This window comes from Streptomyces sp. NPDC005266 (assembly GCF_040607655.1).
Taxonomy (GTDB): Bacteria; Actinomycetota; Actinomycetes; order Streptomycetales; family Streptomycetaceae; genus Streptomyces.
In genome coordinates this window covers 112,153-169,232 of sequence record NZ_JBEXHC010000009.1, presented here as the reverse complement: position 1 = coordinate 169,232, position 57,080 = coordinate 112,153, and the positions used below count along the sequence as shown (strand labels likewise).

The 57,080-nt window shown below is 72.6% G+C and carries 49 protein-coding genes and 3 pseudogenes (2 of these 52 only partly in view); 26 read left to right on the top strand and 26 right to left on the bottom strand.

Features of this window, described 5'->3' with window-relative positions; translation table 11 throughout:
- Together ABZU99_RS19305 and ABZU99_RS19300 are read right to left on the bottom strand one after the other, a co-directional pair.
- Positions 1-434, bottom strand: partial view of a hypothetical protein gene (locus tag ABZU99_RS19305; protein WP_355952481.1) — the 5' portion only. 67 nt of this gene lie to the left of the window's left edge; only the first 434 of its 501 coding nucleotides appear in the window; it begins with the start codon at positions 432-434; the stop codon falls past the left edge of the window.
- A gap of 96 nt (positions 435-530) precedes the next feature.
- The gene (locus tag ABZU99_RS19300) at positions 531-3,500 is read right to left on the bottom strand and encodes an AAA family ATPase (protein WP_356227900.1); all 2,970 of its coding nucleotides are present in this window, start codon (positions 3,498-3,500) and stop codon (positions 531-533) included.
- A 245-nt stretch (positions 3,501-3,745) separates the two neighbouring features.
- Here ABZU99_RS19300 and ABZU99_RS19295 point away from each other — a divergent pair, with 245 nt between their 5' ends.
- Positions 3,746-4,849, top strand: coding sequence for a terpene synthase family protein (locus ABZU99_RS19295; RefSeq protein ID WP_356049155.1), 1,104 nt, complete (start codon positions 3,746-3,748; stop codon positions 4,847-4,849).
- Between the two features lie 14 nt (positions 4,850-4,863).
- Here the strand turns inward: ABZU99_RS19295 and ABZU99_RS19290 are convergent.
- Positions 4,864-5,061: pseudogene (locus ABZU99_RS19290) on the bottom strand (CGNR zinc finger domain-containing protein); the annotation flags it as partial.
- Between the two features lie 131 nt (positions 5,062-5,192).
- Here ABZU99_RS19290 and ABZU99_RS19285 point away from each other — a divergent pair.
- Complete coding sequence (locus tag ABZU99_RS19285; RefSeq protein WP_356049156.1) at positions 5,193-5,924, top strand: leucine-rich repeat domain-containing protein; 732 nt, start codon at positions 5,193-5,195, stop codon at positions 5,922-5,924.
- A gap of 72 nt (positions 5,925-5,996) precedes the next feature.
- On the opposite strand, the gene ABZU99_RS19280 is transcribed toward ABZU99_RS19285, so the two are convergent.
- The 11 genes and pseudogenes from ABZU99_RS19280 to ABZU99_RS19230 all read right to left on the bottom strand — a co-directional run bounded on the left by ABZU99_RS19280 (position 5,997) and on the right by ABZU99_RS19230 (position 18,756).
- Positions 5,997-6,242, bottom strand: a complete 246-nt coding sequence (locus ABZU99_RS19280) for a DUF397 domain-containing protein (RefSeq protein ID WP_355952475.1) — start codon at positions 6,240-6,242, stop codon at positions 5,997-5,999.
- Positions 6,243-6,628: 386 nt separating this feature from the next.
- Positions 6,629-7,228: a chorismate mutase gene (locus ABZU99_RS19275; protein ID WP_355952472.1), complete on the bottom strand. Its 600-nt coding sequence runs from the start codon at positions 7,226-7,228 to the stop codon at positions 6,629-6,631.
- A 167-nt stretch (positions 7,229-7,395) separates the two neighbouring features.
- On the bottom strand, positions 7,396-7,803 hold the full coding sequence (locus tag ABZU99_RS19270; protein ID WP_355952469.1) for a DUF2267 domain-containing protein: 408 nt from the start codon (positions 7,801-7,803) through the stop codon (positions 7,396-7,398).
- A gap of 82 nt (positions 7,804-7,885) precedes the next feature.
- Entirely contained in the window at positions 7,886-8,311 is a 426-nt protein-coding gene (locus tag ABZU99_RS19265) for an Hsp20/alpha crystallin family protein (protein WP_355952466.1), read from the bottom strand.
- 129 nt (positions 8,312-8,440) lie between these two features.
- Entirely contained in the window at positions 8,441-9,136 is a 696-nt protein-coding gene (locus ABZU99_RS19260; protein WP_355952463.1) for an alpha/beta hydrolase, read from the bottom strand.
- A gap of 31 nt (positions 9,137-9,167) precedes the next feature.
- The gene (locus ABZU99_RS19255; RefSeq protein ID WP_356049158.1) at positions 9,168-10,736 is read right to left on the bottom strand and encodes an acyl-CoA synthetase; all 1,569 of its coding nucleotides are present in this window, start codon (positions 10,734-10,736) and stop codon (positions 9,168-9,170) included.
- Between the two features lie 121 nt (positions 10,737-10,857).
- Positions 10,858-11,373: pseudogene (locus ABZU99_RS19250) on the bottom strand (nitronate monooxygenase); the annotation flags it as partial.
- Between the two features lie 152 nt (positions 11,374-11,525).
- The gene (locus ABZU99_RS19245) at positions 11,526-13,082 is read right to left on the bottom strand and encodes an NAD(P)/FAD-dependent oxidoreductase (protein ID WP_356049159.1); all 1,557 of its coding nucleotides are present in this window, start codon (positions 13,080-13,082) and stop codon (positions 11,526-11,528) included.
- A 46-nt stretch (positions 13,083-13,128) separates the two neighbouring features.
- The gene (locus ABZU99_RS19240; protein WP_356049160.1) at positions 13,129-15,348 is read right to left on the bottom strand and encodes a serine/threonine-protein kinase; all 2,220 of its coding nucleotides are present in this window, start codon (positions 15,346-15,348) and stop codon (positions 13,129-13,131) included.
- Positions 15,330-16,325 carry an oxygenase MpaB family protein gene (locus ABZU99_RS19235; RefSeq protein ID WP_355952452.1) on the bottom strand — a complete coding sequence of 332 codons (996 nt, stop codon included), beginning with the start codon at positions 16,323-16,325 and terminating at the stop codon, positions 15,330-15,332. The genes ABZU99_RS19240 and ABZU99_RS19235 overlap by 19 nt, the downstream gene beginning before the upstream one ends.
- A 304-nt stretch (positions 16,326-16,629) precedes the next feature.
- Complete coding sequence (locus tag ABZU99_RS19230) at positions 16,630-18,756, bottom strand: pyridoxamine 5'-phosphate oxidase family protein (protein ID WP_356049161.1); 2,127 nt, start codon at positions 18,754-18,756, stop codon at positions 16,630-16,632.
- A gap of 138 nt (positions 18,757-18,894) precedes the next feature.
- On the opposite strand from ABZU99_RS19230, the gene dhaK reads away from it, so the two are divergent.
- The 4 genes from dhaK (at position 18,895) to ABZU99_RS19210 (ending at position 22,672) form a co-directional block, all read left to right on the top strand.
- A complete protein-coding gene (gene dhaK, locus ABZU99_RS19225) occupies positions 18,895-19,887 on the top strand; it encodes a dihydroxyacetone kinase subunit DhaK (protein ID WP_355952447.1) in 993 nt (330 codons plus the stop codon).
- Between the two features lie 90 nt (positions 19,888-19,977).
- Positions 19,978-20,583 (top strand): dihydroxyacetone kinase subunit DhaL, encoded by a 606-nt coding sequence (dhaL, locus tag ABZU99_RS19220; RefSeq protein ID WP_355952570.1) that lies wholly within the window; start codon positions 19,978-19,980, stop codon positions 20,581-20,583.
- Positions 20,580-20,996: a PTS fructose transporter subunit IIA gene (locus ABZU99_RS19215; RefSeq protein WP_355952444.1), complete on the top strand. Its 417-nt coding sequence runs from the start codon at positions 20,580-20,582 to the stop codon at positions 20,994-20,996. The genes dhaL and ABZU99_RS19215 overlap by 4 nt, the downstream gene beginning before the upstream one ends.
- A gap of 596 nt (positions 20,997-21,592) precedes the next feature.
- Positions 21,593-22,672 (top strand): polyprenyl synthetase family protein, encoded by a 1,080-nt coding sequence (locus ABZU99_RS19210; protein WP_356049162.1) that lies wholly within the window; start codon positions 21,593-21,595, stop codon positions 22,670-22,672.
- Positions 22,673-22,685: 13 nt separating this feature from the next.
- Here ABZU99_RS19210 and ABZU99_RS19205 read toward each other — a convergent pair whose 3' ends face one another.
- Positions 22,686-23,900 carry an RNA-guided endonuclease TnpB family protein gene (locus ABZU99_RS19205; RefSeq protein ID WP_356227893.1) on the bottom strand — a complete coding sequence of 405 codons (1,215 nt, stop codon included), beginning with the start codon at positions 23,898-23,900 and terminating at the stop codon, positions 22,686-22,688.
- A gap of 161 nt (positions 23,901-24,061) precedes the next feature.
- Here ABZU99_RS19205 and ABZU99_RS19200 point away from each other — a divergent pair, with 161 nt between their 5' ends.
- From ABZU99_RS19200 to ABZU99_RS19165, 8 genes are all read left to right on the top strand, one after another.
- Complete coding sequence (locus tag ABZU99_RS19200; protein ID WP_355946028.1) at positions 24,062-24,988, top strand: terpene synthase family protein; 927 nt, start codon at positions 24,062-24,064, stop codon at positions 24,986-24,988.
- A gap of 12 nt (positions 24,989-25,000) precedes the next feature.
- On the top strand, positions 25,001-26,362 hold the full coding sequence (locus ABZU99_RS19195; RefSeq protein ID WP_355946025.1) for a cytochrome P450: 1,362 nt from the start codon (positions 25,001-25,003) through the stop codon (positions 26,360-26,362).
- A gap of 89 nt (positions 26,363-26,451) precedes the next feature.
- Positions 26,452-27,810: a cytochrome P450 gene (locus ABZU99_RS19190; protein WP_356049380.1), complete on the top strand. Its 1,359-nt coding sequence runs from the start codon at positions 26,452-26,454 to the stop codon at positions 27,808-27,810.
- Positions 27,811-27,858: 48 nt separating this feature from the next.
- Positions 27,859-28,014 (top strand): hypothetical protein, encoded by a 156-nt coding sequence (locus tag ABZU99_RS19185; RefSeq protein ID WP_356049382.1) that lies wholly within the window; start codon positions 27,859-27,861, stop codon positions 28,012-28,014.
- A gap of 12 nt (positions 28,015-28,026) precedes the next feature.
- Positions 28,027-29,262 carry an epoxide hydrolase gene (locus ABZU99_RS19180; protein WP_356049384.1) on the top strand — a complete coding sequence of 412 codons (1,236 nt, stop codon included), beginning with the start codon at positions 28,027-28,029 and terminating at the stop codon, positions 29,260-29,262.
- 406 nt (positions 29,263-29,668) lie between these two features.
- Positions 29,669-30,898: a glycosyltransferase gene (locus ABZU99_RS19175; protein WP_356049449.1), complete on the top strand. Its 1,230-nt coding sequence runs from the start codon at positions 29,669-29,671 to the stop codon at positions 30,896-30,898.
- 237 nt (positions 30,899-31,135) lie between these two features.
- On the top strand, positions 31,136-31,816 hold the full coding sequence (locus ABZU99_RS19170; RefSeq protein WP_356049386.1) for a TetR family transcriptional regulator: 681 nt from the start codon (positions 31,136-31,138) through the stop codon (positions 31,814-31,816).
- A gap of 141 nt (positions 31,817-31,957) precedes the next feature.
- A complete protein-coding gene (locus ABZU99_RS19165; protein ID WP_356049388.1) occupies positions 31,958-33,406 on the top strand; it encodes an MFS transporter in 1,449 nt (482 codons plus the stop codon).
- Between the two features lie 58 nt (positions 33,407-33,464).
- Here ABZU99_RS19165 and ABZU99_RS19160 read toward each other — a convergent pair whose 3' ends face one another.
- From ABZU99_RS19160 to ABZU99_RS19150, 3 genes are all read right to left on the bottom strand, one after another.
- The gene (locus ABZU99_RS19160; protein WP_356049390.1) at positions 33,465-35,411 is read right to left on the bottom strand and encodes a GAF domain-containing protein; all 1,947 of its coding nucleotides are present in this window, start codon (positions 35,409-35,411) and stop codon (positions 33,465-33,467) included.
- 163 nt (positions 35,412-35,574) lie between these two features.
- The gene (locus ABZU99_RS19155) at positions 35,575-36,393 is read right to left on the bottom strand and encodes a 3-hydroxybutyrate dehydrogenase (RefSeq protein WP_355946008.1); all 819 of its coding nucleotides are present in this window, start codon (positions 36,391-36,393) and stop codon (positions 35,575-35,577) included.
- Between the two features lie 55 nt (positions 36,394-36,448).
- Positions 36,449-36,928 carry an NUDIX domain-containing protein gene (locus ABZU99_RS19150; protein ID WP_356049392.1) on the bottom strand — a complete coding sequence of 160 codons (480 nt, stop codon included), beginning with the start codon at positions 36,926-36,928 and terminating at the stop codon, positions 36,449-36,451.
- A 198-nt stretch (positions 36,929-37,126) separates the two neighbouring features.
- On the opposite strand from ABZU99_RS19150, the gene ABZU99_RS19145 reads away from it, so the two are divergent.
- On the top strand, positions 37,127-38,161 hold the full coding sequence (locus ABZU99_RS19145) for an O-antigen ligase family protein (protein ID WP_356049394.1): 1,035 nt from the start codon (positions 37,127-37,129) through the stop codon (positions 38,159-38,161).
- Positions 38,162-38,223: 62 nt separating this feature from the next.
- On the opposite strand, the gene ABZU99_RS19140 is transcribed toward ABZU99_RS19145, so the two are convergent.
- On the bottom strand, positions 38,224-38,781 hold the full coding sequence (locus tag ABZU99_RS19140) for a hypothetical protein (RefSeq protein ID WP_355946000.1): 558 nt from the start codon (positions 38,779-38,781) through the stop codon (positions 38,224-38,226).
- Between the two features lie 72 nt (positions 38,782-38,853).
- A complete protein-coding gene (locus ABZU99_RS19135; protein WP_355945998.1) occupies positions 38,854-39,648 on the bottom strand; it encodes an aspartate/glutamate racemase family protein in 795 nt (264 codons plus the stop codon).
- A 68-nt stretch (positions 39,649-39,716) separates the two neighbouring features.
- Between ABZU99_RS19135 and ABZU99_RS19130 the strand changes: the two genes are divergently transcribed.
- Positions 39,717-40,922 carry a glycosyltransferase gene (locus tag ABZU99_RS19130; protein WP_356049397.1) on the top strand — a complete coding sequence of 402 codons (1,206 nt, stop codon included), beginning with the start codon at positions 39,717-39,719 and terminating at the stop codon, positions 40,920-40,922.
- A 160-nt stretch (positions 40,923-41,082) separates the two neighbouring features.
- Here the strand turns inward: ABZU99_RS19130 and ABZU99_RS19125 are convergent, their stop codons facing one another.
- On the bottom strand, positions 41,083-42,477 hold the full coding sequence (locus tag ABZU99_RS19125; protein ID WP_355946048.1) for a TerD family protein: 1,395 nt from the start codon (positions 42,475-42,477) through the stop codon (positions 41,083-41,085).
- A 252-nt stretch (positions 42,478-42,729) separates the two neighbouring features.
- Here ABZU99_RS19125 and ABZU99_RS19120 point away from each other — a divergent pair, with 252 nt between their 5' ends.
- Positions 42,730-43,227, top strand: coding sequence for a DUF6643 family protein (locus ABZU99_RS19120; protein WP_355945994.1), 498 nt, complete (start codon positions 42,730-42,732; stop codon positions 43,225-43,227).
- 98 nt (positions 43,228-43,325) lie between these two features.
- On the opposite strand, the gene ABZU99_RS19115 is transcribed toward ABZU99_RS19120, so the two are convergent.
- Positions 43,326-43,775 (bottom strand): cyclic nucleotide-binding domain-containing protein, encoded by a 450-nt coding sequence (locus ABZU99_RS19115; RefSeq protein WP_355945991.1) that lies wholly within the window; start codon positions 43,773-43,775, stop codon positions 43,326-43,328.
- Positions 43,776-44,021: 246 nt separating this feature from the next.
- On the opposite strand from ABZU99_RS19115, the gene ABZU99_RS19110 reads away from it, so the two are divergent.
- From ABZU99_RS19110 to ABZU99_RS19100, 3 genes are all read left to right on the top strand, one after another.
- On the top strand, positions 44,022-44,447 hold the full coding sequence (locus tag ABZU99_RS19110; RefSeq protein WP_355945988.1) for an ATP-binding protein: 426 nt from the start codon (positions 44,022-44,024) through the stop codon (positions 44,445-44,447).
- 167 nt (positions 44,448-44,614) lie between these two features.
- A complete protein-coding gene (locus ABZU99_RS19105; RefSeq protein WP_355945986.1) occupies positions 44,615-45,217 on the top strand; it encodes a hypothetical protein in 603 nt (200 codons plus the stop codon).
- Between the two features lie 201 nt (positions 45,218-45,418).
- Entirely contained in the window at positions 45,419-47,854 is a 2,436-nt protein-coding gene (locus tag ABZU99_RS19100; RefSeq protein ID WP_355945983.1) for a right-handed parallel beta-helix repeat-containing protein, read from the top strand.
- On the opposite strand, the gene ABZU99_RS19095 is transcribed toward ABZU99_RS19100, so the two are convergent.
- Positions 47,824-50,067, bottom strand: a complete 2,244-nt coding sequence (locus tag ABZU99_RS19095; RefSeq protein WP_356227897.1) for a hypothetical protein — start codon at positions 50,065-50,067, stop codon at positions 47,824-47,826. The two genes, ABZU99_RS19100 and ABZU99_RS19095, sit on opposite strands and share 31 nt — an antisense overlap.
- Positions 50,068-50,415: 348 nt before the next feature.
- Here ABZU99_RS19095 and ABZU99_RS19090 point away from each other — a divergent pair, with 348 nt between their 5' ends.
- Positions 50,416-51,261 carry a DeoR/GlpR family DNA-binding transcription regulator gene (locus tag ABZU99_RS19090; RefSeq protein ID WP_355945980.1) on the top strand — a complete coding sequence of 282 codons (846 nt, stop codon included), beginning with the start codon at positions 50,416-50,418 and terminating at the stop codon, positions 51,259-51,261.
- A 33-nt stretch (positions 51,262-51,294) separates the two neighbouring features.
- Positions 51,295-51,763: pseudogene (locus tag ABZU99_RS19085) on the top strand (SRPBCC family protein).
- A 95-nt stretch (positions 51,764-51,858) separates the two neighbouring features.
- Here ABZU99_RS19085 and ABZU99_RS19080 read toward each other — a convergent pair.
- Positions 51,859-52,983 carry a PLP-dependent cysteine synthase family protein gene (locus tag ABZU99_RS19080; RefSeq protein ID WP_355945977.1) on the bottom strand — a complete coding sequence of 375 codons (1,125 nt, stop codon included), beginning with the start codon at positions 52,981-52,983 and terminating at the stop codon, positions 51,859-51,861.
- A 178-nt stretch (positions 52,984-53,161) separates the two neighbouring features.
- Between ABZU99_RS19080 and ABZU99_RS19075 the strand changes: the two genes are divergently transcribed.
- Together ABZU99_RS19075 and ABZU99_RS19070 are read left to right on the top strand one after the other, a co-directional pair.
- Entirely contained in the window at positions 53,162-53,515 is a 354-nt protein-coding gene (locus ABZU99_RS19075; protein ID WP_355945975.1) for a hypothetical protein, read from the top strand.
- Positions 53,516-53,700: 185 nt separating this feature from the next.
- Positions 53,701-54,342: an ATP-binding protein gene (locus ABZU99_RS19070; RefSeq protein WP_356049402.1), complete on the top strand. Its 642-nt coding sequence runs from the start codon at positions 53,701-53,703 to the stop codon at positions 54,340-54,342.
- 44 nt (positions 54,343-54,386) lie between these two features.
- On the opposite strand, the gene ABZU99_RS19065 is transcribed toward ABZU99_RS19070, so the two are convergent.
- Positions 54,387-54,680 carry an SHOCT domain-containing protein gene (locus ABZU99_RS19065; protein WP_355945970.1) on the bottom strand — a complete coding sequence of 98 codons (294 nt, stop codon included), beginning with the start codon at positions 54,678-54,680 and terminating at the stop codon, positions 54,387-54,389.
- A gap of 248 nt (positions 54,681-54,928) precedes the next feature.
- Positions 54,929-56,149, bottom strand: a complete 1,221-nt coding sequence (locus ABZU99_RS19060; protein ID WP_355945967.1) for a pyridoxal-phosphate dependent enzyme — start codon at positions 56,147-56,149, stop codon at positions 54,929-54,931.
- Between the two features lie 52 nt (positions 56,150-56,201).
- On the opposite strand from ABZU99_RS19060, the gene ABZU99_RS19055 reads away from it, so the two are divergent.
- Together ABZU99_RS19055 and ABZU99_RS19050 are read left to right on the top strand one after the other, a co-directional pair.
- Entirely contained in the window at positions 56,202-56,783 is a 582-nt protein-coding gene (locus tag ABZU99_RS19055) for a TetR/AcrR family transcriptional regulator (RefSeq protein ID WP_355945965.1), read from the top strand.
- Positions 56,784-56,832: 49 nt separating this feature from the next.
- Positions 56,833-57,080: the beginning of a DUF4865 family protein gene (locus tag ABZU99_RS19050; protein ID WP_355945963.1), read on the top strand. 340 nt of this gene lie beyond the right edge of the window; the window shows 248 of its 588 coding nt (coding positions 1-248); the start codon lies at positions 56,833-56,835; its stop codon lies beyond the right edge, outside the window.

Sequence of the window (57,080 nt, the reverse complement as noted above, 5' to 3'; positions counted from 1 at the left end):
CGGTCCCAGCTGGCGATGGTGACGAGCACGCCGTCGCTGCGGTCGAACTGGGCGCAGGAGATCCGGCCCTCGGAGAGCTTGACGCGGCGCACGATGAGCAGGTTGTCCTCGTGCATGACCGGGCTGTCCTCGGTGTCCACCACATGCACCGGCTCGTCGTTCCCGAGCGCCGCCAGCAGCTGCGTCACCTCGAACGGCACCTGGCCCTCGCCCGCCTCGCGCGCCGGGGACCCCTCGGGCAGATTGCCGATGATCATCGCCGGGCCGCGGCCGCCGAACAGGTCGTAACGCAGGAAAACGCCCTGGCAGGTGCCGTCCGGCGCGGGCAGCAGCCCCGCCCCGAGATCGCCGGGCCAGTCCCCCGGGTCCATGGCGAGGACGTCGAAGTCCGGCCCGGTGGGCGTGGCGGCGCTGCGGCGGCGGAGGAAGGACATGCGGATATGGTACGTGGCCGCACGCCGGTTTCCGTGCCGGGGAGCGCCCGGGAGGCACCGCCCGGCGGGGCCCTCGGCTGAGCTCGTCCCGGAGCCTCAGCGGCCCTCGCCGACCGGGGCTGTGGGCACGATCGCCGTGGCCGGGCCGGCCGGCGGCGACGCCTGGGCGGCCGACGCGCGGCGGGTCCGCCCCAGCAGCTTGGCCAGGCCGGTCCGGTCGGTGCCGACCTTGCGGTAGACGCCGGACAGCAGCCGGACCACGGTACGGACGTCGGTAACCAGATCCTCCGCGATGTGCTCGTCCGCCCAGCCGAGAGCGGCCCGCTCGGCGGCGGCCTGCTCCTGGCTGGTGAGCGTGCCGGTCTCGTCGGCCCGCAACTGGAGGGGGCGCATTCCGGCGGCGGAGAGTTCATCGCGGGCCCGGATCACCAGGGCGTCCGCCCCGCACTGCATCGCGCTCTCCAGCGCCCGGTAGAGCCGGTCGGCGGCTTCCTGGGGCAGGCCGACGCGGCGCAGCGCGGTCCCGTGGTCGACCAGCGCGACGGCCAGTTCATAGCTGGACGGTGAGCGCTCGAGGTGCGCCACGGCCTCCGCCAGGAGCTTGACCCGTTCGGAGCCCTGGGTCACCAGTGCGGCGGCGTGGAGCGTCCGCCCGATCGCGGAGCGGGTGCCGAACTGACGGGCGCGGCGCACGGCCTCCTGGGCGACCCGCATGGCCTGATCGGGATCCGTCAGCGCCACGGCGTGGGCGAGCTCGAGCTGCCAGGGGCACCAGGCGGGGTTGCGCATACCGCGGGCGTCCAGCCGCTCGCCGGCCGCCACGAGCTGCGCCTGGGCCTCCCGGTGCATGCCCTGGGCCAGCAGCAGCTTGCCGTGGACGGCCTGGGCGTCGGGGTAGACCACGGCCTTGGGCACGGTGACGCCGTAGTCGTGGGCGGCGGCGAGTGCGCGGGCCTCCTCCACCCGGCCGCGGCGGAGCAACGTCTCGACCAGGGTGCCGATGGCGGCCCAGTGGGCGGGCGTCGTCCTGCCGACGCGGTCGGCGATCCGCAGCCCCTCCCGGACCAGCTCCTCCGCCTCGGCGAGCCGCCCGCGCCGGTAGCGGATGTAGCCGAGGAGGGTGAGGCCGAAGGCCAGATGGGCGCCGCGCCAGCCCTTGTGCTCGAACTCGGCGATGCCGTTGTTGAACAGTTCCTCGGCCCGCCCGGGCTGGTCGCAGTACATGAACGTCAGGGCGACGAGGATGGGCACCTCGAAGCCCCAGTCGCCGTCGGTCCTGCTGAGCCCGTCGCCCAGCGCCTCCTCGGCGTAGCGCAGGGCGGAGTCGGCCGGTTCGCCGCGCACCACCGCGTCCCAGGCGCGCAGCGCGAGGAGGTAGCGCTCGGCCGAGCCGCGGCCGCTCAGGTGGTCCACGAGCCTGGACAGCCGGCGCGAGCGCGCGGGCGAGTCCGGCTCGTCGGCGCGGAAGGCGCTCCACATGAAGTGCTCCGCCTGCATACGCAGCCGGACGCGGGCGCTGCAGGCCCGCGCGGCCTCTTCGCCGACGATGTGCGCGGCCGTCTCGGTCCGGCCGCTGTGGCCGTAGGCCTGCGCCAGCCGGAGGATGGCGGCCTCGCGGAGGGCGGGGTCCAGTACGGGCTCCTCCAGCGCGGCCCGGAAGTGGTTGATGGTGGTCTCGGGCTCGGTGAGCAGGGCGGAGCAGCCGAGTTCGTAGAGAACGGCCGCGCGCTCCTCGACCCCGGGCGGCTCGCGCAGGGCGCGGGCCAGACAGCGCCGCGCGGCCTCGGGCGCCCCGGCTCGTACGTACTCCCGGGCGGCCTCCCTCAGCTGCTGGACCACCCAGCCGTCGCCCTCCGGGTGCATCTCCAGCAGATGCCGGCCGGCGGCCGCCGAGCCCCGACCCGCGGTGAGCACCACGGTGGCGGCCTGGCCGTGCATGGCCACCCGCAGGGCTCCCGGGATCGCCCGGTAGACGGCGGTGGCGATGAGCGGGTGGAGGTATTCCAGGGGCTGGTTGCCCGGGCGCGGCTGGGCGAGGATGCGGGCGTCGGCGAGCCGGGCCGCGACCTCCGCCGCGTCGGTCTCGCTGAGCCCGGCCACATTGGCGGTCAGCACCGGGGTGGCCTCGATGCCGAGGACGGCGACGGCCCAGGCGAGGCGGACGGCCGCGGTGCCGAGCCGGGTCAGCCGGTCGTTGAGGCCGCTGTCCTTGGCCGAGGAGACCAGCTCGCGCAGGACGGCCAGATTCTCCGGCTGGGGCTTCATCTCACGGTCGCGGATCTTGGCCGTCAGCTCGACGACCTCGAAGGGGTTGCCGCCGGTCACCGCCCAGCACTCGCGGCAGAACGCCTCGTCTGCCTCCTCGCCGAGGACCTCGCGCACGATCCTGCCGACCCCGGCCGGGGTGAGCGGCGCCAGCACATGCGCCCGGGAGCCCTGACGCCCGGTGAGTCCCCGGACCCCGGCGGCGTCGGCGGAAAGGTCTTCCGGGCGGTAGCCGACGGCCAGCAGCATGGGCAGGTCCTCGGCGCGCGGCGCGAACCGGGTGAGCCAGTCCAGCGATTCGGCGTCGGCCCAGTGGACGTCGTCCAGGATCACGACGACCGGGGCGTGTTCGACCGCGTAGCGGGTCACCAGCCAGTCGAGCCCGTCGCGCACGCCCTGCGGGTCGGGCGAGCCGCCGTCGTCGGAGACCACCAGGCCCACGGCGGGCGCGACGATGTCGTACCAGTTGCCCAGTATCCGGCGGTGCTCCTCCTCGCTGGTCGCCGCGAGCACGGGCTGGAAGAGCTGGCGCACCACATGGAAGGCCAGGCCCTGCTCGTGCTCGCCGCCGCGCGCCGACAGCACGGTGCAGCCACGGGCGGCGGCCCGTCGGCGCATCTCGCCGAGCAGCGTGGTCTTGCCGGCGCCGCCCGGCCCGGCGAAGGCGATCACTCCCCCGGTGCGCGGCCCGGACGGATCGCCGGGGCGCGTCCCGCACAGATCCGTCAGCACGCCGTCCACCGCGCCGAGTTCCGACTCCCGCTCCAGCAACGTCAGGCGCGCACGGTTCTGTCGGCTCATGTCGTCCGCCACGTTCTTCCCCTCCGGCAGGTAACGCGAGCGTAGCGCGTCCAGCACGCTCCGTAGCCCCCTATGGAGCGTTTTCCTGACGGCATTGCCAAGGGCATGCGCCAATTCCGATTGCCCTCTATCAATGGCACGTTCGGCACGCGAGGATGACCGGATTAAACGGGTTGGCCCGCCGTTGTGATGTCCTGTGGTATAGGCGACGCGGGCTGCCCCGATCCCGGAGGGGGCGGTTAGGCATGACGGACACGCACGCTTCGCGACCTCACGCCCGACAGGCGGCGCTCATGCGCCGGGCGGCTCTGCTCGACTTCCCGGGCTCCCCCAAGCTCGGCCCCGGCGCGAAGACCGCCAAGGAACACACCATCCGCTGGCTGTCCCGGTTCGACATGGTCCGTGACCGGTCGACGCTGGCCGAGTACGAGGCCCTGGACATGGACCGGCTGGCGGCCTACTTCTGGCCGGAGGCGGCGGGCCCGGACCTGGAGGTGGCCGGCGACCTCCACGCGTGGTTCATCATCTTCGACGACCAGTTCGACGGAGAGATGGGAGAGGACCCCGAGGCCGTCTCCCGCTTCGTGGAGGCCGTCGTGCGCGTCACGGCGACGCCGGACGGGGAGGCGCTCGGCGCCCCGCCGAGCCCGCTCCTGCTGAGCTTCCGCGATCTGTGGCGCCGGATGAACGCGGGGATGCCGCGGGGCTGGCAGGACCGCTTCCGGGGCCATTGGCGCGACTATCTGCGCGCGCACAACCGCGAGGCGCTGACCAGGACGGGCCATGTCTTCTCCTCGCTGGCCACCTATCTGTCCGTCACCCGGCACACGATCGGGGTCCAGCCCTGCCTGGACCTCATCGAGCGCTTCGGCGGCTATACCCTCCCGCCGGCCCTGCACGACAGCGCCCTCTTCGCCGCGATGCGCGAGGCGGCCGACGACGTGGTCATCTTCGCCAACGACCTCGCCTCCCTGGACAAGGAGATGGCCGCCGGGGACGTCCACAACAGCGTGATCGTCCTGCGCGACCGCGAGGGTCGCACCGTGGACGAGGCCGTACGGCGCGTCGCCGACCTCGCCAACTCCCGCTACCGCGGCTTCGAGGAGGCCGCCGCCCTGCTGCCGGCGCTGCTCGCCGACGCCGGGGTGGTGGATCCGGCCGGCCGCCGGGACGCGGAGCACTTCGTCGCCGGCATAGGGCATGTGATGTGCGGCAATCTGGGGTGGTCGCTGCACACGTCCCGGTACGACCAGCGGGGGGTCGAGGCGGTGAGCCGCGGGCGGCAGCGGCCGTGGGCGGACCTGGCGGGGCGGGAGGTGGCGGCCCGGGCGGGGCGTTCGCCGGACTGATGGCTGAGCCCCGGTCAGATTCCTCGGCGGCGGCGCTGGTGGCGGGCCACCCGGGCGCGATTGCCGCAGGACGGCTCGCACCACTCCTGCCGCGGATGCTCCTTGACGAAGTACCGCACGCACCGGGGCGCGGGGCACGCCCGCAACCGCTCCCGCTCCTCCCCGCCCAGGAGCGCGATGGCGTCGGCCGCGAGCGGCGCGACGGGCCGGAGCGGCGCGACTGCGGATCCGGCGAGCCGCTGACGGTACGGGGCCGACTGGCCGATCCGACCGCGTGGATGGCGGGACGCGAGGTCACCGGCCCCCTCGATGCCGACGCCGCGCCGCTCCCGGAGCCGGCCCCATGGCCGTAGCGACGCTCGACCTGTGGAAGGCGGGTCTTACGGCCGTGCCCGACGAGGTGTGGCGGCGCACCGGGCTGCGCGTCCTGATCCTGGCGGACAACGCCCTGACCCGCCTCCCGGCCGCCATCGGGCGGCTGCGGCGGCTCCACACCCTCGACCTCGGCCACAACCACCTCACCGAGGTGCCGGAGGAGATCGGCGATCTGGCCGGTCTCACCCGCTGTCTGTATCTGCACGACAACCGTCTCACCCGGCTGCCGCGCTCGCTCGGCCGGCTGGACCGGCTGGGCTATCTCAACGTCGGCGAGAACCCGCTCGGCGGGCTCCCCCCGGAGCTCGGCTCCATGGCCGCGCTGGTGGAACTGCGCGCCCAGCACAGCGAGCTGGCCGAGCTGCCGGAGTCGGTGGGGCGGCTGGGCTCGCTGCGGGAGCTGTGGCTGCGCGGCAACCGGATCACCGCTCTGCCCCCGGCCCTGGACGGACTGCGCCAATTGCGCCATCTGGAGCTACGGGAGAACGCGCTCACCGCCGTGGACGAGCCGCTGCGCGGGCTGCCCCTGCTGCGCCACCTGGATCTGCGCGGCAACCGGCTGCGTACACTCCCGGACTGGATCGCCGAACTGCCCGCTCTGGAGAAGCTCGATCTGCGCTGGAACAACCTCGATGACCGCGTGGACGAGGCGGACAGCGTCCGGGCGCTGAGGCATCGGGGATGCGTCGTGCTCCTCTGATGCCGCTTCACGGGGCGAGCCGCCCCCGCTCGGGCGGTGCGCCCCGTCACGGCCGATGGGGTCGATCGGTCCTCAGGTGAGGTCGAACTCGCCTTCGCGGGCGCCCAGGACGAAGGCGCGCCATTCGGCCGGGGTGAAGATCAGGGCCGGGCCTTCGGGACGGCGGCCGTGGCGCATGGCGATGAAGCCCTCGACGAAGGCGATCTCCACATCGCCCACGCCCTGGCTGCTCGACTGCCAGTGCGCTCCCGTGAGGTCGAGTTCGGGCTTCTCGCCGCTTCCTGTCGGTGGCTGTGCGGTAGTGGTGGTGTCGGCCACGTCCTGGCTCCTCCCGGGTCGTCGTCCGCGCCCCACCCTAGCGATCGTGACCGGTGCCGGACAGGCCACGAAAGAAGGACGTTCCAGCCCGCTCACCCGGTGGGAGGCTCGCCCGCCGGATCCACATGGCGAAGAACTGCGAGCCCCCGCCACAGGCGTGGCCGAGTGCCTTACGGGCCCCTTCGACCTGGTGTTCCCCCGCGGTGGCCGCCGAGGCCGCGACCGGCGCCTGACGGCGCGCGGCCTCCCCGGCTTCCCCGCACCGGCCTCGCGGTGGCCAGGGGGTAAGACGGGCACACGTGCCCGCACAGCGCGTTGAAGCAGGAAGCCCCCGGCAGGGTCAGACGACCCAGGCCCAATCCCTGGACTTTAGGCCAGGGAGCACGTCAAGGGCGCTCGCACACCGACGGCAGCGAGCGGGCCAGCGCCACCGCGTGCAGCGCGTCCAGCCGCTTCTCGTGGCCGGCGACCACGGCCCCGGCCGCCAGCCGCCCCGTGCAGGAGCGGGCCTGGCGCGCCGGCTGCGCATCCGCGATGGCGCGGACGAGTTCACCATTGATCCGGTTGATCTCCAGCCGGATCTTACCGAGGTCGGGCCGCTCGGTGGGCGCCTGCGAGGGGTCCGCGTCCCAGCGGCGGTAGAGACCGCGCTGGACCACCTTGCTGGCCTCGATCTGGTCGCGGAAGATCCGTACGGTCGCCTCGGGGTCGGCGCCCACCTCCGTGGCCTGCTGGGCGACCGCGTCCAGCACCTGCTGCTCGCGCGCCGGGTCCTCGATCGGGCTGTCCGTGCCCCACTTGGCGGCGGCGACCTGGTCGGCGACCAGCACCCGGTCGGCGGAGAGTTCGGCCACCGGCAGCAGCCGGCCGTGGGGGGCCGTCGCGGGCGTGGCCGGAGCGGCGACGGCCGCACCCGTCCCCGTGACCAGCACGGCGGTGGCCGTGCCCGCGATCAGCACATGGCGCAGGGAGTGGGGCAGTCGCACCGTGGGGCCTCTCTTCTCGGCGGCATGGTGGTCTCGCGGGCGAGAGCCTGGAGTGCGCGGGCTCCGGCACGAGGGGAGACCGTTCCCTTCGCGCCGCGGTCCGGGCCGTGGACGCCCGCAGGGCCGGTCCCGCACCATCGGGACCGGCCCGGTGAGGCTCCGGCGGATCAGACGGGCTGCGGCGGACGGGCCAGCTGGGCCTGCCCGAACAGCAGGGCATAGCCGTCGGGCAGCCGGCCGAGGATGCGCGCCAGCAACTCGGGGCCCGCCAGCCGGGCGAGGACCCCCAGGACCGATCCGGCGTCCCAGCGGGCGGTTGCCCGGGTGGCCCCGGGAGTGTGCGCGGCGATGTCCTTGACGAATCCCCAGCCGGTCAGCGGCTCGGGGCGGGGAACCTCACCGGCGAACATGCGGGCCGCCCGGGTGGGCAACACGGCAGCGAGTGCCACCCGTTCGTCACCGGTGAGCTGCCGGCCGAGAGCGGCCAGTACGGTGCGGGTGACCTCCTCGGCCCTTTCCCGGGTGGGGTAGATCCCGTCGTACCTCACCGCTTCGATCAGCTCGTCGAACGTCATGCCGTGTTCCTGCCGTCCCGGCCGACGCTGGTGGACCATGGCTGCTGTAGCGCCTTTCTCTAGAAGGGTGTGGGGGGCTGGGTCAGGCGGTGAGCTGGTGCGGCCCGTGCGACCCTTCGCTGACCTTGATCTTGCGGGGCTTGGCCTTCTCCAGGACCGGCAGACGCAGGGTCAGCACACCCGCATCGTAGGAGGCGTCGATGCGCTCGGTGTCCAGCGTGTCCCCGAGGATGAGCTGACGGGTGTGGACGCCGGCGGGGCGCTCGGAGGCGATCATCTCCGCGCCCTCGGGAGCGGGCGAGCGGCGCTCGGCCCGGACGGTCAGCACATTGCGTTCGATGTCGAGGTCGATCGTGTCCGGGTTGATGCCCGGCAGATCGAAGTGGACGACGAACTCGTCGCCTGCCCGGTAGGCGTCCATCGGCATCACGGCCGGCCGCACGGCGGTGCCCAGCATCTGCTGGGAGAGCCGGTCCAGTTCACGGAACGCGTCAGTACGCATGAGCATCACAGATCACTCCTTGTCTCTCGCACTGCGTGCGATGCCCTACGCCTTCTTATATAGCGTGGCCGACATAAAGTTGACAACCCCACACTCAAGAAAGGCGGTGACCAGGGTGAATCCGAACCCAAAGACCTATTTGTCAGCCGCCAGGAACACCTCTACGGCTGTCAGGAACTCCTCGGGGCACCGCTCATGGACCAGATGGCCCGCGTCGATGGTGACCAGGCGGCAGTCGGGTATGCGCTCGGCCATCTCGGCGAGCAGCTCCTGCGGAATATGGCTGGTCGGCCCGCCGCCGATCACCAGGGTCGGGGCGGTGATGGCCGCGAGGTCCTCGGTCCACCGGGGGTCGGGGGCGTTGCGCTGCTCGGTGAACTGGGTCTTGACGGCCCAGTCGAAGGCCATCCGCCCCTGGGGGCGCGGGGGCACCGCCAGCGGCGGGTCCTGGGGCAGCAGCGGCGGAGCGTCCTCGATGACCAGCCGATCCACCAGAGGTGGGTAGCGCTGGGCGAGGAGATAGGCGACCACGCCGCCGTAGGAGTGCCCGATGAGCGTGACGGACGGCAGACCGAGCGCCGCCAGGAACCCCGCGACCTCGTCCCGCAGCAGCTCCAGGGCGTACTCCCCCGGCCAGTCGCTGGCACCGTGGCCGCGCAGATCGAGTGCGTACACCCGGCGGCCCGGGGCGAGTCGCGGCGCGACAGTGAGCCAGTCGACGCCGCCCTCGCCGAGGCCGTGCAGCAGCAGGACGGGCGGGTCGCCCGCGGTTCCCCACACCCGGTAGGCCAGCTCCACCCCGTCCACCTCGACCGTGTCAAGTGTGTGCATACGGGGGAGGATACGGCCGGGATACCGCGGGTCACACCGGTCGCTCACGGCCTTCCCAGTACGGTTCGCGCAACCGCCGCTTGTAGAGCTTGCCGTTGGGGTCGCGCGGCATCTCCTCGGTAAAGTCCAGGGACTTGGGGCGTTTGTAGCCCGCCAGCCGCCGTGCGCAGTGGTCGAGGATGGCGCCGGCCAGCTCGGGGCCCGGCGCATGCCCCTCGGCGGGCTCCACGACGGCCTTGACCTCCTCACCCCAGTCGACGTGCGGTATGCCGAAGGCGGCGGCGTCGGCGACGGCGGGGTGGGTGAGCAGCGCGGCCTCGATCTCGGCGGGGTAGATGTTGACGCCGCCCGAGATGATCATGTCGATCTTGCGGTCGCGCAGATAGAGATAGCCGTCCTCGTCGAGGAGTCCGAGGTCGCCGACGGTGAAAAAGTCGCCGATGCGGTTCTTCCTCGTCTTGCTCCGGTCCTTGTGGTAGACGAAGCCGCCCGTGCTCATCTTCATGTAGATGGTGCCGACTTCACCGGCGGGGAGCCGGGTGCCCTCGTCGTCGAAGATCGCGATTTCGCTGATGGGCCAGGCCCTGCCCACCGTCCCGGGCTTCTTCAGCCAGTCCTCGGCGGTGGCGAAGGCGCCGCCGCCCTCGCTCGCCGCGTAGTACTCCTCCACGCACGTCCCCCACCAGTCGATCATGGCGCGCTTGATGTGGTCGGGGCAGGGCGCGGCGCCGTGGATGGCGTGACGCATCGAGGAGACGTCGTAGAACCGCCGGACCTCCTCGGGCAGGGCCAGCAGCCGATGGAACTGCGTGGGCACCATATGGGTGTGCGTGACACGGTGGGCTTCGATGAGACGCAGCATCTCCCGGGGCGTCCACGCGTCCATCAGCACCAGAGGGTGGCCGATGTAAAGGGACGAGGCCGCGAACGTATGTACGGCCGTGTGGTACAGCGGTGAGCACACCAGATGGACATGGCCGGCCTCCTCGACCTGAGGTGTGATGCCGAAGATGCGCAGAAAGCCGCCGAGAGGGCTCTCCTCGGGGGGTTTTCCGGTCAGCGGACGGCGGATGCCTCGTGGGCGGCCCGTCGTGCCGGAGGTGTAGTTCATCACCCAGCCCAGCTCTCGGCCGGCGGGCGGCTCCTCCGGCTGCCCTTCGAGGAGTGCGGCGTACGGGCGGAAGCCGTCGATGGCGCCCACCGCGTAGCGGTGGGTCGCGGGCAGCCGCGCCTCGTCGGCCGCCAGGGCGGCCTGTTCGCCGAAGCGCTCGTGGGCGATCAGCACCTTGGCGCCCGAGTCGGAGACGATCCAGGCGATCTCAGGGCCGGTCAAGTGGTGGTTGACGGGCACGAGATAGAGCCCGGCCTGGGTGGCGGCGAGGGTCGCGGCGAAGAACTCGGCGCCGTTGGGCAGCACCACCGCGAAGGAGTCGCCACGCCGCAGCCCGGCCGCGCGCAGCCCGCCGACCAGCCGGTTGCACGCGCTGTGCAGCCGGGCGGCGGTCCACTCCGCGCCGTCCGGGGCGATCAGCACGGTACGGCCGGGGTCCGACTGCGCCTGGGTCCAGAAGCCATGGGGAATGCCGCTCGTCTCACTCATCGGATCGTCCTCCTCCTCAAGCGCGTCCGGCGATGTGGTTGACGCGTTCGATGGCCCGCTCGAACCCCCGGGTCAGATCGTCGAAGACCGCCCGCACGGCGCGGGTGGAGTCCATCAGGAGCGAATGATGTGCGCTGCCGGCGAGCGTGGCGAGGAGAACGCCGTGGTCGTGGGCGCGGGTGACGACATCGGGGGGCGGTGCGCCGAGGGCGCTCGCCGGGAGCTTCACGGGGTAGTCGAAGGCGATGTCGGGTTCGCCGCGGGCGACATGCTCCAGCCAGCCGGTGATCCGCCGGCCGGACGCCTCGCCCTCGGCGAGCTCGGGGACGCCGTACGCGGCGAGCGTCTTCCAGGACGAAGGCGCGGTGCCCCTCGGGGATCATCGCCTCGAGATCGGCCTCGGTGACCCCCTCCACCTGGTTCACGGGCATCACCACATCGACGCAGTACGTTTGCCGTCGGTGTGCCCCCGCATTCGGTCGAGGTCGCGGGCCAGCTCCTCACCCGCGCCGTAGCGGACCGCGCCGAGCACACCGAACCCGCCGGCCCGAGTGATCGCCGCGGCCACGGCGGGGAACGGGGTGAAGCCGAAGATGGCGTGCTCGACGCCCAGCCTTGTACTCAACTCCGTCTCCATGGGCGGCAGGATGCCGCAGGGGGCAGGACGAGGGAAGAGCTTTCTGACGAAAGGTCAGATTCTTTGCCGCGAACGCCGCCCCGGAAGCCGCCGCGAACGCCGCCCCGAACGCCGCCCCGGATGCCGCCGCCGCGGACGCGATCGTGCCGTGACTACTTCCCCAGCACCGCCATCGCCGCGTTGTGCCCGGGGATCCCGCTCACCCCGCCGCCGCGCACGGCGCCCGCACCGCACAGCAGCACATTGGCGTGGCGCGTCTCCACCCCCCAGCGGCCCGTCCCCTCCTGGGCGTAGGGGAACGCCAGGTCGCGGTGGAAGATGTTGCCGCCGGGCAGGCGCAGCTCCCGGTCCAGATCCAGCGGGCTCTTCGCCTCGATGCACGGCCTTCCGTCGGCGTCGTACGCCAGACAGTCGGCGATCGGCTCGGCGAGATGCGCGTCGAGCTGCGCGAGCGTGGCATCCAGCAGCGCGGTGCGTGCCCCGTCGTTGTCCTGGGCGAACAGCCGGGCGGGGGTGTGCAGTCCGAACAGGGTCAGGGTCTGATAGCCCTGGGCCGCCAGCTCCGGGCCGAGGATCGAGGGATCGGTCAGCGAATGGCAGTAGATCTCCGACGGCGGACGGCGCGGCAGCTCGCCCGCGGCGGCCTGACGGTACGCCTCCTCCAGCGCGCCGTACCCCTCGGCGACGTGGAACGTCCCCGAGAACGCCTCGCGCGGGTCGGCCTCGCGGTCCCGCAGCGCGGGCAGCCGCCGCAGCAGCATGTTCACCTTCAGCTGCGCTCCCTCGGCGGGCGGGGCGGGCGGCTCCTCGCCCAGCAGCCGCGCCAGCTCCCTGGGCGCGGCCCCGGACAGCACATACCGGGCCGCCACCGTGCCGCCGCCGTCCTCGCCTTCGTAGGTGATCTCCGCCGAGGTCCCGTCGGTGGCGATCTCGGTCACCTCGCGGCCGGTCTCGATCCGCGCGCCCGCCGCGCGGGCCGCGTCGGCGAGCGCGTCGGTGAGCGCCCCCATCCCGCCGACGGGCACATCCCAGTCCCCGGTACCGCCGCCGATCACGTGGTAGAGGAAGCAGCGGTTCTGACGCAGCGAGGGATCATGGGCGTGCGCGAAGGTGCCGATCAGCGCGTCGGTGAGCACCACGCCCCGGACGAGGTCGTCCTGGAACTCCGCCTCGATCGCCTCCCCCACCGGCCGCTCGAACAGCGCCTCCCACGCGGCGTCGTCCCCGATCCGCGCCCGCAGCTCCTCCCGGCTGGGCAGCGGCTCCGTCAGCGTCGGAAAGACCCGCTCGGCGACGCGCTGTGTCATCCCGTAGAAGCGCTCCCAGGCCGCGTACTCGCGGTCCGCCCCGGTGAGGCGCTCGAACGCCGCACGCGTGCGGGCCGTGCCGCCGGTGTCCACCAGCAGCCCGGTCGCCCGCCCGCCCCGGACATCGGGCGTGTACGAGGACACCGCCCGCTTGCGCACCGCGAACCGCAGCCCGAGATCCTCCACGATCCGCCGCGGCAACAGGCTGACCAGATAGGAGTAGCGGGAGAGCCGCGCGTCGACCCCGGCGAAGGGCCGGGTGGACACGGCCGCGCCACCGGTGTGGTCCAGCCGCTCCAGCACCAGCACGCTGCGCCCGGCCCGGGCGAGATAGGCGGCGGCGACCAGGCCGTTGTGGCCACCTCCGACGATGACGACGTCGTACGCATCGCTGTGAGACATACCCCCTGGTTAGCACGTGGTGATCGCCGGGGCCAGGGCTGGGCGATCACCCCTGCCGCTGGTGTTGCACCGCCATCCGGCGGGGCGGTCCGGCCGGCTCGGGCCGGTGGCCCAACTGCTCCAGACAGTGCGCCTCGTCGCCGCGGCTGGTGAGAGTGTCGGGGTGGTCCGGGCCCAGGACACGGGTGCGGGCGCGGGCCACCTGGCGGTACTGGGCGAGGGCGTCGGACCAGCGGCCGAGCCAGCCGAGAGCGACGGCGATCTCGCGGCGGCTGACCAGGGTGTCCGGGTGGGCCGGGCCCAGAGCGCGCTCGCGCAGGGCGCAGACCTCACGCGCCTCGGCCAGGGCCTCCTCCCAGCGGCCCAGGCGGCCGAGGCTGACGCCGAGGCCGTGGCGGGCGCGCAGGGTCTCCGGGGCCAGCGGGCCCTGGGCGCGGGTGCGGTCGTCGACGAGGGCACGGTAGACCGTCAGGGCCTCCGTGCTGCGGTGCAGCCGGCCCAGGCTGATGCCGACCTCGTAGCGGGCGGCGAGGGTGTCGGGGTGGCCGGGGCCGAGGGTGCGGGCGCGGGCGGCGGCCACCTCGCGGTAGGTCCCCAGCGCCTCCTCCCAGCGGCCCAGCCGGCCCAGCGCGTACGCCACTTCGTACCGGGTGACCAGGGTGTCGGGGTGGCCGGGGCCGAGCACCCGGGCGCGGGCGGCGGCAACCTCGCGCGCCATGCGGTACGAGTCGTCGAGGCGGCCCAGACAGCCCAAGGTGAAGGCGAGGTTGTGGCGGCAGCGCAGGGTGTCCGGATGGTCGGCGCCCATGGTGCGCTCACGGGCGGCGAGCACCGCCGTGTAGATCCGGTATGCCTCGGCGCAGCGGCCGAGGCGGCCCAGGACGAACGCGGTCTCCTGTCGGGCGGCGAGGGTGTCCGGATGGCCGGGGCCCAGCGCCCGCTCACGGCCCGCCGCGACCCGCTCGTACTCGCGCAGTGCGTCGCCGGGGCGGCCCAGCAACCCGAGGGCGAAGGCGCTCTCGTAGCGGCTGGTCAGGGTCTCCGGGTGGTCGGCGCCCAGAAGGCCCTCCCGCTCGGCGGCGACCGCGCGGTGCGCGTCGGCCGCCTCCTCCCAGCGGCCCAGCCGCCCCAGGACCAGCGCGGCGCGGTGCCGGTCGGCGAGCCGGGCGGCCGCTTCGGAGGGTGGCGCGGGGAGCGCCGGGCGCGGGGCGGGGCCGGCCGGGCCGCCGGTCCAGGCGCCGGTGAGCACCGCGGGCGGGTCGTCCGCGGTGGCCTGCCGGATCCCGCAGGCGGTGACGTCCGCCTTGGAGCCGGTGGTCATGTCGCGGGCCCATGACGGGAGGTGCGGCGCCCTGGGGCCGTTGGCCCCGGCCCCGCCACGGGTGTGCGGGAACATGGCCGCCATCGGCTGCCGGGCGGCGCGTGCCGAGGCGATCCGCTCGGCGAGGTCCACGGCGTCACGCGGCCGCCCCTCCGGGGCCTTGGCGAGCAGATCGAGGACCACGCGCTCGAACCGCTCGGGGAGTTCGGGCCGGTGGCGGCGCGGCGGGGCGGGCGGGGTGTCGCGGTGGCCGACGAGGATCGCCCAGGCGTCGTCGAGGTCGAACGGCGGCACACCGGTGGCGAGTTCGTAGAGCACGCAGCCCAGCGAGTAGAGATCGCTGCGATGGTCGACCGAGCCGCCCGCGATCTGCTCGGGCGACATGTAGTGCGGGGTGCCCATGGCGATACCGGTGCCGGTGAGCCGGGCGGTGAGGCCCACGTCATGGCCGAGGCGGGCGATCCCGAAGTCGCAGAGCTTCACGCTGCCGTCGGCCAGCCGCATGATGTTGGCGGGCTTCAGATCGCGGTGCACGATGCCCTGGTCATGGGTGTAGGCGAGGGCGGCGGCCACCTGCCCGGCGATGTCGATCACATCGGGCACCGGCAGTGGACAGTGCTTGTTGTCCTCCAGCAACTCGCTGAGGTTGCGCCCCTCCAGTAACTCCATGACCAGGAACAGCACGCCCTCGTGCTCGCCGAAATCATGCACCACGGTCACCCCGCGATGCTGCAGCGCCGCGGCCACCCGCGCCTCGCGGCGGAAGCGCTCGCGCAGCACATCGGTGAACGACCGGTCGTGCTGCGGCCCCATCGGCTTGAGGCATTTGACGGCGACGCGCCGGCCGAGCGACTCGTCACGCGCCCGCCACACCTCGCCCATTCCCCCGCGCCCGATCAGGTCGAGCAGTCGGTACCGGCCCTGGATCAGCCTGGTGTCCGCCATTCTCCCCCTGCCTCCGGCGGAAGGTGCACCCTCCCGCCGCCCCCGTGAATGCCGGCCGCGCGCCATGGCGCCCCCGGCCCATCCCCGCTGTCCAGTATGGCCGCGCTTTTGCGGAGTTTGTAGGGCGAGGGACGACTGCCGGGACCGATTCGCTCGACGGCCCGCAGAATGTGCTTGGGCGGCAGCTGCCAGCGGAGCTTCGGAGGGACACAGCGCAGCGCCCTGCCCGTCGCCCGCAAACGGCGAGTGACGACAGCGGGAGCGGGCGCCGGACGCACGTACAGCTCATGGGCGTACGGAGGCAGGGACGCATAGGCGAGCGCGGCGAAGCGCCCCCAGATCACCTCACGCGCCGGCACCAGCGCGGCATGGACCGGGGGTCTGCGCAAAAAGGCGTCGACCTCACGCGCCTCGGGGGTGTCGGCCAGTTCGGGGCGCACCTTCTCGAAGTACGCGGCCAGCGCCGTCGTATCGGCCGGCACCTCGGCGGGGTCGAGGCCGACCAGCCGGGCGGATACGACGTTCTCGGCGACATAGGAGTCCGCCTGGGTGTCGGTGAGCGGAAAGCCGGAGCGCCGCACGACATGCAGATACGAGGCGATCTCGGCGCAGTGCACCCACAGCAGCAGCTCGGGCTCGTCGACGCGGTGGCGGATGCCGGTGACGGGGTCGGTCACCGACAGTCTCCGGTGGATCGACCGGACCCTGGCGCCGGCCCGCTCGGCCGCCTCGACGGTGCCGTAGGTGATGGTGGCGACGAACCGCGCGGTGCGGATCAGCCGGCCCCAGGCGTCCTCGCGGAAGTCGGAGTTCTGGGTGACGCCGCGCACCGCGAGCGGATGCAGCGCCTGGAGGTACAGCGCGCGGACACCGGCGATCCACATCATCGGATCGCCGTGCATCTGCCAGGTGACCGATCGTGGACCGAAGAGCCCCGCGTCGACGTCGGACGAACCGGGTCTGAGAGCCGCCGCCATGGCCACCACCTCCTGCGGCCAGGCTATCCCCGGCCCGCCGGCGGCTGTGACCAGGACTGCTGGTTGGCATCATTCCTGGCCGGCACCGGCGAGGCACTGTCCGGGCTGCTGCGGCCGACGAGCCCCGGCCGGGACGCCTCCATACCAGGGGCGCGGAGACGCTGCTGCAGATCTCCCGCTTCTGGACGGACCTCACCGCCTTCGACCCCGAGAGGGGCCGCTACCGGCGGCGGCCTGGGGGCGTCCTGGTGCTGGGATCGAGGGGCGCGGTAGAACGTGTTCCACCAATACGGGGAACCGGTCGTCAGCCCAGCCGTCCGGCCCCCGCCACGCGCGGCGGGCTGTCGTCGCTGCCCCGCCGTGCGACCTGTACCGGCCGGCCCGGGCGCCAGGTCCGTACCACCAGATCCTGGCCCTCCACGGCGGTGTGCACCACCTCGGTCACCTCGGCGCGGAAGAGCTGGAAGGGCTCGGGCGGCCGGACCGCCTCGGCGTAGCGGGCGAGCGACTCACGGTCGGTCACCTCCACGGCCCGGCCGCTGACCCGTACGTCACCCTCGGCCATCCCGGCGTCCGGACCGGGATTGGCCTGGATCGAGAACCGTGGATCGCGGCGCAGATCGAGCGCCTTGCGCGAGTCCGGCATCATGCCGAGCCACAACTCACCGAAGCGGAAGTCCACTTCGAGCGGGGTGACACGCGGCGAGCCGTCCTGGCGCAGGGTGGCCAGGACATGGTGGCGGTAGCGCTGGAAGCGGCCCTGGGCGAAGGAGGCGAAGGCGGGCTCGGCGGCCTGGAATCCGGCCCAGCTGGTAGTCGTGGACCTCGTCATGGCGCCCATGCTGGAACCGTTACCGGACACCCCCTGTCGGGTCTTCTCGGCTTCCAGCTCCCGCGCCTGGTCCGGCGGCAGATGCGCGCTCCACTCGGTGCCGGGCAGCGGGTAGGCGACCCAGGTGCGGGCCCAGGCCGGGAGCCGGGCCTGATCGCGCGGGGTGAGCAGCGCGGTGGGCTCGCGGGCGGCGCGGCGCAGCAGCGCGGGCACGGTGGTGGACCGGTTGTTCCCGCTGGTCTGGGCGGAGGCGCAGCCCGCGTGGTAGGCGACGGGCAGGGCCCGGTCGCCCACCACCAGACAGGGCGGCCGCAGCCCCAGCCGCTGCAGGGCCTTGGCGGCGGTGCGGTAGCGCCCGGTGGTCGTGTCGGACGTCGCCGCCGCATGCCCGAGGACGACGAACTGGCTGGCGAGCTGGAGCGTGATGACCACTCCCATCGCGACGGCCAGATGCTGGGGCGATCGCGCGCCCTGGACGGCGCGCAGGACGAGCCAGGCGATGGGCAGCGCCAGCAGGGCGTAGGAAGGCATCAGGAAGCGCGGCGCGGAGTAGTCGATGAGCAGCAGATACGGGATGGCGAGGGCAGCGGCGCAGACGATGGGCAGCACGGTCAGCGGCAGGCAGGGGGGCCGGCGGTAGCCCGGCCGCCCCAGCCCCACCCGCACCCGGGTCCGCAGCTCATGGCGGTCGCGCAGGGCGACGGAGATCGCGGTGAGGGTCAGCACCGGCAGCGCGAGCCACCATACGGTCAGCTCCGGATGGCGCAGCGGGACCTCGCAGGGGCGGCACAGCTGCGGCCCGTTGAGGCTGCGCAGCGCGGCGCCCACGCTGGAGTGGAGGCCCATGCCGCCCTCGACGTCGCTGGAGACGCGCAGCCGTTCGCCGATGCCGCCGAAGCGGTCGTATGCCTCGCCGATCCACTGGGCGGCGCCCAGCACCAGCCCGCCGACGATCGCGGGCAGGGCGGGCCGCCAGGCGCGTACGAACGCCGCCCCGGCGAGCAGCGGGAGCCCCAGCCACCCCCCGTCCGGGGTGCGCACGAGGGTGACGCCCGCGAGGACGGCGGCCAGCCACCAGCGGGCGTTGCGCTCGTCGGGGACGCGCAGGAACCAGCCGACGGCGGCCACGGCACCGAGCGCCACCCACAGGTTGGGCATCACCGCGGGCCCGCTGATCTGGGTGATCCACAGCCCGGAGAAGAGCAGTGCGGCGAGCGCGACCGTGGCCCGGGGCAGCAGCCGGTTCCACACCCGGAAGGCGGCGTAGAGCGCGCCCGCGGACAGCACCATGAGCAGCACCCGGAGCACCGGAATGGAGGAGGTCGCGGCCACGATGGGCGCGACCAGCAGACTGATGCCGCGCGAGCGCGGTGCGCTGAAGTAGGCGGGCGGGGTGCGCGGGTCCACCTGGGAGACGTACACGGACTCGTCCCAGCCCAGCGCGTGCCCGGTGTGCGGGATCACCACGGCGAGCTGGACGACGGCGTACCCGAGGGCGACCAGCCCGAGCCAGGGCGCGGGGCGCCGATACCGCTTCGGCTGCGGGGGAAGCGGGCGCGGGCGCGCGGCGGCGACCGCCGGTGCGGCAGTATTCTCCATGCGCGCACCATATGATGTCTATGTACCTTTTTCGGCCTATTAGGCCGTTCGGCTCAGCGCTCAAGGGGTGCCATGAACGAGCCGGATCCGTAGGCTGTTCCAGCGATGCACAGCCCCCATCCGGCGGAGGACGGATCCTTGAAAATGCTCATCAACGTCGCCGAGACCGTGGTCGCGGACGCCCTGCGCGGACTGGCCGCCTCCCATCCCGAATTGACGGTGGACGTCGAGAACCGGGTGATCGTCCGGCGGGACGCGCCGGTCGCCGACAAGGTGGGCCTGGTCTCCGGCGGCGGCTCCGGGCATGAGCCATTGCACGGCGGTTTCGTGGGGCCCGGAATGCTCGACGCCGCCTGCCCCGGCGAGGTCTTCACCTCTCCCGTGCCGGATCAGATGGTGCGCGCCGCGGCCGCCGTGGACAGCGGCAACGGCGTTCTGTTCATCGTCAAGAACTACACCGGCGACGTCCTCAACTTCGACATGGCGGCCGAGCTCGCCGAGGACGAGGGCATCACGGTCGCCAGGGTGCTGGTGAACGATGACGTGGCGGTGACCGACAGCCTCTACACGGCGGGCCGGCGCGGCACCGGGGCGACCCTGTTCGTCGAGAAGATCGCGGGCGCGGCGGCCGAGGAGGGCGCGCCGCTGGAACGGGTGGAGGCGATCGCCCGCCGGGTCAACGACTCCTCGCGGAGCTTCGGCGTCGCGCTCAGCGCCTGTTCGACACCGTCCAAGGGCGGCCCGACGTTCGACCTCCCGGCCGGGGAGCTGGAACTGGGCGTGGGCATCCACGGCGAGCCGGGGCGCGAGCGGCGGGCCATGATGACCTCCCGCGAGATCGCCGACTACGCGGTGGACGTGGTGCTGGAGGACCTGCGCCCGGACAGCCCGGTGCTGCTACTGGTCAACGGCATGGGCGGCACCCCGCTGCTGGAGCTGTACGGATTCGCGGCGGAGGTGCACCGGGTGCTCGGCGAGCGCCAGGTGACCGTGGCACGTACGCTCGTCGGCAACTACGTCACGTCACTCGACATGGCGGGCGCTTCGATCACACTGTGCCAGGTGGACGAGGATCTGCTGCGGCTGTGGGACGCGCCCGTACGGACCACCGGACTACGGTGGGGCTGCTGACCCGGGCCGTCCCCCCGCTCCGTACGCTGTCGCCGTTTGCTATCGACCGAGGAGGCGTCCGTGTCCAGCAGTGAATCCGCCATCGAACACGTGCTCGATACCCCCTTCTTCCACCGTTGGCTCGCCGCCGCCGCCGCGTCCGTGACCCGTGAGGCGGCCCGCCTCACCGAGCTGGACTCCGCGATCGGCGACGCCGACCACGGCACCAATATGCGGCGCGGTTTCGCCGCCGTGACGGACGCGCTGGACAAGGAGGCGCCGGGCTCGCCCGGGGCCGCGCTCATCCTGGCCGGGCGCCAGCTGATCTCCAAGGTGGGCGGCGCCTCCGGGCCGCTGTACGGGACGCTGCTGCGGCGCGCGGGCAAGGCGCTCGGCGACGCCGAGGAGATCACCCCACAGCAGCTCGCGGACGCGCTGCGGGCCGGTGTCGACGCCGTGGCGCAGCTGGGCGGCGCCGCGCCCGGCGACAAGACGATGCTGGACGCCCTGATCCCCGCGGTGGAGGCGCTGGGCGCCTCCACCGGGACCTTCGCGGCGGCGGGCGAGGCGGCCGAGAAGGGCGCGCTGGCCACCGTGCCGATGCTGGCACGCAAGGGCAGGGCCAGCTATCTGGGTGAACGCAGCGTCGGGCACCAGGATCCGGGCGCCACCTCGTCGGCCCTGATCATCGTGGCGCTCACGGAGGCGGCCCGATGAGCGACGACGGACAGGACAAGCGGGTCGGGATAGTGCTGGTGTCGCACAGCGCGGCGGTGGCCGATTCGGTGGCCCAACTGGCGACGGGGCTGGCCGGCGGGGCCACCGCGCCCATACGCGCCGCGGGCGGTGGCCCGGACGGCGGCCTCGGCACCAGCCCGGAGCTCATCGCCGAGGCGGCCCACGGGGTCGACCAGGGCGCGGGCGTGGCGGTCCTGGTGGACCTGGGCAGCGCCGTACTGGCCGTCAAGGCGCTGCTGGCCGAGGGCGACGAACTGCCCGAGGGCACCCGGCTGGTGGACGCACCGCTCGTGGAGGGCGCGGTGGCAGCCGTCGTCACCGCCTCCACCGGGGCGGATGTGGACGCGGTCGCCCAGGCGGCCTCGGAGGCGTACGCATACCGCAAGGTCTGAACCGCCGCGCCGTTCCCACGGGGCCCTGCCGATGACGGCAGGGCCCCGTTCATTGTTCAACGAATCCCCGAACCCAATTGGCGGCGCTTATTTCGCCAACACTCCGCGCGTACGGGGCGAGTCGCCTCGTTGTGGACTCCGGATGAAGAGACGGAACAGGCTTCCGAATCCGTCGATCTTGTGACTAGACTGCTGACGTCCGAGTGGGGATCGTCGGCACTCAGGGGGAAATTCATGAGCGTATTCGCGTGGGCCCGCTCACATCCGGCACCCGTCGAACCGATGGTAACCACCCAGGTGCCGAGAAAGCGGCGAAAGCGCTGCGCCCCGGCGCATATTCCGCCCGCGAAAACGGCCTGACCAGCCAAGGACCAGCCGCCCCCTGACCCCTCCGGCCCACGCCCGCCATCGATGCGTGAGCCCATCCGCCGATGCACCGGTCGCCGTCGCGCACACCCGAATCGACCCGGCCCCGTGCCCCGTGCGGCGCGCGCGGCACTCCATCAATTCCCCGTATCCGACCTTCGGTTTCCGCATGCCTTTTTTCTCTTCTTGACCGCACGATTTCCACAGTTCGACGTGGAGGAGTCAGCCTCATGGCCACACCCACGCTCATGCCCGGCCGCTTGGATACGGACGCCGTCCGCGAGTCGGTGGACGTCGCACTCGAAGATTTTCTGACGGCGAAGGCCCGCACCACCCCACAACACCATCTGCCGTATCTGTCCGGACTTCTCAAGGATTTCCTCTCGGGCGGAAAGCGCATCCGGCCCCTGCTGTGCGTCACGGGCTGGCGGGCCGTCGGCGGCGCCGAGGACACCGAGGCCGTGGTCCAGGTGGCCGCCTGCCTGGAGATGTTCCACGCCTTCGCGCTCATCCACGACGACGTCATGGACGACAGCGACACCCGGCGCGGCCGGCCGACCATCCACCGCACCCTGGCCTCGCTCCGCGCCGGCGACCGGAGGCCGGACCAGATCGAGCGGTTCGGCGTCAGCGGCGCGGTGCTGCTCGGCGACCTCGCCCTCACCTGGTCGGACGAGCTCCTGCACGCGGCGGGACTGACCCCCACCCAGCTGGACGCCGTCCTCCCGCTGCTCTCGGAGATGCGCACCGAGGTGATGCTGGGCCAGTACCTCGATCTGCGGGCCACCGGCGAGCTGACCGACGACGTCGAGGCCACGCTCACGGTCAACCGCTACAAGACCGCCAAATACACCATCGAGCGTCCCCTGCACGTCGGAGCCGCCATCGCCGGCGGCGACGCGCGGGCCATGGACGCCTTCACCGCCTACGCCATCCCGCTCGGCGAGGCGTTCCAGCTCCGCGACGATCTGCTGGGCGTGTACGGCGATCCTCAGGCGACCGGAAAGTCCCGGCTGGACGACCTGCGGGCGGGCAAGAACACCACCTTGATCGCGCTGGCCCTGCGCGACGCCGACAGCGCCCAGGCCGAGCGGCTGCGGAACCTGATCGGCAATCCGCTGCTGGACGAGAAGGACGCCGCGACCATCCAGGAGATCTTCGCCGCCACCACCGCCCGGGAAGCCGTCGAGCAGATGATCGACGACCGTCGGCACCAGGCCCTGCGGGCTCTGGACGACGCCCCCTTCACCGCGGACGCGGTCACCGCGCTGCGGCGGATCGCCCGCATGGCCACTGTGAGGAACGCTTGACTTCCTCCCCCGCCTAAAGGCGGGGGGTTCCAGCGGTCGCCCGCTGGGGTTCCTGCTTCACCGACGACCGCCCCGTCCGGGAGGACTCCCGTTGAGGTCTTACACCGTCTCCACAGGCAGACGCCGCCAGCCCGGCGGCGAGAATATTGCGTGCCGCGTTCACGTCGCGGTCATGCACCGTGCCGCAGTCGCACGTCCACTCACGGACGTTCAGCGGCATCTTCGCCGCGACCGTGCCGCAGGCCCCGCACAGCCTGCTGGACGGGAACCAGCGGTCGATCACGACGAGTTCGCGCCCGTACCAGGCGCACTTGTACTCCAGCATCACGCGCAGGTCCGTCCAGGCCGCGTCGGAGATGGCACGCGCGAGCTTGCCGTTCTTCAGCAGGTTGCGGACGGTGAGGTCCTCGATCACGACCGTTTGGTTCTCACGGACGAGCCGAGTCGACAGCTTGTGCAGGAAGTCGCGGCGCCGGTCGGCGATCCGCGCGTGGACCCTGGCGACCCTGCGCCGGGCTTTCTCCCGGTTGGCCGAGCCCTTCGCCTTCCGCGACAGCTCCCGCTGAGCGCGGGCCAGACGGGCCCGGTCACCCCGCTCGTGCCGGGGGTTGGCGATCTTCTCCCCGGTGGACAGGGTCACCAGGGAGGTGATCCCGGCGTCCAGGCCGATCGCCGCGCCGGTGGCGGGGGCGGGGACGGGGGCGATGGTGTCTTCGACGAGCATCGAGACGAACCAGCGTCCGGCGCTGTCGCGGGAGACGGTCGCAGTCGTCGGCTCCGCTCCTTCAGGGAGCGGACGCGACCAGCGGATGTCCAGCGGCTCCGCCATCTTGGCCAACGTCAGTCGCCCCTCGCGCCACGTGAAGGCACTGCGGGTGTACTCGGCCGACGCCCGGGACTTCTTCCGGCTCTTGTAGCGCGGGTACTGCGCGCGCTTGGCGAAGAAGTTCCCGAACGCCGTCTGAAGATGGCGGAGCGCCTGCTGGAGCGGGACGGAGGACACCTGCGTCAGAAAGGCCAGCTCATCGGTCTTCGTCCACTGCGTGAGCGCGGCCGAGGACTGCACGTAGGAGACCCGGCGCTGCTCGCCGTACCAGGCCCGGGTGCGGTCCTCCAGCGCCTTGTTGTACACCAGGCGGACGCAGCCGAACGTGCGAGACAGCTCGGCTGCCTGCTCGTCCGTGGGGTAAAAGCGGTACTTGAACGCCCGCTTGACCTGCTGCGTCACACCTCACACCGTATCAGATTCCGTGTGAGTAGAGGGTGTCGGTCGGTGGACGGTGTACGCCGGTCCGCCCTGGCGGCGAACCGGCTTTCCCTGCCCTGCTCCGCAGGAGCTTCGTTTCCTCCCCGGCCTGAAGACCAGGGTATCCACGAAGGAAGGCCCCGATGACCACTGACCTTTCCACGGCCCGGGCGGCCCAGGACCTCAGCGGCCACAGCGTGCGCCCCTATCTGGCGGAATGCACCCGTCGCTTCCAGGAGACGTTCGCCCGGCACGCCGTCCCCCGGCCCGCCATGGTCGAGTTGAGCGACGCCGAACTCCGCGAGGTGATAGCCGACTGCAACTCGGCGGTGGCCCCCCTCGGGAAGACCGTCTCCGACGAGCGCTGGATCTCCTACATGGGGGTCGTGCTGTGGTCCCAGAGTCCGCGTCACATGAAGGACAGGGAAGCGTTCAAAGCCGTCTGCGTGCTGAACTGCGTGACCTTCGTCTGGGACGACATGGACCCCGCCCTGCACGACTTCGCTCTCTTCCTGCCCCAACTGCGCCGGATCTGCGAGAAGTACTACGGCGCCGAGGACGCGGAGGTGGCCTACGAGGCGGCGCGCGCCTTCGTCACCAGCGACCACATGTTCCGCGACTCGCCCATCAAGGCGGCCCTGTGCACCACCTCCCCGGAACAGTACTTCCGGTTCCGGGTCACGGACATCGGTGTCGACTTCTGGATGAAGATGTCGTACCCGATCTACCGGCACCCGGAGCTCACCGAGCACGCCAAGACGGGCCTCGCGGCCCGCATGACCACCCGCGGCCTCACCATCGTCAATGACTTCTACTCCTACGACCGCGAGGTCGCGCTGGGCCAGATCACCAACTGCTTCCGGCTCTGCGATGTGACCGACGAGACGGCCTTCAGGGAGTTCTTCCAGGCGAGGCTGGACGACATGGTGGAGGACATCGGCTGCATCAAGGCGTTCGACCAAGTCTCCAGGGACGTCTTCCTGGATCTCATCCACGGCAACTTCATCTGGACCACCAGCAACAAGCGGTACAAGGCGGCCGTCAACGATGTGAACTCCCGCATCAGCTGAGGAAGGAGGACCGTGACGTCCGCGAAGACCTCCGGCCGGCCGGCGTGTTCCTGGTCGAGCGGCACCGCGCCCGGCGCGGTGCCACTGCTGGGCCACGCCCTCGCGCTCTGGCGCCGCCCGCTGCCGTTCCTGGCCTCCCTGCCCGCCCACGGCGATGTGGTGGAGGTCAGGATCGGCCCGAGCCGCGCCTACCTCGTCTGCCATCCCGAACTGGTCCGCCAAGTACTGCTCAACCCCCGCGTCTTCGACAAGGGCGGCGTCTTCGACAAGGCGCGGCAGCTGCTCGGGAACAGCCTCTCGGTCTCCCGGGGCGAGGATCACCGCTCGCAGCGGCGGATGATCCAGCCCGCGTTCCACACCCGGCGCATCGCCGACTACACCGCAGCCGTCGCCGAGGACACCCGTGCGGCGATCGGCGCCTGGCGGGCGGGGCAGACTTTGGACCTCGGCGACGCCATGCACGCCCTGCTGATGCGGGTCGCCGCACGGACACTGTTCTCCACCGGGGTCGACGAGGCGACGATCGACGAGGCGCGGCACTGTCTGCGCATCGTCTCCCAGGGCATCTACCGGCGCACCATGGCGCCCTTGGGCATCATGGAGAGGCTCCCCACCCCGGGCAACCGGCGCTACGACCGGGCCAACGCCCGGCTGCGGCAGATCGTCGACGCGATGATCAGCGACCGCCGCCGCTCCGGCGCCGACCACGGCGATCTGCTCTCCACGCTGCTGCGCGCCCGGCACCCGGAGACCGGAGCGAGCCTGACCGACCGCGAGGTCCTCGACCAGGTGGTCACCTTCCTGGTCGCCGGAAGCGAGACCACCGCCTCGACCCTCGCCTTCGTCTTCCACCTCCTCGGCACCCACGCCGAGGCCGAGCAGCGGGTGCACGCCGAGATCGACGAGGCGCTCGGCGACCGCTCGCCCGCCTTCGAGGATCTGCCGAAGCTGGAGTACGTCCGCGCGGTCATCTCCGAGTCGCTGCGGCTGTATCCGCCGTCCTGGATCTCGATGCGGGTCACGGCGTCGGAGACCGCACTCGGCGGCCGGACCCTTCCCGCGGGCACGATGGTCCTCTACAGTGCCCAGGCGCTGCACCACAATCCCCAACTCTTCCCCGCCCCCGAGCGGTTCGACCCCGGGCGCTGGCTCGGCGAGCGGGCCACGGAGGTGCCGCGCGGGGCGCTGCTCCCGTTCGGCGCGGGCAGCCACAAGTGCATCGGGGATGTACTGGCCCTCACCGAGACCGCCCTGATCGTGGCCACGATCGCGAGCCGGTGGCGGCTTCGTCCGGTGCCCGGCTCCCGGCTGCGCCCCGAGCCGAAGGCGACGCTGGAGCCCGGACCGCTGCCCATGGTGTGCCGGCCGCGCTGACCTCGCGGCCGCCGTAAGGCCCGCGCCGCACGGCCGGGCTCCCGTACCTTCCGTACCCACCGTCACTCGCGAGCGAAGGACGTCACCGCATGAGGACCGCGCAGCACCCGGCGACCCACGACTGGAGGTTCGCCACCGCCCCGGGCGGGCTTCCGCTGATCGGCCATGCCGTGCTCATGGGCCGCCGGCCGCTCCAGTTCCTGGCCTCCCTGCCCGCCCACGGCGATCTGGTCGAGCTGCGTCTCGGGCCCCGGCGCGCCTATCTGCCCTGCCATCCGGAGCTGGTCCAGCAGGTGCTGGTGAACGCCCGGGTCTATGACACCGGCGGTCCGGTGAAGGAGACGGCCCGGCCGATCCTGGGCAACGGCCTGATCACCTCCGACTGGGCCGACCACCGCAGGCAGCGGCGGCTGGTGCAGCCCGCCTTCCACCCCGCCCGGATCGCGACGTACGCCGAGGTGATGGAGCGCGAATGCGCGGCCGAGTCGCGGTCGTGGCGGGCGGGCCGGGCCATCGACGTCAGCCATGAGATGCTCGCGCTCACCGCGCGGGTGACGGCCCGTGCGCTCTTCTCGACCGACATGGCCCCGCGGGCCGTCGCCGAGATCCAGCACTGTCTGCCGGTCGTCGTGGCGGGCGCCTACCGGCAGGCGATCGACCCCACCGGGCTCTTCGCCAGGCTCCCGATCCCGGCCAACCGACGCTTCGAGGACGCACTGCGGCGGCTGCGCCGGCTCGTCGATGGGGTGATCGGCGACTACCGGGCGGCCGGCGGCGACCGCGGCGATGTGCTCTCCGCGCTCTTCGCCGCGCGGGACGACGAGACCGGCGCCACGATGTCCGACCAGGAGATCCACGACCAGGTGATGACGCTGCTGCTGGCCGGAATCGAGACCACGGCCTCCGCGCTCACCTGGGCCTGGTTCCTGCTCGGCCGCAACCCCCGGGCCGAGGCCGCGCTGCACGCCGAGGTCGACGAGGTGCTGGGCGGGCGTGCCCCGGTCCACGCCGACATCCCCCGGCTCGGCCACACCCAGCGGGTCTTCACCGAGGCGCTGCGGCTCTTCCCGCCCGCGTGGCTGTTCACCCGGACCACCACCGAGTCCACCCGGCTCGGCGGACGGCGGCTGCCCCCGGCCGCCGACGTGCTCATCAGCCCCTATGTGCTGCATCACCGCGCCGATCTCTTCCCCGAGCCCGAGGCGTTCGACCCCGACCGCTGGCTTCCCGAGCGGGCCAAGGACGTGGCGCGCGGCTCGTATCTGCCGTTCGGCGGCGGCAGCCGCAAGTGCATCGGCGATGTCTTCGGCATGACGGAGGCGACGCTCGCCCTGGCCGCCGTCGCGTCCCGCTGGCGGATGCGTCCCGTCCCGGGCACGAAGATCCGCCCGAGGCCGCAGATGAGTCTCACCGCCGGTCCGCTGCCCATGGTGCCGGAACCACGCTGAGGCGGCCCCGATCTCCTGCGCCGGGAGATCCACGGCGGGCTTCAGGTCGTGGAGAACTGGAACAGCGCGAACACCGTGCTGCACTACGGCAAGGACGGCGCCCTGACCGGCCCGGACAAGGAGCACGCCGAGACCTCGATGCTCGCTCTGCACCTGCTCCAGTCCAACCTCGTGCACGTCTTCTCTGAAACTACGAGCTCGTAAGGAAATCGCGCCATGACCACCCCTCACGCCTTCCCCCTGGAGCCCACCCCGATCCACGTGTCCGACAAGGTCCTCGATGACCTGCGCGCCCGTCTCACATTGACGCGTCCGCCGCTGGACGAAGGGAATGAGGACTGGTCCTACGGCGTCCCGGACAGCTATCTCCGTGAACTGGTCGCCTACTGGCGGGACGGCTACGACTGGCGCAAGGCCGAGGCCGCCATCAATGTCTACGAGCACTACCAGGTGAGCGTCGCCGGTGTCCCGGTGCACTTCATGCGCAAGCCCGGCCGCGGCCCCCGCCCGATCCCGTTGATCCTCACCCACGGCTGGCCCTGGACGTTCTGGCACTGGTCGAAGGTGATCGACCCGCTCGCCGACCCGGCCGCGTTCGGCGGTGACCCCGCCGACGCGTTCGACGTCATCGTGCCGTCCCTGCCCGGCTTCGGTTTCCCCGGCCCGCTCACCGGCTTTTCGGACGTCAACTTCTGGAAGGTCTCCGACCTCTGGCACACCCTGATGACCGAGACCCTGGGATACGAGAAGTACGCCGCCGGGGGCTGCGACATCGGCGGGATCGTCTCCAGCCAGCTCGGCCACAAGTACGCCGACGAGCTGTACGGCATCCACATCGGCTCCGGGCTGCCGCTCGACTTCTTCACCGGCCCCCGCGCCTGGGACTTCGGCCGGAATCGGCCCCTCACCGACGACCAGCCCGCCGACGTCCGCGCCCGCATCATCGAGCTGGACCACCGCTCGGCGTCCCACCTCGCCGTGCACTTGCTCGACGGCGCCACCCTGGCCCACGGGCTGAGCGACTCACCCGCCGGACTGCTCGCCTGGCTGCTGGAGCGCTGGAACGCCTGGAGCGACAACGGCGGTGACGTGGAGTCCGTCTTCACCAAGGACGACCTGCTCACCCACGCCACGATCTACTGGGTGAACAACTCCATCGCCACGTCGATGCGTTACTACGCCAACGCCAACCGCTACCCCTGGGCTCCCGCCCACGACCGCACCCCGGTCGTGCAGGCCCCGGTCGGCCTCACCTTCGTCACGTACGAGAACCCGCCCGGCATCCACACCGCCCACGAGCGCGTCCGGGCATTCAAGACCGGCCCGCAGGCCGATTGGTTCAACCACGTCAACGTCAACGCCCACGACCACGGCGGCCACTTCATCCCCTGGGAGAACCCCGACGCCTGGGTGAGCGACCTGCGCCGCACCTTCCACGGCCGCAGGCCCTGAACGACCCTGCGGGCTCGTCTGGTGACGAGCCGGGCGAACGTTGCCCGGCGGGGGCGTGCGCGTCGGCCGACCGGCCCGCACCGCCCGCCACGCCGTCTGCCTGAGCCGGCCTCCCTGCGGGACCCCGCTCGCCGCCACCCTCCCGGGAGCCCTGTCATGCCACCGCCACGCCCGTTCCGTCAGCGGGATCCTCCTGGGCCGACGGCACCGCCGGACGCGGCGGGCCCCCGCTTCGCAAGGAGGTCGTCGGTCCACAGCGGACGACAAAAGGCAAAGGCAAGGAGGTTACCCGCTCCTTGCCATGCTCAACGTATAGCGCACCAGGGGGCTTGCGGCAAGACCCCCGGCGTGCCGCAGAATCGCCGACGAAGCCAGAACCTACGGAAACGGGTGTCGCGAAGTGCGTGTGTTGTTGTCGACGTATGGGTCGCGCGGGGACGTCGAACCGCTGGTGGGACTCGCGGTGCGGTTACGGGAACTCGGCGCGGAGGTGCGGGTGTGCGCGCCGCCGGACGAGGACTTCGCGCGGCGGTTGGGCGATGTGGGCGTGCCGCTGGTGCCGGTCAGCCGGTCGGCGCGGGCCTGGACGAAGGAGCCCCCGCCGGCGTCGGGCCTGCCGCAGCGCGCAGCCGAGGTCATCGCCGCGCAGTTCGACGCGGTACCCGCGGCGGCCGAGGGATGCGACGTGCTGGTGGCGACAGGGATGATGCCGGCCGCGGCCGGTGCTCTGTCGGTGGCCGAGATGCTGGGCGTCAGGTCCGTGTCCGTGACCTTCCAGCAGCTCACCCTGCCGGCGCCGCACCGTCGGCCACTGGCGTATGCGGGGCGGCCGTTCCCGCCGGAGGTGATCGACAACCGGGTGCTGTGGGATCTGGACGCCCAGAGCATCGACGCGCTGTTCGGCGAGGCGCTCAACACGAACCGTGCGGCGGCCGGTCTGCCCCCGGTGAAGCACGTCCGCGACTACGTCATCGGGGACCAGCCATGGCTGGCGACGGACCCGATCCTGGATCCGTGGCAGGAGACACCCGACCTCGACGTCGTTCAGACCGGCGCGTGGATCCTGCCGGACGAACGCCCGCTCCCGGCCGAGTTGGTGGCGTTCCTGGACGCCGACGCGCCACCGGTGTACGTGGGCTTCGGCAGCATGCCGATGCACGCCTCGACGGACGTCGCCCAGGTGTCCATCGAGGCGGTCCGCGCGCAGGGCCGCCGCGTCGTCATCGGGCGCGGCTGGGCGGACCTGGCGCTGATCGACGGCCGGGAGGACTGCTTCGCCGTCGGCGAGGTCAACCATCAGGCGCTGTTCGGCCGGGTAGCCGCTGTCGTGCACCATGGCGGCGCGGGTACGACGACGACGGCCTCTCAAGTCGGCGCCCCCCAGGTGGTGGTCCCCCAGTTGGCGGATCAGCCGTACTGGGCCGGCCGGGTGGCCGAGTTGGGCATCGGCGCGGCACACGACGGTCCAACTCCGACCTTCGAGTCCCTGTCGGCCGCGCTGAGGACGGCCCTGACACCCCAGACCCGCGCACGAGCGGCCGCCGTGGCCGACACGATCCGCACCAACGGGGCAACGGTGGCCGCGAAGCTGCTGCTCGACACGGTCAGCCGAGAAAGGCCGGCAATGTCCGCGTGAACCACGCGGGTGCGGATGCTGCGTGAACACGACGAGCAGGCCACCACGGCAGCGAGCACCTGATCACCTCGCTACTGTGCGGCTGGTGTCCGGGCTGGGACTCCGGGGCCGAGCCGCCGCTGCCTTGCACCGTGGGTCAGGGACAGGAGACCGGGGCCGAGGCGAGGGAACGGGAGTTGCGGCAAGGGAGACCCTTAACCGGAGGAATTTCCCCGGTTAATGTTAGGGTGGCGCGCCATGGGCAGCCGTGTGGAGAAAGAGACACCGTTGCGCCGGGACGCGCAGCGCAACCGGGAGATGCTGATCGCAGCCGCCCGGGAAATCTACGCGGATCAGGGTGTGGACGCACCCCTCGACGACATCGCCCGCCGGGCCGGAGTCGGCAGCGCCACCCTCTACCGCCGTTTCGCGGGCCGGGCCGAACTCATAGAAGCGGTCTTCGGCGATTCCCTGAGGGACATCCTGCGGGCCGCACAGGACGCCAGGAAGAGCGCCGACGCATGGGCCGGGCTGACCGCCTATCTGGAGCGCATATTCCGGCTGCTCGCCGGCGACCGGGGCACCAACGACCTGATGACCACCGGCATCCAGGGTGTCCCCTCGCTCGACGCCCTCCGCGAGGAGAACGCCAGGACCATCGGCGCCCTCCTGCGGCGCGCCCAGGAGCAGGGCGCGATACGGGACGACGTCACCGCGGAGGACCTGTTGTTCCTGCTGGCCGCGCTCGGCCGGGCCGTCCCCGGCTCGGCCACCGCCGCGCCCCAGGCCTGGCGCCGCTATCTGGCCCTGCTGCTCGAAGGGATCCGCCCCGAGGGCGCCCGCCCGCTCCCGGCCCCGGCGCTCACCCCCGGTCAGCTCGGCCTCGTCATGCACCAGATCGGCAAGCCACGGCGGCCGCGTACGGGGCGCACCGACTAGCGCCGCCGGTGGAGTTGGCCCCTTGCGGCACCACAGTGGGCGGGCGAAGTGTGTAGCCCGCCTACATATCCGAGCTGACCAGGGCATTTCTACGGTGTGGCGACACAAATCCGTCCCCGCACCCGCTCGGAAGTGGTGACCATGGCTGCCCCGGCTTCACCGGCCTCCTCTCCCCCGACTCCCCCGGCTCCCCCGACAGCGCCCGGCTCCCTGCGGCGCGTCGTCGCCGCGAGCCTCGTCGGCACGACCATCGAGTGGTACGACTTCTTCCTCTACGGGTCGGCCGCCGCGCTCGTCTTCAACAAGCTCTTCTTCCCGCACTCCGAACCGCTCGTCGGCACTCTGCTGTCGTTGCTGACCTACGCGGTCGGCTTCGCCGCCCGGCCGGTGGGCGCGCTGGTCTTCGGCCACTACGGCGACCGGCTCGGCCGTAAGAAGCTGCTGGTCCTGAGTCTGCTGCTGATGGGCGGCGCGACCTGTGCCATCGGGCTGCTGCCGACCTATGCCACGATCGGCTCCGCCGCCCCCGTCCTGCTCACCGCACTGCGGCTGATCCAGGGCTTCGCACTCGGCGGCGAATGGGGCGGCGCGGTGCTGCTGGTGTCCGAGCACGGGGACGCGCGACGGCGCGGATTCTGGGCCTCCTGGCCGCAGACCGGCGCCCCCGCCGGGCAGTTGCTGGCCACCGGCGTGCTCTCCGCCCTGACCGCCCTGATCTCGGACGCCTCCTTCGAGTCGTGGGGGTGGCGGGTTCCGTTCCTGCTCTCGGGCGTGCTGGTGATGGTCGGCTTGTGGATTCGTCTCTCTGTCGATGAATCACCCGTTTTCAAGGCGGCGTTGGCCCAGGCAGAGGCCCGTAAGGCGGCCGGCCGGGATGCGGCGGCCGAGAAGATGCCGCTGGTGGCGGTCCTGCGCCACCACTGGCGCGATGTGCTGGTCGCCATGGGCGCCCGGATGGCCGAGAACATCAGCTACTACGTCATCACCGCCTTCGTGCTCGTCTACGCGACCTCCGACCACGTCGGCCTCGACAAGCAGACCGCGCTCAACGCCGTGCTGATCGCCTCCGCCGCGCACTTCGCGGTGATCCCCGCCTGGGGCGCGCTCTCGGACCGCGTCGGGCGCCGTCCGGTCTATCTGCTGGGCGCGGCGGGCGTGGGGGCCTGGGCCTTCCCGTTCTTCGCCCTCATCGACACGGAGGACTTCGGGGCGCTGCTGCTCGCGGTCACGGTCGGGCTGATCTTCCACGGCGCGATGTACGCGCCGCAGGCGGCCTTCTTCTCCGAGATGTTCGCGACCCGGATGCGGTACTCGGGGGCGTCGATCGGCGCCCAGTTCTCCTCGGTGGCCGCCGGCGCCCCCGCCCCGCTGATCGCCACCGCGCTGCTGGCCGACTCCGGCAGCGCGACCCCCATCGCCCTGTATGTCATCGCGGCGGCGCTCCTGACCCTGGTGGCGGTCGGCGCCGCCAGGGAGACCCGCGACCGGGACCTGGCCGACATCCAGCCGACCACGGGCCCCTCGCCGCGCCCCGCGCCGAACCCGGACGAAGCTCCGGACGCCGCCCCGCGCTCGGCCTCGGCCTCGTAGGGTCACCTCAGGGCCCCGGGGCGTGGGCGGCGCGCCATGCCCTGGGGCCCTTGGGTGCTCAGGGGTGGGTCACCGCCGACGCCAGGCGGTGCAGCCGCAGGGCGAGCTGGATCTCCAGGGAGCGGGAGGGGGACTGCCAGTCGGGGCCGAGCAGCCGTGCCACCCGCTCCAGCCGCTGCGCCACCGTGTTGACGTGCACGTGGAGTTCGTCCTTCGTACGTGCCGGACTCATGCCGCTGGCGAAGTACGCGCCGAGGGTGCGCACCAGATCCGTGCCGCGCCGCTCGTCGTAGTCGAGGACCGCCCCGATCGTGCGGGCCACGAAGTCCTGGACGCGGGTGCCGTCCGGGGCGCCGTCGCGGGTGCCGGCGAGCAGCAGGCCCAGGAAGCCGAAGTCCTCGGCGGCGGCGCCCTGGCCGGCCCGTCCCAGCACCCGCAGCGCGGCGAGACAGCGCCGTGCCTCGGCGTAGGAGGCGGCGACCTCACCGGGCCTGGCGGCGGGGGCGGGGATCGGCGCGGAGGCGCCGACGGTGACCGCCGTGTGGACGGCGGTGCCCAGCTGCCGGGCGGTCCGGCGGGCGAGGGCGTCAGCACTGTCGCCCTCGTCGAGCGGCAGCAGGAGGACGGTGCCGCCGTCGCGCGCGGCGGCCAGTCCGTGCCGGGTGACCGCCAGATGGGACGCGGCGGCCCACAGCCGCTGCCGGTCGGCGGCGTCCTCGGCGGGTGCGCCGCAGCGTTCCGGGCCGGGCGTGTCGATGGAGGCGGCGAGCACCACATGGGGCGCGTCCAGATCCGCCCGCAGCCGCGCGGCGCGCTCCCGCAGCAGCCGCGGCGCGCGGTCGGGCGCGTCGAGAAGGTCGTCCAGCAGCTCGCCGCGCACCCGCTGTTCGGCCTCGCCCGCCGAGCGGCGGGCGAGTTGCAGCAGCGAGGTGACCATCGCGGCCCGCTCCAGGGTGCGCTGGTCCACGGGGTCGAGCCGGGGGTGGCCGCGCAGGACGAGCGCGCCGAGCAGTTCGCCGCCCGCGGAGACGGCGGCGACCCAGTCCTCCTCGCCCCGCCGCACCGCGTGGCCTTCGGCCCGCGACCACTCCACGGCGGCCTGGGGTGCCTCATCGGCCTCGACGAACTCCACGGACCCGCTCAGCACTTCGGCCACGGCGGCGGCGACGTCATGCACCCCGCCGCCGCGCAGCACCAGCTCGGTCAGGCGGTCATGAACCTCGGAGGCCCGCTCGATGACGCCGCTGCCGGTCCGGATGATCTCGTTGGCGGCCTCCAGCTCGGCGAGCGCCGTACGGGTTTCGGCGAGCAGATTGGCGGTGTCGATCGCGACGGCCGCGTGGGCGGCGAAGGAGGCGAGCAGCGCGATCTGCTCGCGTTCGAAGACCCGGGCCCGGCGGTCGGCCGCGAACAGCACGCCGATGACACCGCTGCCGAGCAGCAGCGGCACGCCGAGGATGGCGACCAGACCCTCGTCGCTGACGCCCGCGTCGATGGTGCGGGTGTGCTGGAACCGCGGGTCGTCGAAGTAGTTCTCGGTCACATACGGGCGGGCGGTCTGGGCGACCAGACCGCCGAGCCCCTCCCCCATGCCGAGCCGCAACTGCTGGAAGCGGGCGGAGACCGAGCCGTCGGTGACCCTCATGTAGGTGTCACCGGCGGTCGGGTCGTTGAGCGTCAGATAGGCGACCTCGGTGCCCAGCAGCGAGCGGGCGCGCTGGACGATGGCCTGGAGTACGGCGTCCAGATCGCGCAGCCCCGCGAGGTCGTGGGCGGTCTCGAAGAGCGCGGACAGCTCCGCCTCGCGGCGCCTGCGCCCCTCCAGCTCACCGCGCACCCGCAGGGCGAGCAGCTTGGCGCGCTCCAGGGCAGCCAGCCGGCCGGCCGGCGCCTTGTCGGCGCGGGCGCGCAGCACCGGGCGCTCGTACGCCTCGGCGGGCGCGCCGCGCGCCAGCAGTTCCAGATACGGGGTCTCCGGCTGATCCTCGGGCATGGGCACAGGCATACTCCGGCCCGGGGCGCGGGCGCCAGCCGTCGGACGGCCGGGCAGGCGGTCCGGTGACTGAGCCGATTGACCACTCAGTGGGCCGTCCATGTCAGTGGGCCCGTCCATCTCAGAGGGGCCGTCCATCTCCGTGGGGCCGTCCATGTCCGTGGGACCGTCCATCTCAGTGGGCGGTCCATCCGCCGTCCATGCTGAGCGAGGCGCCGGTGACGAAGGAGGTGTGCGGACCGCACAGGTACGCGACGGCCTCGGCGACCTCCTCCGGCTCGACCAGCCGCTTGATCGCCGAGTCGGCCAGCATCACCTCGGAGACGACCCGCTCGGGGGAGATCCCGTGGGCCTCGGCCTGGTCGGCGATCTGCCGCTCGACGAGCGGGGTGCGCACATAGCCGGGGTTGACGCAGTTGGAGGTCACCCCATGCGCGGCGCCCTCCAGGGCGGCCACCTTGGAGAGCCCTTCCAGGCCGTGTTTGGCGGCCACGTAGGCCGACTTGTACGGCGAGGCGCGGAGCCCGTGCACGGAGGAGAGGTTGACGATTCGGCCCCAGCCCTGCGCGTACATATGCGGCAGGGCGCCGCGCACCAGCCGGAACGGGGCCTCCAGCATCACGGTCAGCACCCGGGAGAAGACCTCGGGCGGGAACTCCTCGATGGGCCGGACGAGCTGGAGTCCGGCGTTGTTGACCAGGATGTCGGCGCCGTCCGCGGCCCGCTCGGCGGCGTCGAGGTCGGTCAGGTCGAGGGCGTGGGCCTCGACCGCCCCCCGCGCCCGGCCGGGGGTGGCGGCAGCGGCGGCGACCAGCTCGGCGAGCCCTTCGGCGTCCATGTCGACGGCGCGCACCCGCGCCCCGGCGGCGGCCAGCCGCAGCGTGCACGCCCGGCCGATGCCCCCGGCGGCGCCGGTGACGAGTGCGGTGCGGCCGGAGAGGTCGAGGGCGGCGGGCGGCCGGGGGGCGGGGCCTGGTGTGGTGGACGCGCTCATGAGGGGCAGATTAGGCAGCGGCCACGCCCGGACCGATGTGGGTGTGGCACACACTTCACCCCGCGGTGATGGGTTCGAACCATGTCGGGGCGTCGTCGAGCGCCTGCTTGATCCGGGTCAGCGAGAAGTCCTCCAGCTCGGGCAGCGCGTCGAGTGCGAACCAGCCCACTTCCAGCGACTCGTCGTCGTTCACCCGCGCCTCGCCGCCCACCGCCCGGCAGCGGAAGCAGAGGTCCACGAACTGGCACACATCGCCGTTGGGGTAGGTCACCGGTGCCAGGGTCCGGACCAGGACGATGCGCTCGGGCACGCAGCGCACCGCGGTCTCCTCCTCCACCTCGCGCGCCACCGCCACGGCGGGCTGCTCACCGGGCTCGGGAATGCCGCAGATGATCGCCCAGCGGCCGTTGTCGGCCCGGCGGCCCAGCAGCACCCGGCCCTCGTCGTCGAAGACGACGGCGCTCACGCCCGGCAGATACAGCAGTTGCTGGCCAACGGTGGCCCTGAGGTCACGGATGAAGTCGGGGATCGGCATGCGGTGAGCGTATCGGTCGGGGCCGGGCGCTCACCCAGCGGCCGTTCGGTGCGCCCGCAGGCGGTTTCACCACTGCCGCATCGTTTCTGCGCACCATATACACATACCTCACAACACGCGCTACCGTTCGCGGTGTATGGCTCGCACCGCGGCCCTGGGCGTCGCGTGCGGTGCCCGTCACGACGGGGGGTCGACGGGATGACGTCATCAACGGTGGGACCTGTCGTCAACGATCACGGCAGAGGGAACCACGACAGACCCGCTCTCAGCGGCGCGTCCGATATCGCGGGCTCCTTCGTACTGGGCGGCTGCGCCGTATGGGCGCTGGTCTCGGCCATGGGGCGCCTGGCCCGCCCCGAGGGGGTACTGCTCGCCGTCCTCGCGGTGGCCGCCGGTTACGCCTGCGGCCGGATCGTGGGATCGCTGGTCCCGGTCGCCGCGGCGACCGGCGCCGCGCTCGCGGGGCTCGGCCTGGCCTGCACCACCGCCCTGAACGGGCTCGCCGGCCACGAGGGCCTGGCCGCGGCGGAGTGGACGCTGGCCACGGGTGCGGCCTGCTGCGCGGCGTGGGCCGCCCGGCAGACCGTGCTCCGGCTCGCGCTGTGGGCGCTGGCCGTGGCGATCACGCTGACGGCCGTGGTGGGCGGCTCCGAGGCGGGCCGGCTGGCGAGCGGGGGCGTTCTGGTGTGCTCGCTCGCCGCCGCCCGGCTGCGCCGGCGGCTGCCGGCCCTGGTCACGCTCGCGCTCGTCGTCACGGTCGCGGCCGGCGGCTGCTGGGCGGTGGCACAGGACGCCCTGCCGGGCGGCTTCCCGTCCGCGCTGCGGAGCCGGCTCACCGAGCACCGGATCCAGCTGTGGCAGGACGCGGCCCGCATCGCCGGGTCGAGCCCGGTACGGGGCGCCGGGCCCGACCGTTTCGCCGAGCTGAGTGCCACGGCCGCGCGGTCCGCCGGCCCGGAGGCCACCCCGCACTCGGCCCTTCTCCAGCAGGCCGCCGACCAGGGCCTGCCGGGGGTCCTCCTGCTGGGCGCGGCCTTCGGCTGGATGCTCTGTGCCCTGTGGCGCTCGCCCCGGGCCGGCCCGGTCGTTCTGACGGCCGCGGCGACCCTGACGGCCCTGGCGGTCGAGGCACTGCTGGGGAACGCGCTCAGCTTCCCTCAGGTCACGGCGGGCACGGGCCTGCTTGCCGGCCTGGCGACGGCCCGCCGGCTGGAGCCGGGCGCGGGCCCGTGACCGGCACCGTGGACCGGCCCCCGGAGCGCGCCTCGGGGCCCGCGCGCCGGAGGGGCCCGAGGTCAGACCTGCGAAGTGCGCGACGCGATCAGCCGCAGCCGGTCGCGGATGACCCGGGCCGCCACCTCCGCGTCGTCCACCGTCACCGTGAAGACACGCCCGTCCCCGAGGCGGACCACCAGGCCCTCACCGCGGCGGACCACCACGGCCGTGCCCTTCTCGGGCCGCCAGCGGTAGCCCCAGCCGCCCCATTGGCAGGGGGTGACCTTCTGGGCGACATCGGCGTGGACCACATCGCTGAGGGGGATGCGGCGGCGCGGCAGGCCCATATGGCCGCAGCGGATCTCCAGGCACTCCTCGTCGACCCGCACCGCCACATGGACGAAGGCGAGTGTGCCGAAGAGCATCAGCAGGCCGGCGGCGACGCAGCCGATGACCGACATCAGGAGCGGGGCGAGGCCCGAGCCCCAGGGCGAGTCGACGGCCAGGTCGACACCGAGCGCCAGGCACGCGGCGCCCGCGGCCGCCAGCAGCCACTGGACGCGATTGTGCGCGCGCCCGTGCCAGACCGGGGGCGGCTCTCCGTCCGCGGGCGCCTTGCCGTGCTCGTGGTGCCTCATGGTTGGCAGCGTACCCACGTTCTCCGGCGGCGGCAGCGGCGCGGCGAAATCCGCTGGTACGGGGCGTACCGGTCAGCCGCGCGCCGGGCTGACGGGCGCCAGAATCCCGCCTTCGGCATACGCCAGGGCCTCCTCGGGGAGGGCGGCCTCGCGTCCGCTGAGGATGACCGTGAGACTCCCGGCGGGCGTGACCGCGTCCGCCGGGAGGGGGTCGGCACCGATCCGGCGCAGGGCCTGGGCGGCGACGGCCCCGGCGGAGCCGAGGAGGACGAGGGACGGGGTGTCCGGTTGCTGCACGGCGGCCCGGATGCGGTCGGTGACCAGCTCGTAATGGGTGCAGCCGAGGACGACGGTCGTCACATCGCGCGGGGTGCGCGCCGCGGCGACGGCCACCGCCTCGTCGATGGCGGCGAAGTCGGCGTACTGGACGGCGTCCGCGAGCCCCGGGCAGGCCACCGGCGTCACCTCGACGCCGGCCGCGAACTGACGGATCAGGTTCTCCTGGTACGGGCTGCCGGTGGTGGCGGGCGTGGCCCAGATGGCGAGCGGGCCGCCCCCGGCCGCCCCGGGCTTGATCGCGGGCACCGTGCCGATGACCGGCAGCGCGGGCTCCAGCTCGGCGCGCAGCGCGGGAAGCGCGTGGACTGTGGCGGTGTTACAGGCGACGATCAGTACGTCCGGGTTGTGCGCTGCGGCGGCGCGGGCACAGGCCAGCGCGTGCTCGGTGACGTCCCCGGGAGTACGCGGCCCCCACGGCATACCGTCGGGGTCGGAGGAGAGCACCAGATCGGCATCCGGCCGCAGACGGTGCACCGCGGCGGCGGTGGCCAGAAGGCCGAGTCCGGAGTCCATAAGCGCGATCTTCACCCGGTCACTTTAATGGATTGGTCCAATGCGCCCGGCGGCGGGGCACACCTTCCGGCAGACTGCGGCGGGTGAGCGCGCTGACGTGGATCGCCGTCGCGGCCCTGGCCGCATGGGTGTGGCTGCTGCTGGGCCAGGGGTTCTTCTGGCGTACTGACGTCCGACTGCCCGAGCCCGCGCGCCCGGGATCCGGCGGCCCGCCCCCGGAGCCCGGCGACTGGCCCCCGGTCGCCGTCGTGGTGCCCGCCCGCGATGAGTCGGGCGTCCTGCGGGTGAGCCTGCCGTCCCTGCTGGCGCAGGACTATCCGGGGCATGCGGCGATCTTCCTGATCGACGACGGCAGCTCGGACGGCACCGGAGAGCTGGCCCGTGAACTCGCCGACCGGTACGGCGGGCTGCCGCTGACCGTCGACACCCCGGGTGAGCCGGAGCCCGGCTGGACCGGCAAGCTGTGGGCCGTACGGCACGGTATGGCCCTCGCCGCCCGCCACAAGGACGGCGACGACGACGGGTATCTGCTGCTGACGGACGCGGACATCGCACATGAGCCGGACTCCCTGCGGGAGTTGGTGCGGGCCGCCCGGGACGCGGACCTGGAGCTGGTCTCGCAGATGGCGCGGTTGCGGGTGGCGACCGGGTGGGAGCGGCTGATCGTGCCCGCGTTCGTCTACTTCTTCGCCCAGCTCTACCCCTTCCGGTGGGTCAACCGGCCCCGGGCGCGCACGGCGGCGGCCGCGGGCGGATGTGTGCTGCTGCGCCGGGAGGCGGCCGAGCGGGCCGGGGTGCCGGAGGCTGTCCGGCAGGCGGTCATCGACGATGTGGCGATGGCCCGCGCGGTGAAACGGTCCGGCGGAAGGATCTGGCTGGGGCTCGCCGACCGGGTCGACAGCGTGCGGCCGTATCCCGGGCTCAGCGAGCTGTGGCGGATGGTCTCGCGCAGCGCGTATGCCCAGCTACGGCATCAACCACTGCTGCTGGTGGCGACGGTGGCCGGGCTCGCGGTGGTCTATCTCGCGCCGCCCGCCGCCCTGTGCGCCGGGGTGCTGACCGGCCGCCCCGTACCGCTCGCAGCGGGCGGCGCCGCCTGGGCCCTGATGGCCGCCACGTACATCCCGATGCTGCGCTACTACCGGCAGACGCTGTGGCTGGCGCCGCTGCTGCCACTGACGGCGTTTCTCTATCTGCTGATGACCGTCGACTCGGCGGTGCAGCACTGGCGGGGGCGGGGCGCGGCCTGGAAGGGGCGCACCTACGCCCGTCCCAGCGCCGCGCCCTGACGGGGCGCGCGGCGGCCACGGGCCCGCATGAGCCCGCGTGGCCGCCTCACGTCCGGCGCGATTGCCCCACGTCCGGCGACTGCCTCACTTGCGGCGCGGTTGCCCCACGTCCGGCGCGGTTGCCCCACGTCCGGCGACTGCCTCACGTCCGGCGACTGCCTCACTTGCGGCCGGGGGTCCAGTTCATACCCCACCCGTACGCGTGGTCCAGGGTGCGCTGCGGGCTGACGCCGCGCTCCGGCACCAGATAGCGGGCCTCGCGCTGGACGACGAGATCCCCGCCCGTGTTGGTGATGAGTGCCAGCGCGCAGACCGGGGACGGGACGGTGCACTCGTCGAGCGAGAAGTCGACGGGGGCGCCGAACTGCGGCTGCAGGGTGACCGTGGCGTGAAGGTTGGCGAAACTGCGGGCGCCCTCATAGATCGTCACGAAGACGAGGATGCGCCGGAACGCCTCCTTGCGGTCGAGGTTGATGGTGAGGTTCTCACCGGTCGCCCGCGCACCGGTCCGGTCGTCGGCGTCGAGCTGGATGAACGGCGGCTGGTGCAGGGAGCCGAAGGAGTTGCCGAGCGCCTGCACCACGCCCTTGCTGCCGTCGGCGAGTTCGAACAGCGCTCCGAGGTCGAGGTCCAGATCGCTGTGCATGGCCATGGCCTTGCCGAGCTTGGAGGCCCACCCCGAGAACTGCTTTTGCATCTGCCAGTTGAGATTGACTCGCATGGCGCCCGAGGTGCCGCCCTGCTTGGTGAGCGAGACGGCGGGCGCCTCCTTGGTCAGCGTGACCTTGCTGAGGCTCACGGGCGCCGGTGCGGGCGCACCCGCCTGAGCGGGCGGCGGGAAGGGCGTGCGGACGGTGGTGGGCGGCGGAGGCGGGTACGCCCCCGCCGGCGGCCCGGTGGGCGGAGGGGGAGGCACGGGCGGACCGGACGGCGGCACGGGGGCCGGCGCCGGGGCGGCGTACGGGGACGGCGCCGGGTACGGATTCCGGGCCGGCGGCGGGGCGGGGGCGGCAGGAGCCGGGGCCGGCGTCCGCTGCGGCTCGTCGACGGTGATGCCGTAGTCGGTTGCGAGCCCCGCGAGCCCGGTGCTGTAGCCCTGGCCGACGGCGCGGAATTTCCAGGCGCCCTGCCGGCGGTACAGCTCGCCGAGGACGAAGGCGGTCTCCACCGTGGCGTCCTCGCTGTCGAAGCGGGCGATCTCGGCGCCGCTCGCCGCGTCCAGCACCCGAATGTGCAGACCGGGCACTTGCCCGAACGAGCCGCCGTCCGCGGAGCCGGCGAGCACCACCGTCTCGATCTGGGGCTCCACCCGGCCGAGGTCCACCGACAGGGTGTCCGTCACGGCGTCGCCCGCGGTCCGCTTGCCCTCGTGGCGCACCGCGCCCGAGGAGTGCACGGCCTGGTTGTAGAACACGAAGTCCGCGTCGGAGCGGACCTTTCCGGACACGAGCAGCAGCGCCGAGGCGTCCACGTCCGGCACCCCGGGGCCGGTGCGCCAGCCGAGCTCGATCCGCACCGCGGCCGCCTGTACCGGCGTGTTGCTGCCCTTGCGCATCGCCATCCTGTTCCCCCTGCCTTCTCGTCTCATTCGGTCACCGGGTCACTCGGCCGCCGGATGCGTCGCTCGGACGGTCCATTGACCGCGGGTAACCCTCTGAAAACCCGCTCTTTACACGATCTCAACGTACCCTGACGACCGTTTTTCCCGGGTTCGCTCTGATTGGGGATACGCGGGTGCTCCGATCATTGAAAACAACCCTCCTACCGGGCTCCCCAATCAGCACATGGTGGGCTTAACTTATGGGCTATGACCTCCCCCCGCAGCACCTACGGCGGCGGCTACTACTCCTCGCCGTCCTTCCCGGACACTCCCATCTACGACAGCCTCGTCGCCGAGCGGGGTACACCGCAGATCGCGCCCATCCGGGTGCCCTCCGCATACGACACCGGAAGTCACCTTCCGGCGCTGCCCTCGGCGCTTCCCGCGCTGCCGGCCGGCCCCTCCTACCAGACCCCGCAGCAGGGCTATCAGCAGCCCATGCCGCAGCCCACCGGGCTGCAGCAGGCGCACGCCCCGTACATCCCGCCGCAGGCGACGGGACCGCGGGGCTACCCGGGGGCACAGCAGCAGCAACAGCCGCGCCAGGCCCCGGCCTCGCCGATGGGACACGAGGCGATGCGCCCGGCGATGACGCGCCCCGCGGCGCCCCGTCCGGCGGCCCCCGCGCCGTCGCCGTACGAGGACCCGTACGGGCGTCAGCAGTACCCGGGCGGCCGGCCGCCGCAGCCGGGGGGCGGCTACTGAAGTCTTTCGGGAGGTGATGCGGCTGGGGCCCGGCCCCAGTCGTGGGAAGGACCGGGCCGGATGGGAGACATTCCCATCCGGCCCCTGATGTGCCTCGTTCAGGGCGACATGCCGCCGGCGTACGGCCCGTACAGGTCCAGCAGCCGGGTGCGGGCGGCCTGCAGCCGGCGCCCGATCACCTGGGCACAGGCCAGCGCGAGGGCGTAGCCGAGCTCCGGGTCCTCGTCACACAGCCGGCGCACCGCCTCGGCGTCGAACTCATGCGCGCGCACCGGGCTGAGCGCCTCCGCTCCCAGGTGCCAGGTGTCCGGCGGGAAGAGCCAGGACCAGCCGATGAGCTCGCCGGGGCCCAGGGTCTCGATCACCGCGGCCCGCCGGCCCGGGACATGCAGATCGAGGGTGACCGCGCCGGTGCGGATGATCCAGAAGTGGTCGGCCTTACGGCCCTCCTCGAAGATGCGGCCGCCCGAGGGGAACGACACATCGCGGGCGAGTGCCATCAGCCGCTCACGGTGTTCGGTCTTCAGCGCGCCGAGAAGTCCCATCATGTCCTCACTCTGCCGTCTCCTCTCCCCCCTCGCCCCTCAGCGATGACCGTGCGTGCGAGAGGCGGCTGGTCCAAAGCGGTACGCCGATGAACGGGTGTCGCCTCACTCTTACCCAATTCCGGTCAGCTTCCCGATAAGACACGTCATTTATGGTCGCGATCCGTGATGACAGGCTGGTCCCCGTACCCTCGGCTCCTTCACCGACCCTGTGATGTCGCTCGTCCTCGTCACCAACGGGAGGCACTGGTGCTAGCCGACCATCGTCGTCGGTCCGCCGATCGAGCCGGAGAACACCTGCTCCTGCGCCGTTTCACCGCCGGCGAGCTGCCCCGGCTGCGGGTGCAGGTCGAGGAGCGCGCGGCCCTGGCCGGGCTCAGCGAGACCCGCCGCGGCGACTTCGTGCTGGCCGTCGACGAGATCGCCAGCAACGCCATCGAGCACGCGGGCGGCACCGGCTCCCTGCTGCTGCGGCGGGTCGGCGACGAGCTGGAGTGCCGGATCAGCGACTCCGGCCCCGGCTTCTCCGAGGACGTCATCCCGCAGATCCTCCCCGGCCTGGACGGCGCGACCAGCGGCCGCGGCCTGTGGCTGACCCGCCTGGTCACCGACCGGCTCGTGATCAGCGCGGGGGCCGTCGGCGCCGTGGTGACTCTCGCCATGCGACTGGGCTGACAGCCCCCTCTTCTTGGGGCTCGGATCTCCCCCCAGCTACCGCCGGCAGGTGCCCCCGCCGCCCCTTCGGCTCACTCGCCCCCGTGATATGGCTCTCTCCTCACTGAATACGCGCATATCCGGACCGCTATACGGTATTCACGGACGGGGAAGGGGGTGCGTGACACATGCGAACGATCCGGGGGCTCTGGCGCTGGCGGCACAATCCGCTGCGTCGCGGGACCGACCTCGTGGAGTCGTACGCGGCCCTGATCGCGGCGCTGCTCATCGCGCTCGCCGCCCCGGCCGTCGGCTGGGTCACGGGGGCCCTCGCCCAAGGGGCGCTGGTGAAGGCCGCGCACGAGCAGCGGGCCGAGCGCCATCCGACCGCGGCGACCGTGGTGAAGGTGCTGCCCCATCCCCCCGTCGACTCCGACCCCGAGACCGCCACCGCGGCGGACGCCCGCCGCCGCGTCCTCGCCCGCTGGACCGGGCCCGACGGCAGCAGACACAAGGGGGAGCTCGGCGCCCGCCCCGGCGCGGACGCCGGTGAGCGGTTCCGCATCTGGACCGACGACCACGGCCGCCCGATGGACCGCCCCCTCGATGAGGCCACGGCGACCACCCACGCCGTACTGGCGGGCATCGGAGCGGGCGTGGCGACGGTGGGCCTGGTGGACGGCGCCCGGCGGCTGGTCGTATGGCGGCTCGTGCGCCGGCGCTATGCGCAGTGGGACATCGCATGGGCACGGGCCGGCCAGGACTGGGGCCGGGCGGACGCCGACAGCTGACGGGCCGCTACCTCGCCCACGTGCGCATGCCTTTGGTCCTCGGGCCGCCACGTCCCTTGTCATCACGACACCAAGTCCACGCGGGCCTCACGGGGAGGTCAACTCCTCGCGCCGTGCGCACGCTACGGTGGGGCATCCACATGCGCAGCGCCACAGTCGCGCACATCCGGCTTGACCACGAGGTGGGGGCACAACAGCACCATGGCACAGGGCTCGGTCGTCCAGGTGACGCACAGCGGAACGTCGCGGTGGCGGCGCCGCACCGGAGAGTACGCCTCGCTCACTGCGGCCCTGGAGGCTGCCGGGGACGGCGATGTGCTCTCCATCTCGCCCGGCACCTACCGCGAGAATCTGGTGGTGGGCCGGGCCGTCACCCTGCGCGGCCCCGAGGGCTCCGCGCGCGGTTCGGTGCGGATCGCGCCGGCCGACGGGGTCGCCCTGACGATACGGGCCTCCGCGGTGGTCCAGGATCTGCATGTCGAGGGCCAGGACTCGGCCGCCCCCGCCCTGCTGGTCGAGGACGGCACCCCGGAGCTGACGGATGTGCGGGTCGCCACGCGCTCGGCGGTCGGCATCGAGGTGCGCGGCGCCGCCCGGCCGACCGTGCGGCGCTGCACGGTGGACAACCCGGCGGGCATCGGGTTCAGCGTGCTGGACGGCGCGGGTGGGGTGTTCGAGGAGTGCGAGGTGGTGGCGGCCGGACAGTCCGGGGTGGCGGTCCGCGGCGGCGGCCGTCCGCGCCTGGACCGCTGCCGGATCCACCACGCCTCCGGCGCCGGGCTCTCGCTGACCGGCGAGGGCAGCTCGGTGGAGGCCATCGGCTGCGAGGTGTACGAGATCAGGGGCGCCGGGGTGCAGGTCTCCTCGCGCGCCACCGGCCATCTCACCGACTGCCGGGTGCACCGCACGACGGCCGACGGGGTGAATCTGGACACCGACGCGGTGCTCACGCTCGCGGACTGCGAGATCCATGACGTCCCGGAGAACGCGGTCGACCTCAGGTCGCGTTCGGTGCTGACGCTGACCCGCTCGACGGTGCGCCGGTTCGGGCGCAACGGGCTGTCGGTGTGGGACCCGGGCACCCGGGTGGACGCCAACCAGTGCGAACTGCACGAGTCCACGGGCGACTATCCGGCGGTATGGGTGAGCGACGGCGCGACGGCCGTGCTCGACTCGTGCCGGGTGCGCGAGGTGCCGGACGCGCTGTTCGTCCTGGACCGCGGCTCGCGCGTCGATGTCGTCGACAGCGATCTGTCCCAGGTGCGCAACACCGCGGTGTCGGTGAGCGACGGGGCCACCGCCCAGCTGGACGACTGCCGTATCCGGGATGCGGCCACCGGGGCGTGGTTCCGCGACCACGGCAGCGGCGGCACGCTCGCCAACTGCACGATCGACGGCGCCGCGACCGGGGTGATCGTCACCAAGGGCGCCGATCCGACGGTCGAGCGCACCACGGTGTCCGGGCCGGCGGAGGCCGGGTTCTATGTGTCCGCCGAGGGCCGCGGCACCTTCACCGGCTGCCGGGTGACGGGCAGCGGAGGCTATGGCTTCCACATCATCGACGGCTGCCGCTCCACCCTGACCCGGTGCCGCACCGAGCGGTGTGCGCGCGGCGGCTACGAGTTCTCCGAGGCCGGCCCGGCCGTCGAGGACTGCACCAGCGACGAGAGCGCGACCACGGCCCTGGCCTCCCCCGGCCTGCCGGCCCTGCCGCCCGCCGCCACGTCCGCCGTGGAGACCGCCACCGCGACGGGCGGGCTGCTGGGCGGGGTCCCCGCGCAGCGCGCCGTCCCGCCTCCGGCGTCCGCCGAGCCCCCGCCGGCCGTCCGCCCGTCCACGGACGTCCTGGGCGAACTGGACGCGCTGGTCGGGCTGGAGAGCGTCAAGCGCGAGGTGCGGGCCCTCACCGACATGATCGAGGTGGGCCGGCGCCGTCAGGAGGCCGGGCTCAAGGCCGCCTCCGTCCGCCGCCATCTGGTCTTCACCGGCTCCCCCGGCACCGGCAAGACCACGGTCGCCCGGCTCTACGGCGAGATCCTGGCCTCCCTCGGGGTGCTGGAGCGCGGCCACCTGGTGGAGGTCTCCCGGGTGGATCTGGTCGGCGAGCACATCGGCTCGACGGCGATCCGTACCCAGGAGGCGTTCGACCGGGCACGCGGCGGTGTGCTGTTCATCGACGAGGCGTACGCGCTCTCGCCCGAGGACTCGGGCCGGGACTTCGGCCGCGAGGCCATAGACACCCTGGTGAAGCTGATGGAAGACCACCGCGAGGCGGTGGTCGTCATCGTCGCCGGGTACACCGCCGAGATGGAGCGGTTCCTGTCGGTCAACCCCGGTGTGGCGTCCCGCTTCTCACGCACCATCACCTTCGGCGACTACGCCCCCGAGGAGCTGCTGCGGATCGTCGAACAGCAGGCCGAGGAGCATGAGTACCGGATCGGCGAGGGGGCGGCCGAGGCGCTGCTGAAGTACTTCACGGCGCTGCCGAAGGGCCCGGCGTTCGGCAATGGCCGCACCGCCCGCCAGACCTTCGAGGCGATGGTGGAGCGGCACGCGGGCCGGGTCGCCCAGCTGACCGACCCGACCACGGACGATCTCACCCTGCTCTATCCGGAGGACCTGCCGGAGCTGCTCTGACCGGTGTGCCGCGGAGGCGAGCACTTCTGCTCCGGGAGCCGGGCCAGCAGTCCGGCCCGCTCCCGGGCGAAGACGGGGTCGGCCTGGTACTCCGAATGACCCAGGATCGGTGCGGGCAGCGGGTGTTCGGGCGTACGGCCGTAGGCGAGCGGATCCTTGAGCGCGCCGCAGTCGACTTCCGGCCCGGTGCCGTCCGGCAGCCCGATGGGGCCGCCGATCGGGTCGGTGTACCGCCACAGATTGCGCCAGCACCGCACCTCGCCATGGAGCGCGAGCAGCTGCGCGGGGCCGAAGTAGGCGGGAAACCAGCGCCCGTAGAGCCGCTCCAGCGGTGAGCCGTAGGTCAGCAGCGCGACCTGGCCTCGGGTGCGCGGGTCCAGCTGCCAGACCGCGGCGGCGGCCAGCACACTGCCCTGGGAGTGGCCGGAGATGACGGTCCGGCCGCCGTGCTTGCGGGTCCAGGTCTCCATCCGCCAGGTCAGGTCGGGGACCGCCCGCTCGGCGTAGCACGGGGGCGCGAAGGGATGGGCGGCGCGCGGCCAGAAGGTGCCGACGTCCCACAGGATGCCGATGGTGCGGCGGGCGGCTGGGCTGCGGTAGGCGCGGCGGGCCCAGGTGACCAGCGCCAGGAAGGCCAGCCCCATCAGCCAGGAGCCGAGTGCCTGTGCGGTCTGGGTGGCGGCGTCCACGACGCCGGGGGCGCCCTCGGCGGCCCGTCCCGGGACCTTCTTGGTGAGCCAGGCACCGATGACGGCGACGCCGCCGAGCAGCAGGATGAACAGGGAGACGGGGCCGACGAGCCACGAGGCGGAGTCGGTGAGCCCGGCGCGGGCGATGGTGCCCGCGATCCGGCGGGTGCGCACGCCGTCGGGCCGCTCCCCCGGATAGCCGTCCATGATGGTGGGGAGCAGCCGCCTGCGCACTCGCCACACCCGGGCGCCGAAGATCACGGCCAGGCCGAGCAGGACGAGCAGTATCGCGGGGATGGCCGTGGCCAGCCAGGACAGCAGGACCGGCGGTGCGACGGTGCCGCCCTCACCGGGGGTGGCACCGCCGTCCAGCCAGTCGGCGATGCGCTGGGCGACGCCGCCGGAGAGCACCGCGCCGAGCCCGCAGGCGAGCATCGCGACGGCGGGTCCGGCGAGCCCGCACAGCGGAGTGCGGCTCCGGGGCGCGGCCCGGTAGAGGATCAGGGCGCAGACGGCCATGGCGACGATCAGCACGCCCTGCCCTATGGCGATCACGCAGAAGGTCTGGTTGCCGGGCAGCTTTCCGCCGGGGACCCAGCCGGGGCGGGACCAGCCGGCGTGCAGGACGGACAGCACGAGCACGCCGAGCGCGGCGCCGGGCAGCGCGGTGACGGTGATCCGGTCGAGCTTTCCGTCGACCGTGGTCTCGCTGCGCCCGCGGTGGCACACCACGAACACCACCGCGATCGCGCCCAGGACCAGCAGCGTCAGCAGCGCCCAGCCGGCGGCGTCCAGCACGCCGCTGCCGCCGGACTCGCGGTCGTGGGCGGCGGTGGCCGCGGTCACGGCCGCGGCGATGGTCAGGAATCCGGCGGCGGTGTGGGCGGAGCGCAGCCGGGCGACGATCCTGCGCCCGTACCAGAAGCCGGGCAGGCACAGCGCGGGGCGGTTGCCGGCCTCGGGCGCGGACTCGTCCACCGGCCGCTCCGGCGGCGGTTGCGACTCGTACGCGCTCCAGGTGCGGTTGGACAGGTACCACAGCAGTCCGGTGAGCGCGGCGGGCAGCAGCGCGGCGAGCGCGAGCCTGCGGCCGGGCTGGCTCCACCAGCCGTGGCCCGGGGCCATGAAGCCGAGCCAGGACGAGCCGCCCGCGCACTCGTCCGAGCCCGCGCACTGCCAGGCGATCAGGTCGAGGGCCACCTCGCAGGCCCCGGCGATCAGCAGGACGGTCAGGCTGAGCGCGACCAGCCGGACGAACAGGCCGTAGGTGCGCACCGTCCGCTCGCGCCGGTCGGCCGCGGGCCGCATCCAGTGGGCGAGGTTGACGATCATGAAGGGCAGTAACAGCAGCCACAGGGCGCGGGAGCTGTTGCCGGACGTCAGATTGCACCAGACGTACGCCTCGGGGACCGGGCGCCCGCTGTAGTCCTGCGGGCGGTCCTCGGCGTCGGAGTCCTCGACCCTGCGGTAGACCCCCGCGGTCTCGTCGCCGGTGACCCGGGTGGTGCGCGGATCGTCCAGCATCTCCTGGGGCGTGGTCCCGCCGACGCCGTGGACGAGGAGCTCCAGATCGGGCGGCGTCCCGCCCGTCCCGGTCCGCTCGGCCGTGTCGGTCGCGTCGCCCGGCGCGCCTGTACGCGTCCTCGGTGCCACCGTGTCCCCCGATCCCGGTGTGGTGCGGTCGTTCCGCTCCAGGATGGTGCCCAGGGACGCCGTGGCCCGACCCTGACAGGCCGGGCGTGGCGAAATCGTAACCCGCGCCCGCTCCGGGGATCGGGCCCCCTCCCCGCGTGCGAAGGGGATCGGGCCCCCTCCCCGCGTGCGAAGATGAGCGCGCGGGCGACCCGGCGGGACGGAGGGAGACGAGGCAGGGTGAGCGACAACCAGAATCTCCTCGCGGAGCAGCGGCGCGCCCTGATCCTCGACGAGGTCAGGCGGCGTGGCGGAGTGCGGGTCAACGAGCTGACGCGCAAGCTCAACGTCTCGGACATGACGGTCCGTCGCGACCTGGACGCGCTGGCCCGGCTGGGTGTGGTGGAGAAGGTGCACGGCGGCGCGGTGCCGGTCGCCGAGGCGAGCACGTACGAGCCGGGGTTCGAGGCCAAATCGGGTCTTGAGCTGAGCGCCAAGGAGGACATCGCGAAGGCGGCGGCGGCGATGGCCACGCCGGGCACCGCGATCGGTCTCGCGGGCGGCACCACGGCCTTCGCGCTGGCCCAGCAGCTGGTGGACGTGCCGGATCTGACCGTGGTGACGAACTCGGTCCGGGTGGCCGATGTGTTCTACGCCGCGCAGCGGTCGGCGGCGCTCGGCGGTACGGGTCCGCGCACGGGGGCGGCCACCGTGGTGCTCACGGGCGGGGTGCGGACCCCCTCGGACACGCTGGTGGGGCCGGTGGCGGACGCCGCGGTGCGCTCGCTCCACTTCGATGTGCTGTTCCTGAGTGTGCACGGCATATCGGTGGAGGCGGGCCTGTCGACGCCGAATCTGGCGGAGGCGGAGACCAATCGCCACTTCGTGCGGGCCGCGCGGCGCGTGGTGGTGGTCGCCGACCACACCAAGTGGGGCATGGTGGGGCTGAGTTCGTTCGCGACCCTGGACGAGGTGGACGCGCTGGTGACGGACCCGGGGCTGCCGGAGCACGCGCGGGCGGAGATCTCGGAGTATCTGCCGGAGCTGGTGATGGCGGGGGCGCCCGCCGCGGCGGCCGACTCTTAACGGCCTGTCAGCTCTCTCGGCTACCGTGTGTCCATGGCACACCGACTGCGCTCCGTCGGGCTCGACTGGGCCGAGACCGCCCCGGTGCGGCTCGTCTTCACCGCCGAGGCGTCGGCGGCGCCGGAGGCGGTGTTCCGCGCCCTGGCGACGTCGAGGGCTGGCCGCGGTGGTACCGGCAGGTGACCGCGGCCCGGTCCACGGACGGCGGCAGGGGCAGGGAGATCCGCCTCAAGGGCGGCACCCGCTTCCGCGAGACGGTCATGGCGGCGGATCCGTACGAGCGCTACGCCTACCGGATCGACGAGACAACGCGCCGGGGCTGCGGTCGCTGCTGGAGGAGTGGACGCTGAGGCCGTTGGGCACCGGCACGCTGGTGCGGTACGTCTTCGCGGTGGACGGCACGGCGCTGCTGCGCGGCGCGGTGCGGGTGCTGCGGCCGGGACTGCGCCGGGCGTTCCACGACGCGGTGCGCAGGCTGGACCGGCAGCTGAGAGAGGGCTAAGCGGTTACGGCGAAGTCAAGTGCTGATCCTTCTCGGCGTCCAAACCCTCCCAGGCCGAACGGCGAGGGATCAGCGGCGAACTTCACCGCATCCGCTTAGCCCTCGGGCCAGTGCCCCGTGGTGAGGAAGATGTCGAGCGTCTTGGCGTACGGCTCGATGTCCAGGCCCTGCTCCTCCAGCCACGCGTCCGAGTAGTACTTGTCCAGGTACCGATCGCCCGGATCGCACAGCAGGGTCACCACGCTTCCGGTCCGCCCCTGCTCGACCATCTCGGCGACGATCCGCAGCGCGCTCCACAGCCCGGTCCCCGTGGAGCCGCCCGCCTTACGGCCGATGGCCCCCTCCAGGGCGCGTACGGACGCGACGCTCGCCGCGTCCGGGACCTTCATCATCCGGTCGATCGCCCCGGGCACGAAGCTCGGCTCCATACGGGGGCGACCGATGCCCTCGATGCGGGAGCCCTGGTCGCTGGAGGCGTCCCCGTCATGGTGCACCCAGCCGTCGAAGAAGCAGGAGTTCTCGGGGTCGGCGACGCATACGCGGGTGTCGTACTGCATGTAGTGGACGTAGCGCGCGATGGTCGCGGAGGTGCCGCCGGTGCCGGCGGTCGCCACCACCCATGCCGGTTCGGGATAGCGCTCCAGACGGAGCTGCTGGTAGATCGACTCGGCGATGTTGTTGTTGCCGCGCCAGTCGGTGGCGCGCTCGGCGTAGGTGAACTGGTCCATGTAGTGGCCGCCGGACTCCGCCGCGAGGGCGGCGGACGCCTCGTACATCGTCCGCGGGTCGTCCACGAAATGGCACTGGCCGCCATGGAATTCGATCAGGCGGCACTTCTCCCGGCTGGTCGTGCGCGGCATCACCGCGATGAAGGGCACGCCGATCAGCTTCGCGAAGTACGCCTCGGACACGGCGGTCGAACCGCTGGACGCCTCGATGACCGGCTTGCCGGGCCGGATCCAGCCGTTGCAGAGCCCGTACAGGAACAACGACCGGGCCAGCCGGTGCTTGAGGCTACCTGTGGGGTGGGTCGACTCGTCCTTGAGGTAGAGGTCGATCCCCCACCGCTCGGGCAGTGGGAAGCTCAGCAGATGGGTGTCCGCCGAGCGCTGGGCGTCGGCCTGCACTTTGCGGACGGCCTCCTTCAGCCACTCACGGTAGCCGTGGTCGCTGCGGTCCACGTCAACCGTGCCGACGCCGCCGCGCGCTGTGCTGTCCAACACCACTCCTCTTGCTTGTGCCCCTGACCGGCCCGGGTGGCATACTCGGGCTATTTCGATCCTAAATGGACCCCAGTGCGCCCTGGTGCCCCGGCCCCGTCACGGGCACACTGCGGAGCAGGGAGAATGAGAGGCAGCGGCACGCGTGCCAGTCGGAGCCATCGGGGAGGCGGTTGTGATGGCCGATACCGAGTTCAATGCCACGGGAGTGCGGATCGAGCGGTTTCTGCGCTCGGTGACCCGCGCCGGACAGGTCTTGATCAAGGACGGCAGGCTTCAGTTGCTGACCAGCTACGGCAGCGAGATCGACAGCGCCCCGGTGCAGTCGGTCCGCGCCAGCAAGCCGTGGTTCGTCGACGGCGACCAGGCCATGGCCACCGTGAACGGCACCCGCTACCGCCTCACCCTCGGCGAGCAGGACGCCGCGGCCACCTCGCCCCCCACGGCCAAATCGGCCAAGCCCAAAGGGGCTGCCGCCAGCCGCTTCCTGGACGCCGTCAGATCCGCTCGGGGGCATGGCCAGAAGAAGTGAGGCGGCCGAGTTGCGCATGCGCGCGAGGGGACCGACCCTGGACGAGTATCAGTATCACTGAGGGTCAACAAGCGGTGACGCTGAGAACCGGCTCACCGGTCGCGCACAGCAGCCACCACTGCTGAACGTGTTCGTCGCCCGCTTCTGAATCAGGCTAGCCCCAACTTCTTCAGGGAGTCGCAGCCGTGATCAGTCGTCCTAGCAGGCATTGCACGGTGGAGCTGCAAGCCCTGCCGTCGCGGATCGGTCAGGTCCGCAGAATCGTGTCGGCGCAACTGCGCTACTGGCATCTGGATCCGCTCATCGACCCGGCGGCGCTCGGTGTCACCGAGCTGCTCACCAATGTGCACCGCCATGCCGAGCCGGACAAGCAGTGCACGGTGGAGATCGTTCTCATGCTGGACCGGCTGACCGTCTCGGTCCGCGACCAGGATCCCCGGCTGCCCCGGCTCCGCGCCTGTGACCCCGTCTCCACGCACGGGAGGGGGCTCGCTCTGGTCGCGGCGGTCAGCCAGAGCTGGGGGATGCACGCCCGGGACGACGGCAGCGGCAAGGTCGTATGGTTCACGCTGGCCGTGCCGCAGCCCATCACCACCGCCAAGTCGCCCTTCGCGGCGTACGGAGCGGGCCGCACCGCGCCGCCGCACCGCGCGGACCTCACCCGCTCGTCCCCCGCGCCCACGCCGGCCTCGGCGCCCCCGGCGCCCGCCCCCGTGCTGACGCCCGCTCCCGCTCCGGCCTCCGCACCCGCCCCGGCACCGGCTCCCGCCCCCGCGATACGGGAGCGGGCACCTGTCGCCCGGTCGGCCGTATCCGTACCCCACTGACGAACCGGGCCGTCCCGCCTCATGACGGGCGGGGCGGCCGACTGCTATGCCGGACCGCCCTTCGGATGGCGGCCGAACTGCTCGTCCAGGACGGACAGCCGGCGCCAGTATTCGTCCTCGTCGATCTCGCCGGCCGCGAAGCGGCGCCCCAGCAGCGCGATCGGCGACTGCTCGCCGTGGACCGGGTGCCCCTGCCGCCAGGGCCCGCGCCCGCGCCACATCGCGCGCCGCAGCAGGAAGATCCCGCCGCCGACGATCAACGCCCACAGCAGGGGGACGAAGACAATCCACGGTCCGGGGCCGCCGCCGTCGGCGAAGCCGTGCGCCAAAGTGGTCATGATGATCGCGCTCCTCGGGAGTGAATGTGTCTCGTGGTCACTCCCGAGCGTCGCGCGTGGCGGCCGCCGCGGCGTCGTACGGCCGAGGACAGTTGGCATACCGCGCGGGGAGTACGCGCGGGCCCGGACGGCCTCCCGAACCCCGCCCTAAGCGGATGCGGCGAAGTCAAGTGCTGATCCTTCTCGGCGTCCAAGCCCTCGGCCAGGCCGAACGGCGAGGGATCAGCGGCGAACTTCACCGCATCCGCTCAGCCGCGGATTCCCGCCACGCGCAACCGCCGCTCCACCTGCTCCCAGGACGGGTCGACGGGCTCGACCCGGTGGGTGCCGGTGGTGAGGTCCTTGAAGCCGCTGGAGGTGGAGACACAGACGACCGGCCCCTCGAAGGCATCACCGCCGGCCTCCCGGGCCCGCAGCCCGGCGAGCCCGGCGGCGGCGGAGAGCTCCACCCACAGCCCCTGGCGGCCCAGTTCGGACTGGGCGGCTTCCATCTCGTCGTCGGTGACCAGCAGGGCCTCACCCCCGCTGCGCCGGACCGCCAGGACACCGCGGTGGCCGCCGACGGCGCAGCGGATGCCGTACGCCCCGGTCGGCCCGGGCTCGACGGTCGCAGCCGGACGGCCCTCGCGCAGCGCGGTGGCCAGCGGGCCGCCCACGGAGGGCTCGCAGCTGAAGATCCGCGGGGTGCGGGGAGCCAGGCCGAGCCGCTCCAGCTCGGCGAAGCCCTTCCAGACGCCGAAGAGCAGCTCGCCGTAGCCGGTCGGCAGGAACACGGCCTCCGGGACGCCGAGTTCGGTGAAGACCTCATAGGCGAGCGTCTTGTAGCCTTCGGGGCCGAATCCATGGCTGGTGTGGGTGTCGGTGAGGTTGCTGACCGGGTGGTACCCGAGCCGGTCCACGATCTGCCGCATCAGCGGCCAGCGCGCCCGCTCGGGGACCGGCAGCACCACCGCGCCATAGGCCTTCAGGAAGGAGACGACGGCCGGGGGCGCCTCCCGGGAGGCCAGCACGACGCAGCGCAGCCCGGCGCGGGCCGCGTACGCGGCGGCGGAGGCGCCGTGATTACCGGAGGAGGCGACGACGATGCCCTCCGCGTCCACGCCGACGGCGGCGCTGACGGTGCAGCGGTTCAGCCGGTCCTTGTGGCTCCATGTGGGGTTGCGCGACTCGTCCTTGACGTACACGCCGTCGCCGATGCCGATGAGCGGGGTGCCCCCCTCCCCGAGCCCGGGTGCGGCCAGCGGTGGCAGCAGGGGCGCCCAGCGGTCCAGGCCCACGCCCGGGGGCGCCGCGCGGGCGAAGAGATCGGCGGGCACGGCGTCGTACGCGTAGTCGACCTCGACCGGGTAGACGATCTCGGGCGTCGCCGTCCGCGGACACCCCCTCGTCAGCGGTGGCCACAGCGGGTAGCTCAGAGAGGCGTCGCCGAGTGAGCGCTGACCGGTCGCCAGCGAGTCCTGTGCCGTCATGGGCGGGAGTCTAGGCGAGCGGGGTGTACCTACTGGTATGTATAGTGGCCGTATGACGACTCTGGAACGCCTGATCGAGAGCACCCAGGAGCTGCTCTGGGAGCGGGGCTATGTGGGCACCAGCCCCAAGGCCATCCAGCAGCGCTCGGGCGCGGGCCAGGGCAGCATGTACCACCACTTCACCGGCAAGCCCGACCTCGCGCTCACGGCCATCCGCCGCACCGCCGAGCAGTTGAGAGCCACGGCCGAGGCGTCCCTGTCCGGACCGGGGGGCGCCTACGACCGGGTCCGCGCGTATCTGCTGCGGGAGCGCGAGGTGTTGCGCGGCTGCCCGATCGGTCGGCTGACGATGGACCCCGACGTCATCGCCGATCCCGCGCTGCGGCAGCCGGTGGAGGAGACGCTCGCCTGGCTGCGCGGGCGGCTGGCGGAGATTCTCGCCGAGGGGCGCGAGCGCGGGGAGTTCACGGCGGGGCTGGATCCGGAGCGCACCGCCGCGACCGTCATCGCGACCGTGCAGGGTGGCTATGTACTCGCCCGCGCCGCGGAGTCGGCGGCGCCCTTCGACAGCGCCGTCGAGGGTCTGCTCACCCTGCTCGACGCGCTTAAGGCGTCCGATTCCCCTTCCCGGTAACGGAAAACCGCACCGTGGAGACCAGTGATCCGCTGACAGGAGTTCGCCCATGCACGCGATGCAGTACCGGATCACCCTGCCCGCCGACTACGACATGAAGATCATCCGGCATCGGGTGGAGACGAAGGGCCCGCTGCTGGACGACTTCCCGGGGCTGGGCCTGAAGGCGTACGGCATCCGCGAGCGCGGTGTCGACGGCTCGCCGGTCAACAGTTACGCCCCCTTCTATCTGTGGGCCGCCCCCGAGGCCATGAACCGCTTTTTGTGGGGCCCCGGATTCCAGGGCATCGTGCGGGA

Coding starts and splice junctions, on each gene's coding strand:
- ABZU99_RS19300 (WP_356227900.1), bottom strand. CDS start 3,500: ATGAGCCGACAGAACCGTGCGCGCCTGACGTTGCTGGAGCGGGAGTCG.
- ABZU99_RS19295 (WP_356049155.1), top strand. CDS start 3,746: ATGACGGACACGCACGCTTCGCGACCTCACGCCCGACAGGCGGCGCTC.
- ABZU99_RS19285 (WP_356049156.1), top strand. CDS start 5,193: ATGGCCGTAGCGACGCTCGACCTGTGGAAGGCGGGTCTTACGGCCGTG.
- ABZU99_RS19270 (WP_355952469.1), bottom strand. CDS start 7,803: ATGACGTTCGACGAGCTGATCGAAGCGGTGAGGTACGACGGGATCTAC.
- ABZU99_RS19265 (WP_355952466.1), bottom strand. CDS start 8,311: ATGCTCATGCGTACTGACGCGTTCCGTGAACTGGACCGGCTCTCCCAG.
- ABZU99_RS19260 (WP_355952463.1), bottom strand. CDS start 9,136: ATGCACACACTTGACACGGTCGAGGTGGACGGGGTGGAGCTGGCCTAC.
- ABZU99_RS19255 (WP_356049158.1), bottom strand. CDS start 10,736: ATGAGTGAGACGAGCGGCATTCCCCATGGCTTCTGGACCCAGGCGCAG.
- ABZU99_RS19245 (WP_356049159.1), bottom strand. CDS start 13,082: ATGTCTCACAGCGATGCGTACGACGTCGTCATCGTCGGAGGTGGCCAC.
- ABZU99_RS19240 (WP_356049160.1), bottom strand. CDS start 15,348: ATGGCGGACACCAGGCTGATCCAGGGCCGGTACCGACTGCTCGACCTG.
- ABZU99_RS19235 (WP_355952452.1), bottom strand. CDS start 16,325: ATGGCGGCGGCTCTCAGACCCGGTTCGTCCGACGTCGACGCGGGGCTC.
- ABZU99_RS19230 (WP_356049161.1), bottom strand. CDS start 18,756: ATGGAGAATACTGCCGCACCGGCGGTCGCCGCCGCGCGCCCGCGCCCG.
- ABZU99_RS19215 (WP_355952444.1), top strand. CDS start 20,580: ATGAGCGACGACGGACAGGACAAGCGGGTCGGGATAGTGCTGGTGTCG.
- ABZU99_RS19210 (WP_356049162.1), top strand. CDS start 21,593: ATGGCCACACCCACGCTCATGCCCGGCCGCTTGGATACGGACGCCGTC.
- ABZU99_RS19200 (WP_355946028.1), top strand. CDS start 24,062: ATGACCACTGACCTTTCCACGGCCCGGGCGGCCCAGGACCTCAGCGGC.
- ABZU99_RS19190 (WP_356049380.1), top strand. CDS start 26,452: ATGAGGACCGCGCAGCACCCGGCGACCCACGACTGGAGGTTCGCCACC.
- ABZU99_RS19180 (WP_356049384.1), top strand. CDS start 28,027: ATGACCACCCCTCACGCCTTCCCCCTGGAGCCCACCCCGATCCACGTG.
- ABZU99_RS19170 (WP_356049386.1), top strand. CDS start 31,136: ATGGGCAGCCGTGTGGAGAAAGAGACACCGTTGCGCCGGGACGCGCAG.
- ABZU99_RS19165 (WP_356049388.1), top strand. CDS start 31,958: ATGGCTGCCCCGGCTTCACCGGCCTCCTCTCCCCCGACTCCCCCGGCT.
- ABZU99_RS19160 (WP_356049390.1), bottom strand. CDS start 35,411: ATGCCTGTGCCCATGCCCGAGGATCAGCCGGAGACCCCGTATCTGGAA.
- ABZU99_RS19155 (WP_355946008.1), bottom strand. CDS start 36,393: ATGAGCGCGTCCACCACACCAGGCCCCGCCCCCCGGCCGCCCGCCGCC.
- ABZU99_RS19150 (WP_356049392.1), bottom strand. CDS start 36,928: ATGCCGATCCCCGACTTCATCCGTGACCTCAGGGCCACCGTTGGCCAG.
- ABZU99_RS19145 (WP_356049394.1), top strand. CDS start 37,127: ATGACGTCATCAACGGTGGGACCTGTCGTCAACGATCACGGCAGAGGG.
- ABZU99_RS19140 (WP_355946000.1), bottom strand. CDS start 38,781: ATGAGGCACCACGAGCACGGCAAGGCGCCCGCGGACGGAGAGCCGCCC.
- ABZU99_RS19125 (WP_355946048.1), bottom strand. CDS start 42,477: ATGCGCAAGGGCAGCAACACGCCGGTACAGGCGGCCGCGGTGCGGATC.
- ABZU99_RS19120 (WP_355945994.1), top strand. CDS start 42,730: ATGACCTCCCCCCGCAGCACCTACGGCGGCGGCTACTACTCCTCGCCG.
- ABZU99_RS19115 (WP_355945991.1), bottom strand. CDS start 43,775: ATGATGGGACTTCTCGGCGCGCTGAAGACCGAACACCGTGAGCGGCTG.
- ABZU99_RS19105 (WP_355945986.1), top strand. CDS start 44,615: ATGCGAACGATCCGGGGGCTCTGGCGCTGGCGGCACAATCCGCTGCGT.
- ABZU99_RS19100 (WP_355945983.1), top strand. CDS start 45,419: ATGGCACAGGGCTCGGTCGTCCAGGTGACGCACAGCGGAACGTCGCGG.
- ABZU99_RS19095 (WP_356227897.1), bottom strand. CDS start 50,067: ATGCTGGACGATCCGCGCACCACCCGGGTCACCGGCGACGAGACCGCG.
- ABZU99_RS19075 (WP_355945975.1), top strand. CDS start 53,162: ATGGCCGATACCGAGTTCAATGCCACGGGAGTGCGGATCGAGCGGTTT.
- ABZU99_RS19065 (WP_355945970.1), bottom strand. CDS start 54,680: ATGACCACTTTGGCGCACGGCTTCGCCGACGGCGGCGGCCCCGGACCG.
- ABZU99_RS19060 (WP_355945967.1), bottom strand. CDS start 56,149: ATGACGGCACAGGACTCGCTGGCGACCGGTCAGCGCTCACTCGGCGAC.
- ABZU99_RS19055 (WP_355945965.1), top strand. CDS start 56,202: ATGACGACTCTGGAACGCCTGATCGAGAGCACCCAGGAGCTGCTCTGG.